A 56,401-nucleotide genomic window follows, 5' to 3' on the forward strand; every position below is an offset into this window, starting at 1 on the left:
ACGAGGCCCGGCCGTTCAAGTGGACCAAAACCGCCGACCAGATCCTCGACCGGATCTGCCGCTACTGCTCACGCATCTCCGAACCAGCTCACTAGGTCGGTTCGGGCAACGGCGTCAGCGGGGGTCGCCGCTGCCGTAGGGGGCGTACAGGTCGAGCAGCCGCGTCCGGGTCGACTGGAGCCGGTGGGCGACGATCTCGCCCGCCCACTGGGTCACGGCGGCGCCGAATCCGGGATCGGCCCGGCACATCGCCCTGACCGTCTCCGCGTCGAATTCGTAGGCGCGCACCGGGCTGGTCGCCTTGGCGCCCAGATGCCAGGTGTGCGGGTGGAACAGCCAGGACCAGCCGACGAGTTCGTTGTGACCGAGGATCTCGATGACGGCCGCGCGGCGGCCCGGCACCCGCAGGTCGAGGGCCACCGCCCCGGTCCGGATGATCCAGAACCGGTCCGCGTGCCGGCCCTCCTCGAAGAGCCGGGTGCCCTCGGGGAACGACACCTCGCGGGCCACCTGCATCAGCCGTTCCCGGTGGCCCGCGGGCAGCGCTCGCGGCATGGTGGATGTGGTGGAAGTGTTCATGATCCTGCCTCTTCCTGGCGCGCGACCCTCCCGTACCCAATCTCTGCCCGGGCCACGTCCGCCGCCATGGGCCACCCGGCCCCGGTCACGGGCCGCATGACGTCGGTCGGGGCCGATCGGCCCGGCGGGAGGTACTGCCCGGCCCCTGCGCGCGGGCTCCACCGCGCACCAGGCTCGACGGCGGAAGGGATTCCACGGGCAGCGGCGACCGCCGCGAGGCCTGTCGTCTCTCCGCCGAGCGCACGATGCTGGAGGTGCGGATCATGCTTCGACCGGTCGCAGCGGGGATCGACGGGTCCCCGGAGAGTCTGGCCGCCGCGCACTGGGCGGCCCGTGAAGCCCTGCGCCGGGGCACGGCGCTCACGCTGCTGCACGCGTGGCAGTGGCAACCGCGACCGGCCCCGTCCGTACCGGCCGACATGACGCAGCGGGCCTGGGCCGAGGACCTGCTGACCGGGGTCTCGGGGGGCCTGCGCGCGGCGCACCCCGGTCTGCGGGTGCTCGACCGGTCCGTCGCGGAGGAGCCGGTGACCGCTCTGCTCGCCGCGGCCGACGAGGCCGGCCTGCTGGTGCTCGGGTCCCGCGGGCTCAGTGGAGTCACGGGGTACCTGCTGGGTTCGATCTCTCAGCGGATCGTCTCCAGGTCACCGGTTCCGGTGGTCCTGGTGCGCGCCGGCGTCGGCACCTGCGACGAGCACTTCGCGGCACCGGACGGCATCTCGCCGGACGAGATCCCGCAGGTCCCGTACCGCGACGTGGTCCTCGGCCTCGACACCGACAAGCCGTGCGACGAGCTGATCGCGTTCGCCTTCGACGCCGCCCGGCTCCGTGGCGCCGCGCTGCGCGTGCTGCACGCTTTCGGCGCCCCGCGTTCCCGTGCCACGGACCCGCTCGTACGAGTGAGCGGCCCGGAGCTGCTGGCCGAACACGAGAACGCCGTCGTCGCCACCCTGCGTCCCTGGTGCGAGAAGTTCCCCGAGGTTCCCGTCGCCGAGACCGTCGTGGAGGGCCGCGCGGCCGGTGAGCTCGTCCGCGCGTCCGCGGGCGCCGCCCTGATCGTGGTGGGACGCAAGGAGCGGGAGACCCGCTTCGGCACCCATCTCGGACCGGTCGCCCACGCGGTGCTGCACCACGCCGACTGCTCGGTCGCCGTCGTCCCGCACGTCTGAACACACCCGGAGGGTGAAGGACATGACCCGCTATGTGTACGAATTCGCCGACGGCGGCCGCGACATGGCGGACCTGCTCGGTGGCAAGGGAGCCAACCTCGCCGAGATGACCCGGCTGGGACTTCCCGTTCCGCCCGGCTTCACCGTCACCACCGTGGCCTGCCGCGAGTACCTGGCCACCGGGGAGGAACCGGGCGAGCTGGGCGCGCAAGTCGTGCACGCGCTCGCCGAGTTGGAGCGGAGCACCGGTCGCGAGATCGGCGGACGGGACAACCCGCTGCTGCTCTCGGTCCGTTCGGGCAGCAAGTTCTCGATGCCCGGGATGATGGAGACCATCCTCGACATCGGTCTCGGGGACGAGTCCGTCCTCGGCCTCGCCAAGGTCACCGGCAGCGAGCATGTCGCGTGGGACTCCTACCGCAGGCTCCTCCAGATGTACGGCCGCACGGTCCTCGGCATCGCACCGGAGCGGTTCGACTCGCGCGCTGCCGGGGACGACCCCGCGGCGCTCGTCGAGCACTTCAAGCAGGTCATCCGCGACGCGACCGGCGAGGAGTTCCCGCAGGACCCGGCCGAACAGCTCCAGCGGGCGATCCGTGCCGTCTTCGACTCCTGGAACGGCGAGCGCGCCCGCCTCTACCGCCGCCGTGAGCACATCCCCGACGACCTCGGAACCGCCGTCAACATCCAGGTGATGGTCCTCGGCAACCTCGGCGCGGACTCCGGCACGGGCGTCGCCTTCACCCGCGACCCGGCCACCGGCGCCCGGGGCGTCTACGGCGACTACCTTCCCGACGCCCAGGGCGAGGACGTCGTCGCCGGCATCCGCAACGCCGTCCCGCTCGCCGAACTGGAACACCTCGACCCGGCCTCGTACCGCCAGCTCCTCCAGCACATGGAGACCTTGGAGCACCACTACCGCGACCTGTGCGACGTCGAGTTCACCGTCGAGCGCGGCAGGCTCTGGATGCTGCAGACCAGGGTCGGCAAGCGCACCGCCGAGGCCGCCTTCCGGATCGCGGAGGCGCTCGTCGACGAGAAGTCGATCGGCGAGGACGAAGCGCTCGCCCGGGTCGGCGGGACGCAGCTGGCACGGCTGATGTTCCCGCGGTTCGAGGCGCATGCCGAGGCCACGCCGCTCGCCCACGGTGTCCCCGCCTCGCCCGGCGCCGCGGTCGGCGCGATCGTCTTCGACTCCGCGGAGGCCGTACGGCGCGCGGACGCGGGGGAGCACGTCGTCCTCGTACGGCGTGAGACGACGCCCGACGACCTGCCCGGGATGGTCGCGGCCGAGGCCGTACTGACCAGCAGGGGCGGCAAGACCAGCCACGCTGCCGTCGTCGCCCGCGGGATGGGCAAGGTCTGTGTGTGCGGTGCCGAGGAACTGACGGTGGACGTCGCAGCCCGCACCCTCACCGCACCGGACGGGACCGTGCTCGCCGAGGGCACCGTGATCTCCGTGGACGGCACGGCGGGGACCGTCCATCTCGGGGCCCTGCCGCTGGCCGACTCCCCGGTCGGGCACTTCCTCGACACCGGAGAAGGCGAGGGCGCACTGACCGAGGCGGTCGCCCGTACGCTCCAGCACGCCGACTCCGTACGGCACTTGGAGGTGCGCGCCAACGCCGACACCCCCGAGGACGCGGCCCGCGCCCGCCGCTACGGCGCCCAGGGCATCGGTCTGTGCCGCACCGAGCACATGTTCCTCGGCGAGCGCCGGAGTCTGGTCGAGGCGATGATCCTCGCCGACGACGAGTCCGGACGGCGCGCCGCCCTGGACGCCCTTCTGCCCCTCCAGCGGGGCGACTTCACCGGAATCCTCGCCGCGATGGACGGGCTCCCGGTGACGATCCGCCTCATCGACCCGCCGCTGCACGAGTTCCTGCCCGACCTCACCGAGCTCGCCGTCCGGGTCGCCACCCGGCCCACCGAGCACGACCGCCGTCTGCTCGCCGCGGTCGAGCGCATGCACGAGTCCAACCCCATGCTCGGACTGCGCGGCGTCCGTCTCGCTCTCGTCGTCCCCGGCCTGGCCGAGATGCAGGTACGGGCGATCGCCGAAGCCGTGGTGGAACGGATCCGCGCCGGGGGAGACCCCCGCGCGGAGATCATGGTCCCCCTGGTCGGCACGGTCGAGGAACTGCGGATCGTCCGCGCCGCGGCGGAGCGCGTCCTCGCCGACGTCTCACGGGAGTCCGGGCTCACCGTCGAGTGCCCCATCGGCACGATGATCGAGCTGCCCCGGGCCGCGCTGACCGCCGGCCGGATCGCCGAGGCAGCCGACTTCTTCTCCTTCGGCACCAACGACCTGACCCAGACGGCCTGGGGCCTGTCCCGCGACGACGTCGAGGCGTCCTTCTTCCCCGCCTATCTGACCCAGGGCATCTTCCCCGCCTCGCCGTTCGAGACCCTCGACCGCGACGGCGTCGGACGTCTGGTGCGCATCGCCGTCGAGGAGGGCCGGGCCGCCCACCCGGGTCTGAAGATCGGCGTCTGCGGCGAGCACGGCGGAGACCCCGACTCCATCCACTTCTTCCACGACATCGGCCTCGACTACGTCTCCTGCTCGCCGTTCCGGGTCCCGGCCGCCCGGCTGGAAGCCGGCCGGGCCTCACTCGCCGACGGAAGGGACGCCACGTCCGCGGCGACCTAGGGCCGGCGGTCGATCGGGAGCGCGCGGCGCTGATCGCCGGCTCGGTGAGTCGACGCCCGGTCGGGGGCGCGTACGCCCGCTGCTCGTCGTCCGGGGTGCTGAAGGGGCCCCGGACGGTCAGGTGTCGCTCCGGGCGCAGGAGCCGCTGGTCCTGGAGGGGGACCGGCCGGCCCACGTGGAAAGGGAGGGGCAGAGCGGAGCAGGCAGGGGCCGCCCGGTCCCGCGTCGGGGACCGACCGGCCCATGCGCGAAGCGTCATCCCCGGTCAGGCTGGAGCAACCAGGTCAAGTCGTGACTTGAAGGGGATCGTCATGAAGGCACTCGTGTTCCATGGGCCGGGAAGCTCCGCGTGGGAGAGCGTGGCGGATCCCGGTATCCAGGAGGCCACCGACGCCGTTGTCCGGGTCGACACCGTCACCATCTGCGGCACCGACCTGCACATCCTCAAGGGCGACGTGCCGGAGGTGACTCCCGGCACGGTCCTCGGCCACGAGGCCGTCGGTGAGATCGTCGAGGTCGGCAGCGATGTCCGCACCGTCCGACCGGGCGATCGTGTCCTGGTCTCCTGCATCACGGCGTGCGGTCGCTGCCGTTTCTGCAGGGAGGGCGCCTACGGACAGTGCCGTGGCGGCGGCGGCTGGATCCTCGGCCATCTGATCAACGGCACCCAGGCCGAGTACGTCCGCGTCCCGCACGCCGACCTGTCCACCCATCTCCTGCCCGGGGCCGTGGACAGCAAGGACGCGGTCCTGCTGGCCGACATCTTCCCCACCGCCTACGAGGTCGGCGTGCTCAACGGCCGGGTGAGCCCCGGCGACACCGTCGCCGTGGTCGGAGCCGGGCCCGTCGGACTCGCCGCGATCGCGACGGCGCGCCTCTACTCGCCGGAGAAGATCATCGCCGTCGATCTCGCGCCGGCCCGACTCGACGCCGCCAAGCGCCTCGGCGCCGACGCCGTCGCGAGGGCGGGCGAGGAGGCCGAGCAACTCGTCTCCGACCTCACCGACGGGCTCGGCGCCGATGTCGTCATCGAAGCGGTCGGTGTCCCGGAGAGCTTCGAGACGTGCACGCGCATGGTGCGGCCCGGCGGACACGTCGCCAACGTCGGCGTGCACGGCAAGCCCGCGACCCTGCACCTCGAAAGCCTGTGGATCAAGAACGTGACGATCACCACCGGGCTGGTCGACACGCACTCCACCCCCACCCTGCTGCGCATGATGGCCGCCGGCCGGCTCCCGGCCGCCTCCCTCGTCACCCACACGTTCCCGCTGGACCGCATGGAGGAGGCGTACGACGTCTTCGCACGGGCCGCCGACACGGGTGCGCTCAAGGTGGTCCTCGGCGAGCCGCAGCACGACGTTCTGACGGTCAGGACGCCCTGACGGAAGGAAGAGAAGGCCATGTCAGAACAGACACGACGGGGCATGCCCAGCGGTACACCGCGGGGCGCGGGCGCGCCCGGGGTGACGTCGGTCGCGACGGCGGACATCAGGCAGACACCGCGGCCGACGGTCCGCACGGCGGCTTCGGCCGCGGCGGCGCCGGGCGACATCGGACGCCGTCTCGCCGCACGGCGTGAGGAACTCGGCCTGACCCGGGAAGCCGCGGCCGCCCGCGCGGGCACAGCCGCCGGCTACCTCCAGTACCTGGAGGAACACTCCACGGCGAGGCCCGGGACGAGTGTCCTGATCCGGCTCGCGGACGCCCTGGACACGAGCGTCGCCGCCCTGCACGGCGGCGAATCCGGCCTGCCGCCCGGCCTCGGCCAGGCGGCCGACCACTCCGAACTGATCGAACTCGGCCCGGAGGAGTGCCTCGCGCGACTGTCGACGCACGGCGTCGGAAGGCTCGCCACCGCCGCTGAGGGCGGCCTCGTCATCCTTCCCGTCAACTACAGCGTCGTCGACGGCTCGATCGTTTTCAGGACCGCGCCGGGTTCGACGATCGCGGCAGCGCTCGGATCGAACGTGGCCTTCCAGGTCGATCACGTCGACGAGGCCCTCAGCCAGGGCTGGAGCGTACTCGTCCAGGGCAGCGCCCGGGCCGTGACCGACCCCGACGTCGGGCGCCGGCTCGACGCTCTCGCCTACAGCCGTCCCTGGTCCGGCGGCGAAGAGCGCGACCTGTGGGTACGCGTCGAACAGGACCGGATCAGCGGACGCCGGATCGCCGTGCGGTGATGCGGGGTGGGCCGAACGGCCCTCGGCCGAGGGCGTTCGGCGTCCCGGCCGGTACTGGCCGGCCCCTCGTCCCGGTCACCCCGAACGACAAGTATCGGCACTGCAGGACATTCCGCGCAGCGTGAGGGGAGACCGGCGATGACGACAACGGTGGCGGCCGGAGGCCGGACGGCCGAGGCATGGCAGGGGTTCGCCGGGTCGGCGTGGCGCGAGCGCGTCGACGTCCGCGACTTCATCCAGGCCAACTACACGCCCTACGAAGGAGACGCGACCTTCCTGACCGGCCCGACGGAACGCACCCGGGCCGTCTGGGGCACGGTCAGCGCGCTCTTCCCGGAGGAGCGGCGACGGGGAATCCTCGACGTCGACACCGCGACCCCTTCGACGATCACCTCGCACGCGCCCGGATACATCGACCGCGAGCGGGAGTTGATCGTCGGTCTGCAGACGGACGCACCGCTCAAGCGCGCCATCATGCCCAACGGCGGTCTGCGGATGGTCGAGAGCGGACTGAAGGCGTACGGCTACGAGCCCGACGACTTCGTCACCCGTGTCTTCGGCACCTACCGCAAGACCCACAACGACGGCGTCTTCGACGCGTACACCCCCGCCATGCGGGCCGCCCGCAAGGCCGGCATCATCACGGGGCTGCCCGACGCCTACGGCCGCGGACGGATCATCGGCGACTACCGGCGGGTCGCGCTGTACGGCACGGACCGGCTCATCGCCGCCAAGCGCGCGGAGCGCGCCGAACTCGACGCCGCGCCGTCGGGCGAGCACATCATCCGCGACCGTGAGGAACTCGCCGAGCAGATCAGGGCGTTGGGCGAGCTGACCCGAATGGCCGCGACCTACGGCTGTGACGTCTCCCGCCCCGCCGGCTCCGCCCACGAGGCCGTGCAGTGGCTCTACTTGGGCTATCTCGCCGCCGTGAAGGAGCAGAACGGCGCGGCCATGTCCCTCGGCCGCACGTCGACCTTCCTGGACGTGTACCTCCAGCGCGATCTGGCGGCCGGTGTTCTCGACGAGACCCGTGCCCAGGAGCTGATCGACGACTTCGTGATCAAGTTGCGCATCGTACGGTTCCTGCGCACCCCCGAGTACGACGCGCTGTTCTCCGGCGACCCGACTTGGGTCACTGAATCCATCGGCGGCATCGGCGAGGACGGCCGCCCGCTCGTCACCCGCACCTCGTTCCGCTTCCTGCAGACCCTCTACAACCTGGGTCCGGCACCCGAGCCCAACCTCACCGTGCTCTGGTCGCCGCAACTGCCGTCCGGATTCAAGGAGTTCTGCGCCAAGGTCTCCATCGACACCAGCGCCGTCCAGTACGAGTCCGACGAACTGATGCGGCCCCGCACCGGTGACGACACCGCGATCGCCTGCTGCGTCTCAGCGATGGCCGTCGGCAGGCAGATGCAGTTCTTCGGGGCGCGGGTCAACCTCGCCAAGGCGCTGCTGTACGCCATCAACGGCGGCCGGGACGAGATCAGCGGCGAGCGGATCGCCCCCGAGACAGCGCCCCTGACCGGCGAGTACCTGGACTACGAGGAGTTGTCGAAGGCGTACGACGGGATGCTGGACTGGCTGGCGGAGACCTACGTCAACGCGCTCAACGTCATCCACTACATGCACGACAAGTACGCCTACGAGCGCGTCGAGATGGCGCTCCACGACCATCCCGTGCACCGCTTCATGGCCTGCGGCATCGCCGGCCTGTCCGTCGCGACGGACAGCCTGTCCGCCGTCAAGTTCGCCCGGGTCAAGGTGATCCGCGACGAGTCCGGGCTGGCCGTGGACTACGCGATCGAGGGCGACTACCCGGCGTACGGGAACAACGACGACCGGGCGGACACCATCGCCGTCGGCCTGGTGGACTCCTTCATGACGAAGGTGCGAGAGCACCCCACCTACCGGGACGCCGAACACACCCAGTCGGTACTGACGATCACCTCGAACGTCGTCTACGGCAAGCACACCGGAAGCACCCCCGACGGCCGCCGCTCGGGACAGCCGTTCGCGCCCGGCGCCAACCCGATGAACGGCCGCGACCGGCACGGGGTGGCCGCCTCCGCGCTCTCCGTCGCGAAACTGCCCTACGAGCACGCCCGCGACGGCATCTCGCTGACGACGACGATCACCCCGGAGGGCCTCGGACACGTGCCCGGAGAGCGCGTCGGCCATCTGGTCGGCATCCTCGACGCGTACGTGGCCTCCGGCGGCTTCCACATGAACGTCAACGTCCTGGACCGGGCCACCCTGGAGGACGCGATGGAACACCCGGACAAGTACCCGGAGCTGACCATCCGGGTCTCCGGCTACGCCGTCAACTTCGTCCGCCTGACCCGTGAACAGCAGCTCGACGTGATCAGCCGCACCTTCCACGGAGCGCTGTGAAGACGGTGGCGACGGGCCGGATCCACTCCTGGGACCTGTCCACCGGCGTGGACGGTCCCGGGACCCGGTTCGTCCTCTTCGTCAACGGCTGCCCGTTGCGGTGCCTCTACTGTGCCAACCCCGACACCTGGCACATGCGCGACGGGCGGGAGGCCACCGTCGACGAGGTGATGGCGGAGATCGGGAAATACCGAGCGTTCATCACCACCGCGGGCGGCGGAGTGACGATCACCGGTGGAGAACCACTGCTCCAGTCCGCCTTCACCGGAGAGGTGCTGCGCCGCTGCAAGGAGGCCGGACTGCACACCGCCCTGGACACCTCCGGCTTCCTCGGCGCCCGCGCCACCGACCGACTCCTCGCCGACACCGACCTGGTGCTCCTCGACATCAAGTCCTTCGACATCGGCACCTATCGTGAGCTGACCGGCGGCCGGCTCGAACCCACCCTGAACTTCGCCACGCGCCTCGACCGCCTGGGCGTCCCGATGTGGATCCGCTACGTGCTGGTCCCCGGCTGGACCGACGACCCGCAAGCGGTGGACTCCCTGGCCCGGTTCGTCGCGGGTCTCGGCACGGTCGACAGGGTCGACGTACTGCCCTTCCACAAGCTCGGCGCGGAGAAGTACGACGCTCTCGGCATCCCGTTCCCGTTGCGGGACAACCCCGTTCCCGATCCCGCCATGATCGACCGGGTCCGCCGACGCTTCAGGGACCACGGCCTGTCCGCCTATTGATCACCGCACCACCGGTCGAACCGAACAGCGGTCACGGCGAAGAACGTTGCGGCACCAGGACCTGTCCGGCGGGACAGGTCCTAGCCCCGGGAGGTGTCCGGTCCCGCCTGGTGGATCGTCAGGTTCCCGTTGGTGACCGCATTCACGGTCCCGTGGTCGTACGCCCGGTTCTCCTGCCGGACCGTGGCCGGGGACGCGGGCTCGGGAGGCGGCAGTTCGGCGATCGCCGACCGGAGTTCGTCGGCGGCGTCGGGATGTTCCTGCAACAGGTCCTGGAAGCACAGGCGCCAGGCGCGGCGGGCGTCGGCCAGTTCCCGCTCGTTCCCCGGGCGTTGGGCGATGCTCCGCAGGTCGTCCAGCCGCCGGGCTGCTGTCCGGGTGTGGTCGGCATCTCCTCGGCCCAGCAGCCGGGCGAACCGGTCGCGGGCGGTCTGCCAGGCGTCGGTGGAGGCGGCACCGACCAGGGCCGCGGAGCCGGCCGCGGCGAGCGTTGTCAGCCAGTCGGGGATCAAGAGGTGCCCTTTCTCGGTCAGGAGCCGGACCGTTGCGCGGTCCAGGAACCGGAGGTTTCGTAGCAGTTGGTCTCGAAACTGCCGTGCATGGTGTCGCCGTCCACATCTCCGGTGAACGAGATCGTCCTCGCGCTGTTCACGCTGCCGAAGGTGATGTGGCCGCCCTCGAGTGTGCCGGTGACGGAGCCGTCGAGAGAGCAGGGCACTCCGTCGACCTTCAGGGCTCCCGTGATGCGTTTGCCGTCCTGGGACAGCGTGGCGGTGAACCCGCCGGAACCGAGGGACGTGGACCAGTTCCCTGTCCACTTGCCCGTCAGGGTCGGGGTCTCGGACGACGACGTAGACGCGCCGCCGGACGGAGGCGCCGACGCGGTCACCGCCAGTCCGAAGTCCCAGTAGCGGGCGGCGACGGGCAGCCGGTCGGGCGAGGCCTCTGTGGTGAGGCGGATGAGCCGACCCCGGTCGTCGATGCGTGCCGTGAAGTTCACGGAGGGAGCGCCGGCCGTCGGGGTGGAGGTGGCCGCCACCGGCTCGGCCGAGGCGACGCGGGCCCGGGCCACGGCGGGTTCGACGGACGCTTCAGGCGCGGCGCCGGGAGCCAGAGTGCCGGTGAAGGTGCAGCCGTCACGTCGGGCCCGTGTCACGGACCGCAGTTCGCGCGCCGGGGCAGCGGGATCGACGGCGTCGATGAAGGCGCCGTCGGCCCGTACCCAGCGGGGATCCGCTCCGGGCGGTGTGGTCACGCCGGGGGGCAGCACGACCTTGCCCCGGTCGATCGTGCCGCTCGTGTCGGTGCCGCCCCTGACGCCTTGTCGAAACCATGCCGTCCGGGCCTGCGGGTCCGCCGCTCCGGCGACATGGTGGGGCCCCGGGTGACGTCGTAGCGGAAGCTCGTGAGCTCCACCCGCCGGGCGGCCTCCGCCAGGATCGCGGGCACCGAGCGGCCTTCGGCCGCCGCGTCGCAGGAGGCGCCGCCCATGACGCGCGGCACGACGAGGGTCACCGTGGTGACCACGACCACCACGACCGTGACTACGGTCACCACGATGGGCACGCTGACACCGGCGGCACCCGCACCGCCGAAGGTCACAGCCCTGGCGAGGGCGGCGCCGGCCTTTGCCAGGACGGTCGCGCCGCCATGGCCAGCTGCCGCGGCGCCGGGCGCCGACGCTCCCGCGGCCGATGGGGAACCGGCGGTCTGTGCGGCGGTGGCGGATGCCTGGGCCGGATCGGCGAGCGGCGCCCCGGGCCCGTGGCCGGCGCCGGCCTGCCTCACGGCTTCGGCGGCGAGACGGTCCGTGGCGGCGAGGCCGCCCGCGGTCGATACAGCGCCCGCGCCCAGCGTGATGGCGGCCGCCTTGCCGAGCGTCGTCCTGCGGGGTCTTGGAGCCAGGCCGAGTACGACCTGGTAGTAGATGTTGCCGTTATGGACGGAGTTGACGGTGCCGTGGCCCGTCGCCATGGCTATCCGGGTCGTCGTGCCGTCGGGCGGCGGCAGAAGCGACTGCACGGAGTCCGCGAATCGGTGGGCCTCCGCCGCCCGCTCCGGGTCGTCCGCGACAGCCGCGGAGATCCGTTGTTGCCACTGCGGCAGTGAGCGCGTCAGGAAGCGGGTCAGGTCATCGCCCTCGTGACGTGCCGCGTCGGCCGCCCACGCCTCGATCCGCTCGCTCACCTGTGGATCGTCGCCGGGCAGGAGGCCGATCATCCGTTCCCGTGCCTCGGTCCAGGCCGGTGTCCCGATCGCCGCCGCGAGATGCTCGGCCGCGTCCACGGCCGGATCGCCGGACCTTCCGTACGCGCCGTCGTCCTGCGTGCCGTCGGCCATGAAGCCTCCCCCGGTTGCCGCACGCTGCGTTGGCGCGAAGCTAGCAGCGCCGCGGGGGACGTCGGGCGGCTTCGCGGGACGGACGCCCGGCGGCTGGTGGCGTGAGGGAGCACGCGGGGGCGCGTACGGCGCGCATGCGTACCGCGGGAGGACGGATCGATCCGTGCGCTGCGAGGCCGAGCCGCCGGCAGTGATGGGGGCCGACCGGAGCGCCCGCATGGGCCGGACGGCCCATGCGGGCCATGGCGATGGCCGTCCAAGATGTACTTATCGGGCAATCCGGTCTCTTCCTGGGCTGCGGCGAGCGTCGAAGCCTCCGCAGGGCCCGCCTCATGAGAGGACGTGACAGGTCATGGACGAGCAGACCCGCGTGCACGTGTCGGCGGGCGGGCCCTCCGGTGATCTGGGCCGTCGGCTTGTCGCGCGTCGCACTGAACTCGGGCTGACGGCAGAGGAGGTGGCCACCCGGGCGGGGATGGCCCCCACGTATCTGGCCCATTTGGAGAAGCATTCCGGCACCGCCCCGAGCCGGGACGTACTGCTCACGCTGGCGGCCGTTCTCGAGACCACGGCGTCGGCGCTCACCGGCGGTGATGTCGACCTGCCACCCGGCTCCGCACAGGCCGGTCGTGCGCCCCGGTTCACCCACCTGAGCAGTGCCGAATGCGCCGACCTCATGGCGCGGCACGGTGTGGGCCGGCTGGCGGTGTCGACATCCGAGGGTCCGGCGATTGTCCCTGTCAACTACAGCGTGATCGACACCGCCATCGTCTTCAGAACCGCCGAGGGCGCCACTCCGTCGCTGGCGGCCGGCTCGCAGGTCGCCTTCGAGGTCGACCGCATCGACGACGCGTTCAGCCAGGGATGGAGCGTACTGGTCCGGGGCCGGGCCCGGACCGTGACGGACCCCGCGGAGACGCGTCTGCTCGCGGAAGAGGCGTACAGCGCGCCGTGGGCCGGAGGCCGACGGGATGTCTGGGTGCGCATCGAACCGCAATCCGTCACGGGACGGCGGATCGCGGTCTGAGCCGAAGGCACCGGTGTTCTGCGCAGCCGCACGTCGGGATGCTCCGCCGCCGCGTCGGCGACCAGGGTGTCGAGCAGGGCGGAGGCCGGCTGCTCGTGCTGATGCGCCGGATCCTGGGCCGACGCCCGCTCGTCGGCCGTCTCGCGCGCGGGGCGGCGCCAGGCGCGGACGGGTATCACTTTCACGATCGTCCCCGGTCCGGCGGTGGCCGGGGCCGTCCAGACCTTTCCCGGGACTTCCGGCCCTGCCGCCCGGATCCGGATACCGGCCGCGGATCCGGATACCGGCCCCGGCCGGGGAGGGCTACCGTGAAAGGGCGGGCACCCGTGAAGAGGTCTCCCTATGCGCGGGGCCCGTGCGCCGACCGGGACACACCGAGAGGCCGGGAGGAGCAGCGTGGGAACCCCGGACGAGCTCCGCGGACTGCCTCCGCAGCTCACACTCGAACAGCTGTTGGAGGAGCTCCAGGCCGGTCTCGAAGCGGCCCGGAGCAGGCGCGACCGTGTGCAGAGCCTGCTCGAAGCGGTCCTCGTCGTCGGCCGGGGACTGGACCTGGAACAGTCCCTGCGCTCCATCGTCGAGGTGGCCGCGACGTTGGTCGACGCCAAGTACGCGGCCCTCGGTGTCATCGGACCTGACGGCACGAGCCTGTCGGCCTTCCACGCCTTCGGCGTCAGCGAGCAACAGATCTCGGAGATCGGCTCTCTCCCCGAGGGGCACGGCATCCTCGGCGAGCTGATCCGCCACCCGGAACCCCTGCGTCTGGAGAAGCTCTCGCAGCACTCGGCCTCATACGGCGTTCCGGCCGGCCATCCGCCGATGAACAGCTTCCTGGGCGTTCCGATCCGCGTACGCGACGAGGTCTTCGGCAACCTGTATCTGACCGAGAAGCGCGGCGGGGCGCAGTTCGACGAGGAGGACGAGTCGCTGCTGTCCACGCTGGCTGTCGCGGCCGGCGTGGCGATCGACAAGGCCCGCCTGTACGAGGACTCCCGGCTCCGCGAGCGCTGGCTGAAGGCCAACGCGGACATCAGCCACAGCCTGATGTCCGGCAGCGAACGTGCCGAGGCGCTGAACCTGATTGCCGAACACGCCCGGGACATCTCCTGCTCGGCCTTGGCGGCGGTCGCCATGCCCGTGGAAGGCAGCGGGTCGCTCAGCGTGGACATTGCCGTCGGACTGGACGCGGACGCGCACCGGGGACTGGTGCTGCCTCTGAAGGAAACCCTGGTGGGACTGGCGTTCTCCACCGCTGCCCCGGTCAGCAGCGACGACGTCACCCAGGATGAGCGGATTTCCCCCGAACCACCACGCTTCCAGGGGCTGGGCCCAGCCGTGGCCGTCCCTATCGGCACGGGCGCCGGTGATGTACGAGGAGTGGTACTGCTGGCCCGTGAGTCCGGCCGGCCGGCCTTCTCCGGCAGGGAGACCGCGATGCTGCAGGGATTCGCTGTCCAGGCCGCGATCGCGATGGAGCTGGCCGAGCGGCGGCAGGACGCCGAGCGGATCGCCGTGCTGCAGGACCGCGACCGGATCGCCCGTGACCTGCACGACCTGGCCATCCAGCGGCTGTTCGCCACCGGGATGACGCTGCAGAGCGCGGGCCGGTTCATCGCCCACCCCGAAGCCTCCGAGCGGGTGCTGCGGGCTGTGGACGACCTGGACGAGACCATCAAGATCATCAGGTCGGCCATCTTCGGCCTGAGGGCCCGTGAGAACGACGCGTCCGGCGGCGGACTGCGGGCCAAGGTCGCCAAGGCGGCCGACGAGGCCAGGCCGGGACTGGGCTTCGCGCCCAGTGTGCGCATGGAGGGTCTGCTCGACACCGACGTCCCGCGCGAGATCGCCGGCCATGTCGTGGCCGTGCTCGTCGAGGCTCTGACCAACATCGCCCGGCACGCCCACGCCGGCCGGGCCGACGTGGTGCTGACGACCGACGGCCGTGAGGTACGTCTGAAGGTCTCCGACGACGGGGTGGGCATTCCGGCGGACGGCCGACGCAGCGGACTGCGCAACATGGCTGAGCGGGCCGAGCAGCTCGGCGGGCGTCTGGAGGTCTCCGCTTCCGGTACCGGTGGTGCCTTGGTCGACTGGCAGGTCCCGCTGCCGGTGAGGTAGAGAGTGCCCACGGCGCGGGGTACGAAGGGGTATGTTTCGGGCCCGCTCGGCCCATGGCGCGGACGGCCCGGAGACCCCAGTCTGAAGGTGTCCCGTGACGGCTGCCGAGCCTTTGGAGGACGCCATGAGCGGCACTCCGACCTTCGTGAACGACGTGATGGCGAAGCGGGTCGTCAGCCTCCGTGCTGGAGCCGCCTTCAAGGACATCGTGAAGGCCATGCACGGATGGCAGGTCGGCGCACTCCCCGTGCTGGACGACTCCGGAGTGGTCATCGGCGTCGTCTCCGAGGCCGATCTGCTGCCCAAAGAGGAGTACAGCGACGGCGGCATCCGTCCGTACGGCCAGGTGGAGCACCTCTCCGAGATCCGCAAAGCCGGCGCGGTGACCGCGGGTGAACTCATGACCGCCCCGGCCGTCACCGTGGCGTCCGGCACCACCCTCGCCCACGCGGCCCGCGTCATGGCCCGCAACCGGGTCAGGCGGCTGCCGGTGGTCGGCCGTGACGGCACCCTGAAGGGCATCGTCAGTCGCTCCGACCTGCTGAAGGTCTTTCTGCGGGAGGACGAGGACATCGCCGAGGAGGTGCGCCGGGAGGTCGTCGTACGGCTCTTCGGTACGCGCACCTCAACGATCCGGGTCGAGGTGTGCGACGGTGTCGTCACGTTCGCCGGCCGGGTTCACGAGTGCGCCCTCATCCCGGCGGCCGTCCGGCTTGCCCGGGCGGTGCCCGGAGTCGTCGACGTGCGATGCGCGCTTGCCGGGCCGCCCCGGCACCCGAACCTGGACCCCGACCTTCCCGAAGCCGACCGCCCGGCACAGAGTGAGGCGGAGTCGTCGGTACAGCGCGGGGGGCGGTGACGATGGCACGGACACACTCCGGCAAGGGGACCATCGTGAGGATGTGGCGCTGGCGGAGCAACCCGCTGCGCCGGCACAGCGACGTCATCGAGGCCTGGATCGTGCTCGTCACCTCGACGCTGGCGGTCGTCTTCGGAGGTCTCGCGGGCCTGATGGCGGCTCAGGCGGTCGACACCGGCCTGTCGGCACAGGCGGCGCGGGCGCACGCGGTGCCCGCCGTCCTCACCGTGGACGCACCGAGTTCCCCGGCCGCCATCGGAGGCAGCGGCGGCGAGCGGGTGTCGGCCGCCGTGCGATGGACCACCGCGGACGGAACGGTTCACACCGGCAGGGCCAAGGTCTTGCCGGGCGCCCCGGCCGGCACACGGGTCTCGGTGTGGACGGACCGAACGGACCATGTGGTGTCGGCGCCGGTGACCGGTACCGAGGCGACGCTGGAGGCGGCCCTGGCCGGCGCCCTCGTCGCTCCCTCGGTCGGTGTCGCGGTCTGGGCCGCGGGACGGGTGGCCCGAACACGGCTCGATCGTCGGCGCATGGCCGATTGGGACGCGGAGTGGCAGCAGGTCGGCCCTCAGTGGGGGAACCTGAGCGGAGGAAGGGGCTGACCACCGCGCCCGTGCGGCCGACAGCCCATCACCTCCCGTCGCACCGGGTCGCGACTTCCCGTTCCACCAGGGCCGCTCGACCCTGATCGATCCAGGTGAAGGCCGGTCCCACGGCGGGAAGTCGGCCGACGTCCCCCTCCCCGCGAACGGCCGGAGCGCACCTCGGCGCGTCGCGGTGGTGCGCTCCGGCAGGGGCAGCGAAGATCGGGTCATGACCGACGCGACAAAAGCAGTTCTTGAGGGTGGCCCTGACGATCTTCCTGAGCGGATCGTCTCGGTTCCGGCGCCCGACCTCGACATCAAAGTGTCGTTCCGCGGAGGCTACGAGCACTTCCGGGCCACGACGCGTCAGCAGGAGACCGAGCAGGGTCAGTTGCCCGTCTACGAGTGGTGGGAGCGCACGGAGCTCCCGGGGTAGCCGGCTGCACGGAGCATGCGAGAACAGGCCCGGACGGTGTCCGTGACCGGGCCTGACACCGGTTTCGTCCGTCAGCCGCCGTGCTGCGTGGCCGTCTTCGAGTAGTTGTCGTGCCAGGCGGCCTTGGCGCCCGAGTCGCCGATCCGGTAGACGTCCACCACGGCGCCGACCGCGACGGCGACCGAAAGGATCGCGATCGCGCCCCGGACCAGTACCGGGAGAGCCCGTGAGGCACCCGACGTGCCGTCCGCCGCGGGCGCCGTGCGGCGGGCCGTCCACCAGACGACGGCCGAGATCACGAAGAGACCGAGAGCCCACGGCAGCAGGCCGTCGCCGAGTTCGGCGTGCTTGCGCACCAGCGGGTCGCTGCCGACGTGCTGTTCCAGCCACTCACCCGCGTGGGTGGACACCGGCACCGTCGCCAACGTCACGAGCGTGAGGACCGGCAGGATCAGACCGAGCCGCCGGGCCGCACCGGGCCACACCGCGCACGCTATGAGTGCCAGGGCGCTCAGCGGCACCAGCACGATGACGAAGTGCACGAACAGGACGTGTGCGGGCAGTCCGTTGACGATCGTGAGACTCATGTGGGCTTTCTCCATGGGGTGGTCGGACCCAAAGCGCGGGTTGGATCTTCGGAGGAACCCGCGCACCTTTTCACAGTGACTTCTCAGTTCCCTCTGAGCCTCACCGGGATCATTGCTACGAGCAGGCGCGCAGGGCATTGAGGATGTCGGCGATGTCGACGGCTTCCTGAAGCGGGACCCCGACGGCGGGCGCCGGCCGTCCCAGGAGGGCCGCGATCATGGCGACCGGCGACATCGCCGTCCCGCCCGCGGCGCTCCGGACCGTGATCCTCGTTCCGCTGCCGGCCACGGCCCATGGCACGCGCAGGCCGGGCGGCGCAAGGGCCTTTCCTGCCCCAGTTCGTTCCTCATGGCTCATGTGCCGTGATTCCCAGCGGAGTTGACTGGAGGCGAAAGGGAACAACGACGACTCGGAGGGAGTGAGAACAGTGGGTACGAGTCTCACGCCGGAGTTCTGGACGATGTCCGCGGTACTCCTCGTTGTTGCCATGGGCGTCACGTTCGTCGCCACGGCGACGCTCGACGCGCTCGCCGTCCGGTTACTGCGCCCTCACGTGCACAAGGCGCCGACGGCCGCGCCGTTCCGGTCGGCGGACGCGGACGACCGTGTGCCGGTCAGGCGCTGAGGTGTCGGATCGAGTCACGGCCCCGGGACGGTGGACGCACCCGGAAGCGGTGCGTCAGCCCGGTGACGGCGCCCCCTTTCTCCTCTCCAGCAGGGCGGTGCCGGAACCAGCCCCGTGCCCGCAGGACCGTTCCCCCGACTCCGGAGGCCGAACAAGGTGAGTGTCATTGCTCCGGCGCAGCCGGCTGCACCCGCGCAGGGGGTGATGTCGGCCGCGGTTCTCCCGGCGGACGAGGTCCTTCGTACCCTCGACGTCGCCGCGGGGGAGGGCCTGGGCGGCGCGGAGGTTCTGCGACGCCAGGCAGAGTTCGGCCCCAACGCGGTGGCAACCCATCGTGCCCGGGTGTTCCCCGTTCTGTGGCATCAACTCCGCTCACCGCTGCTCGGGCTGTTGGCGGCAGCCGCCGTCGTGTCCTTCCTGGTGGGAGAGCGAAGCGACGCGGTGATCATCGGACTGATCGTGAGTGCGTCGGTGGGACTGGGATTCGTCAACGAATACCGGGCCGAAAGAGCGGCCGAGGCACTGCACTCCCAGATCCGCCATCGGGCCGTGGCCTTGCGTGACGGCAGGACCGCCCTCGTCGATGTCACGGCGCTGGTCCCCGGTGATGTGGTGGAACTGCGTCTGGGTGACATCGTGCCGGCCGATCTTCGGCTGATCTCGGTCACCGGTTTGGAGTGCGATGAATCGGTGCTGACCGGAGAGTCGCTTCCGGTGGACAAGAGTCTCGCGGCGGTCGAGGCCGGGACTCCGCTCGCGGAATGGTCCGGGTGTGCCTTGATGGGTACGGTCGTTCGTGCCGGCGCCGCCCGTGGGGTGGTGGTGGCCACCGGAGCACGTACCGAGTTCGGCAAGATCGCCGCCGGGCTCGACACCCATCCGCTCGACACCGAGTTCCAGGTCGGCCTGCGACGCTTCTCCATGCTGCTGGTCTACGTCGCCGGCGCGTTGACGACCTCGATCTTCGTGATCAACGTAGCCCTGCACAAGCCGATCATCGACGCACTGCTGTTCTCCCTGGCCATCGCGGTGGGCATCACCCCGCAGCTTCTGCCCGCGGTCGTGTCGACCAGTCTGGCCGCGGGTTCGCGGCGGATGAGCCGGCGCAAGGTGCTGGTCAAACGGCTGGTGTGCATCGAGGACCTGGGCGATGTCGATGTCCTGTTCACCGACAAGACCGGAACGCTCACCACCGGCCGGATCGAGTTCATGCGCGCCGTGCCGGCCGACGGCCACCGCGCCGAGGCGGTGGTGCGGTGGGGACTGCTCGCCACGGAGAACGAGGCGCGCGACGCGCAGGACGTCGGAGGGAACCCGCTCGACCAAGCCCTCTGGCGATCCCCGGCCACCGCCGACGAGCGGGCCGGCCTGGACGGGTACACGCAGGTCTCGGTGCTGCCCTTCGATCATGAACGACGCATGGTGTCCGTTCTGCTGCGGGACGGCGACGGCCGCTTCGGCCTGGTCACCAAGGGAGCTCCGGAGACGGTCCTGGACCGCTGCGTCGATGTCCCGCCCGCGGCCCGTGACGCACTGGCGGTCGAGTTCTCCGCGGGCAACCGGGTGGTCGCGGTCGCCACCCGGTCCGATGTCGCCGCGACGCAGGGTGTCGGGCCAGAGGCCGAGCGGGGGCTGACCCTCGTCGGCCTGCTGGTGTTCATGGATCCGCCCAAGCCGGACGCAGCCGTCGCGTTGCGCAGGCTGTCCGGGCTCGGCGTCGCGGTGAAGGTCGTCACCGGCGACAACGCCGCGGTCGCCGCGAAGGTCTGCCACGATCTGGGTCTCCCCGACTCCGGAGTGATGACCGGCAGTGAGGTGGACGCCCTGGACGACGAGCAACTGGCCGAGGCGATCGCCGGCACCACGGTGTTCGCGCGTGTGAGTCCCGAGGCCAAGGCACGCATCGTGCACGCCCAACGGCTCAGCCGCGGGGGCGTCGCGTTCCTGGGCGACGGGGTGAACGACGCCCTCGCTCTGCACGCGGCCGACGTGGGCATCTCCGTCGACTCGGCCACCGATGTGGCCAAGGACGCGGCCGACGTCATCCTGCTGGAGAAGGACCTGAACGTGCTCGCCGACGGCGTGGGCGAGGGCCGAAGGATCTTCGCCAACACCATCAAGTACGTGCTGATGGGCACGTCGAGCAACTTCGGCAACATGGCCTCCGCCGCGGGAGCCTCGCTCTTCCTGTCGTTCCTGCCGATGCTCCCCTCACAGATCCTGCTGAACAACCTGCTCTACGACAGCAGCCAGCTGGCCATCCCGACGGACAACGTGGACGAGGAGCAACTGCGCAAGCCCTCGCACTGGGACATCGCCTTCATCCGCCGATTCATGATCTCCTTCGGCCCGCTCAGCTCGGTGTTCGACTTCCTCACCTTCGGCGTCATGCTCTGGGTCTTCCACTCCGGGCCGGCCCAGTTCCGGACCGGCTGGTTCGTCGAGTCGCTGGCCACGCAGACCTTGGTGATCTTCGCCATCCGAACGCGCCGCGTCCCGTTCTTCCGCAGCCACCCCAGCATGCCGCTGACACTGGCCGTGCTGAGCGTCGTCACGATCGGTGCGCTGCTGCCGGCCACGCCACTCGCCCATACGCTGGGCTTCCAACCGCTTCCCATGGCGTTCTTCGCCGCCCTGGTCGGCATGATCGTCGCCTACCTGGCACTCATCGAGATCGGAAAGCGGTTGTTCTACGGCGCCGCGGCCACCGCGTCGGCGACCCCCAGGCCCTACGCGGGCCACCGGCACCTGCGGCGCCGCGCATCCCACTTCAGCACCGCCGCGCCCCGCTCCACACCAGCCGACGGACCGCGTTGATGCGGGGCTCGCCGACCGGCTCGGCCTGAAGGTCGGTGAGGTCATGCGCTTCTCCCGGAACTTCTACGCCGAACTGGAGACCACCGGCGGCCGTCCGGCCACCGAGGTACTGGTCAACCCGGCCGACGGCGCCGTGCAGTCGAGTACGGCCCGGCCGTGATGGGGAACAACGACTACGGCACGCACCACGGTCGGCGGGGTCAGCCCCGCGTCTCGGCCCCGCAGGCTGCCGGCGGTCGGGTGCGCGTACGGCCCGCCGCTCGTCGTCCGGAGTGCTGAAGGGGCCCCGGACGGTGCGGTGTTGCTCTGGACGGAGGGGGAGCGGGACGCACGCCGCTGGGCGACGTGCGCCGACTTCTTGCACGCGGGCCCGTGTCGGCCCCGAACTCCGCCTCGAACAGCCCGAGTCGCACGACCGTGCGCGACCGGCCGGGAGTCGAGGGACGTTCGGCCCTGCCGTCAGGGACTCGCGGCCCCTGCGAACTCCCCTGCCGTGACGGGACATTGAAAGCGCAACGGAGACCGGCAGGACCAACCACGTCGAACACCCCTGGGAGGGATCAGCATCATGGCAGTCCACGAGCACTCTCACCCAGGGGCGGCCCCTCCCATGCCGTCGTCGGAGCCGTGCCGCGCTCCTGCGCCACGGACGCCGACCGGCCCATGCGCCGGTCGGCGTCCGCCGCGGACCATCGGCCCCGCCTTCTGCAACCTGGGAACACAAGACCGACTTCGTATCCCTCAAGGAGGCCCCACATGTCCCACACCATCGTCGTCGGCCTGGACGGTTCGCCCGAGAGTCTCGCGGCAGCCGAGTGGGGAGCCCTTCAAGCCCTGCGCACGGACGCGCACCTGCGTGTCGTGCACGCCTGGCAGTGGCACCCCTCCGTCTACGCCCCAGTGGCCGGCGTCTCCGTAGCGCCGCCGGAGGACGATCCGCAGCGCGCATGGGCCGAACGTCTGCCGCACGAGACCGCCGCTCAGCTGGCCGCAATCCATCCGCGCCTGTCGGTCAGCGCCGAGCGCATCGCCGAGCAACCCGTGACCGTGCTGCTGGCCGCGGCTGAGGACACCGAACTGCTGGTCCTCGGGTCTCGGGGGCTGGGTGGCATCGCCGGTTTCCTGACGGGTTCCGTCGCGCAGGCCGTGGTGGCGCGGAGCCGGACGCCGATCGTCGTCGTACGCGCGGGAGCGGTACCCGAGGACGACCACGGAACCCGGGACGTGGTCCTCGGCCTCGACCTGGAGCATTCGGACCCCTCGGTGATCGAATTCGCCTTCCAGGAGGCGGCTCGCAGGGCGGCGGACCTGCGTGTCGTCCACGGCGGGAGCGTGCCGCCCGACCACGGCTACGGCGGAGACACCGACACGGTGATCGACGCGGAATCGCTCGTCCAGGCGCAGCGGCGCCTGACCGACACACTGCGGCCCTGGCGTGAGAAGTTCCCTGACGTCCGCGTTCACGAGCAGGCCGTGGTGGGCGGTGCGGGCCGCCACCTCGTGGACGCCTCACGAAACGCGGGGCTGGTCGTGGTCGGCCGCCGAAACCGGCAGACTCCGGTCGGCACCCACATCGGACCGGTGACCCAGGCGCTACTGCACCACTCCGCCGCACCGGTCGCGGTGGTCCCGCACGACTGAGTGCCCGGGGCCGGGACGTGCCATGAGGGGCCCGGGGAACTCGGCTCCGAGGCCCCTCATGCTCAGCACAACCCGTTCCCAGCGCAACCCGTTCCAAGAGCGCGCTGCTCGCCCCTCCGGCACCCGTGCCGGGCCCCGGTCAGCGGTGTTCCCGCGGCCCCGGCCGCGTCCGCGCTGGTGATCGGGAGCGTCATGGCCCGCGTCGATCGTCTTCGACCAGGCCGAGAACCGGCTGCACACCATCAAGGCCGTGCTCGTCGCCACCCTGGAGGACTGAAGCCATGCGTATCGTCGTCGCCCTCGGCGGCAACGCCCTGCTCCACCGCGGTGAACGCCCTGACGCCGCGGTCCAGCAGGCCAACATCGACCGGGCCGCTGCCGCCCTCGCGACTCTGGCCCACGAGCACGAGCTCGTGATCACCCATGGCAACGGCCCCCAGATCGGCCTGCTCGCCGTGGAGAGCGCGAGCGACCCGGCCCTCAGCGCCCCCTACCCGCTGCATCTGCTCGGCGCCCAGACCCAGGGCATGATCGGCTCCCTGCTGGCCTGCACACTGCACGACGCCCTCCCGGACCGGCACATCGCCACTCTCGTCACCCACACCCTCGTACGGTCCGACGACCCGGCGTTCGCACGGCCCACCAAGTTCGTCGGCCGGATCTACCCCCGGGAGGTGGCCGGTTCCCTCGCCCGCGAGCGCGGCTGGCACATCGCGCGGGACACCACCGGCTGGCGCCGCGTCGTCCCCTCCCCGGTGCCGGAACGGATCGTGGAGACCCACACCGTCCACGAGCTGCTGAACAGCGGCACCCTCGTGATCTGTGCGGGCGGCGGAGGAGTCCCCGTCACCGCGGACCACGACACCGGCGCACTGACCGGCGTGGAGGCCGTCATCGACAAGGACCTGACCGCGGCCCTGCTGGCCGAGGACCTCAAAGCCGACTTCCTGCTCATCCTCACCGACGTCCCGTGCGTCTACGAGGACTACGGGACCCCTGACCAGCGGCCCGTGCTCGACGCCACCCCGGCGGAGCTGCGCCGCAAGGGTTTCCCGGAGGGCTCCATGGGGCCGAAGGCCGAGGCCGCCGCGCGATTCGTGGAACGGACCGGAGCTCTCGCCGCCATAGGCGCCATGGACGCGGCGTACGAGATCGTGCACGGCCGGTCGGGCACCCTGATCCGCCCCGACCTCGCCGCCGGCTGACAGGCAGCCGCGACAACACCCCCGACGTCATCCACTAAATGCGTCAAAACGCCCAACAGCCTTTGATAAGAGGGCCGTTCGGCCCCCGGTCGCGGACCTTCGGCATCCGTCGCCGGCCCGCGGACAAGGCCAGAGTGAGGGGTGTCAGACACCGGCCCGACCGCCCTCGAAGGGAATCCTGACCATGGCCGTGCACGAGCACCCGCACCGGAGCTCCGGCTTCCACCTGCCGTCGTTCCGCAGGAACCGGACCGCCCCCGCAGCCGCGTCGGCCGCGTCGGCAGGCACCGCCACGCGCACCGCGCGGGCCTACGCCTTCGCAGCCCTGCGCCTGCTCACGGGGTTCGTCTTCCTGTGGGCCTTCCTCGACAAGACCTTCGGGTTGGGCTACGCCACCCCCTCCGGCAAAGGCTGGACCGACGGCGGCTCGCCGACGAAGGGCTTCCTCGGCTCCGTCGCCGCCGGGCCGATGGAGTCGGCCTTCCACTCCTGGGCCGGTGACCCGTGGGCCGACTGGCTGTTCATGCTCGGTCTGCTCGGGATCGGCCTCGCTCTGGCCGGCGGTGTCGCGCTGCGCATCGCCGCCGTCGCCGGCACCGCGATGATGGCGCTGATGTGGATCGCGGAGTGGCCGCCGGTCAAGCACCTCTCGGACGGCACGCCGAGCATGTCGACGAACCCGTTCGTCGACTACCACGTGATCTACGCCGTCGCCCTGATCGTCCTCGCCGCTGTCGCCGCCGGCGACACCCTGGGCGCCGGCAGGCTGTGGGCCAGGCTGCCCTTGGTCCGCGACCACAGCTGGCTGCGCTGAATACCGACGGCGACGTGGGCCGATCACTCAGCCCACCGCGCCCCGCCGTGCAGGGATCCGGGCGGCCCGGATCCGGGACCGGCGGCCCCTGCACGAGGAACCCCTCGAAATCGACTCCGGAATCCGACCCCTCGCCCCAGGAGGCAGAGATCATGCTCCGCACCATCACCGTAGGTCTCGACGGCTCGCAGGAGAGCCGGGCCGCCGCAGAATGGGCGGCTCGCGAGGCGGAGCTGCGCGGCCTGCCGCTGAAGATCGTGCACGTGTGGGAGCCGGTGCCGGAGCCCATGGCTCAGACCCCGCTCCTGGGGGCCGAGACCCAGCAGCACTGGACCGAGAGGATTCCCCGGGAAGCCGCGGAGGGGGTCCGGCTGCGTCACCCCGGCGTCGAGGTGCGCACGGAGCAGCTCTCCGGTCACCCGGGTGACGCACTGGCCGAGGCGGCGAAGAGCGCCGAACTGCTGGTCCTGGGCTCGCGCGGCCTCGGCGGGATCGGCGGGTTCATGGTCGGATCGATCGGTCTGTCCACCGTCGCTCACGCGGACAGCCCGGTCGTACTGGTCCGCGCACCGGAGACCGCTGCCGACGAGCACGAGCTGGGCCCGGCGGGTGCTCCGCCCGCCGCGACGCCGTTCCGGCCCGTGGTCCTCGGACTCGACGTCGAGCACCCGGACGAGACGCTGATCGCGTTCGCCTTCGACGCCGCCGAGCGCCGTGCGACGTCGTTGCGGGTCGTCCACGGCTGGTACCCGCCGCCCTACTACGCGTACGGCACATCCGTGAATCCGGCGCTGAACGAGGCACTGTCCTTGAGCGCGTCCGAGGCCGTGGCCGAGGTGCTGCGCCCATGGCGGAAGAAGTTCCCGGACGTGGAGGTCGTCGAGGATTCCCGCTACGGCAGCGCGGCCGTACTCGTCGTGGACGCCTCCCGCGAGGCCTCGCTGGTCGTCGTGGGCCGGCGTATCCGGCGCAGCCCCGTCGGCGCCCACATCGGACACGTCACGCACTCCGTCCTGCATCACTCCACGGCCCCTGTCGCCGTCGTCCCGCACAGCTGACCGAACCCGAGGAGGAGAGACCCATGAAGGCAGTGGACGTACGAGCGTTCGGTGATCCCCTGGTCATCCACGAGGCCCGCTCGGTCGCCTCCGTCGCCTCCGTCGACGACTCCATCGGCGAGGCCAGGCCCCGGATCGTCCTCGTCCTCGGCGCGGGACGGTGAGACCGATGGCTCTCCCGATCGTCGTCGGCGTCGACGGATCCGAACCCAGCCTGCGCGCCGTCGACTGGGCGGCCGACGAGGCGGCCCTGCGCGGGGCACCACTGCGGCTCGTGTACGCCTCCCTCTGGGAGCGCTACGAGGGCGCCGCTCTCGCGCCGGACCTCGGCAAGCCGTCCGAGCAGGTCACGGCCGAGGGCATCGTACGGACCGCCGCACAGCGTGCCGGATCGCGCCGGGCCGAGTTGGAGATCTCCACCGACGTACTGCCGGAGGAGCCCGAGTACGCGCTGGTCCGCGAGGGACGCGAGGCCGCCGCGCTGGTGCTCGGCACCCGCGGTCGCAGCGGCATCGTCGAGATGCTGCTCGGTTCGGTCAGCCTGACGGTCGCCGCCCACGCGGACTGCCCGGTGATCGTGCTCCGCGGCAGCCACGACGACCAGGACCGCGCCCGGACGCACGGTCGCGTCGTCGTGGGCATCGGGGAGGGGATGCCGGACTCCGCCGCCCTGCGCTTCGCCGTCCAGGAGGCGAGGCTTCGTCACGCGACCCTGGACGCCGTACGTGCTTGGCGGTGCCCGGCGCACGAGTCCACCGACCACCCCCTGCTCGCCGGGGAACCCGCGCGGCTGCACGAGCAGCATGCCGGCGAGGTCCTGGACAAGGCGCTGGAAGACGTACCCGCGGATGTGGACCTGCGCCGGCGCACGGTCGAGGGTCCGGCCCGCAGGGTTCTGTGGGACGCGTCGAACACAGCCGACCTGCTGGTGGTCGGGGCGCACCGCAACCCAGGACACCTTGGACTCCAACTGGGGCGCGTCGCCCACGCGGTGCTGCACCACGCCGCCTGTGCCGTCGCGGTCGTACCCGAGAAGGCGTGAGAGAGGGGGCAACTGCTCAGCGGCGCGCACCGAGACCGGGAACGCATCTCGTCCCGTTCACACGGCAGTTCCCGGACGCTTTCTGAATTCCCGTCACCGCGTCCTCAGGACCTCATCGCCCTCTCCTGTTCGGGACCGAACGGCCCTTGAAGCAAGGGCCGTTCGGCGTTTTTCGGGTTCTCCCGGCTGCTGCTCGAGGCGCCGGCCCGCGAGGAGCATCGTTCGCGGAGGCCGGTGCGCTCGTCGAGCGTCGCTTCCGTCGAACGGTCATTCAAGGAAGGGACAGGTACAGCCATGACCTCGCATCACATAGTCGTCGGAGTGGACGGGTCTCTGATTTCCATAAGGGCCCTGGACTGGGCCGCTGCCGAGGCCGTACGGCACGGCACCCGCTTGCGCGTGCTGTACGCGGTTCCCGACCGCGACGAGGCCGAACCGGTCCTGAGCTATGCCGTGGCACGCACCCATGCGCGGTACCCCGGACTGGTCGTGGAGGCCGCCGCGACGGAGGGAGGGGTGGTGCGTTCGCTGGCGCGCGAGAGCGCTGCCGCGGCCCTTACCGTCGTGGGAACACGCGGTTTGGGAGCGTTGACCGGCCCGGCGTTCGGTTCCGTGAGTCTGAGGCTGGCCGCGCTCGCGCAAGGACCGCTCCTGGTCGTCCGCGGCGACCACCCGTGCGACGACGGGCAGGACGTACTGCTCGGACTGGCCGACGACACGGACACACAGGCGGCGGCGTACGCCTTCCAGGAGGCCGAGCGGCGCGGTGCGAGGCTCCGTGTCCTGCATTCCTGGAGCCATCGGCACATCACCCCCGAACTTCCCTCCCTCGTACCGACGCGCAGTCCCGGCCAGGAACGGCCGGCCGGGGAGGCCTTCGCAGAGGAGGCCGTCCCCCGTTACGCCCTCACCCGGCTGCAGGACCGGTACCCCGACGTCACGGTGGAGACCCACACGGTCCGTGCCGCTCCCGCGGCCGAACTGCTGGCAGCGACCCGGGAGGCTGCCGTGGTCGTCATCGGCGCGCACCGCCGTACGAGCGTGCTCGGGCCGCGCGTGGGTCCGGTCGCCCGCACCCTGCTGCACCGGGCGCACTGCCCTGTGGTCGTCGTACCTCTTGGGTGATCGCCCCCGCTGCCGCGATCGCGAGCGAGTCGTTGTCAACTGAGCTGTGAGTGCCGTGAGTTGCTGGAATTCGTCGGTACGACGTGATGAAGCTCCTGGTGGACGGGTTCACGACCGAGATCGCCCGATGTCCGCCAGGAGCTTCGCCGTGCTCGCCCACCCGTCCGGGCCGGAGAGCCTTCGTAGCTCCCTCGCCTATCGACGGTGCAGGGTCTCCAGGGCGGCCGCCAGCACGTGGGGGTCGTGATGGCCCTTGTAGACCTGCGGCGGAATCCGGTCCAGCTTCAGGAGCTGCGCCACCGCCGTCCAGGCGGTGCGCACGGAGTACTCGACCGTGAAGACGACGTCGTCGGGCACCTCGGCGAACTGCCCGATGAAGGCGAGGTTGACCGCCCCCTTCGGGACCACCCGGGGCCGGTCGTCGCGGCTACGGGCCAGGAACTGACTGGTGATGTACGGCATCACACAGGGCACGACGGTGGAGGTCTCCCGGATCCGGGCCGCCGTCGTCTCGTCGAACGGAAGGTGGTGCAGGACCTCTTCGAGGATCTCGCGGCCCGTGCACATGGTCATCGGTTTGGGCGTCTGGTTGCCGGCCCGGCCAGGGAAGAGGCCGTAGCCCCACCAGACCCCGACGTCCTCCGGCTGGTCACGGTAGACGGGCTGGCGGTTGGCGACGATGGTGAGCAGCCAGTTGGACTCGGTGAAGGTCATCAGTCCGCCTTTTCCGGCCGGACGGCCGCTGAACTCCTCGAGCGCGTTCAGGAAGACGGGGTCCTTGGCGGTGACCGTGAACGACTCCCAGCGGGATTCCTTGACGTTCTTGTCGAAGACGTCGGGGTCGCCGAAGTCGTCGCGGCCACGGGCCAGTCGGTGCCACAGCAGCCAGGCGTCCGACCGATGCGGAGCCGGCGGAGGCGCGGAGGTGTGCGAGCCGAGGCTGGAGGCATCGGTCATGGACCCGTTGGTGACCAGGACCAGGTCCTCGGGCGCGACGGTGAGCTTCTCGTCGTAGCCGCCTCGGTTCAGGTGGATGGTCTCGACCGTGCCGCTCCTGACGCCAGGGGTGAAGCCGAGGTCGGTGACGTGGCAGCCGGTGTGCACGGTGACGCCGCGCTCGTGGAGCCAGGCGGTCAGGGGCCGGACGATGGAGTCGTACTGGTTGTAGCGGGTCCGGTGGATGCCCGACATGGAGGCGAACTCGGAGAACAGGTGGACGAAGCGCCTCAGATAGCGGCGGAACTCGATCGCGCTGTGCCAGGGCTGGAAGGCGAACGTGGTGCACCACATGAACCAGAAAGCAGTGGTGAAGAAGTGTTCGCCGAAGCAGTCGGTGATCCGCTTGCCGTCCAGATGCGCTTCGGGGGTGGCCAGGCAACGGACCAGTTCCAGCCGGTCACGTTCGGAGAACCCCATCGAGGCCGTGTCGACGATCTTGCCGTCCCCGTCGACGAGCCGGGCGATGTCGTCCCAGGCGAAGTCCTCGTGTCCGGCCAGGATCTCCTCGGTCACCGAGACGGCGGGGTCGTCGAGGCTGGGGATGCCGGACAGCAGGTCGTAGGTGCAGCGGAACTCGGCCTCGAACATGCGCCCGCCACGCATGGTGTAGCCGGCGTCAGGCGTGCCGCCCGCGTCCAGGCTGCCGCCGAGGTCCCGTTGTTGCTCGAAGAGGTGAATGTCGCAGCCTTCGAAGCCGCCATCGCGGATCAGGAACGTCGCCGCGGCCAGGGCCGCGATCCCGCTGCCCACCAGATATGCCTTCGCCATCACACAACTCCTCGTTCTCGCTGGTCGATCGGTACCGCGGCTCCCACGGTTTCCTGCCGCCAGGTCCTTTGTCAGTGGGCCGTTGGTCACCTCGCCGGTCCGGACGGTCCTCGGGGCCGGTACCGGCGAATCGTCCGCAGGTCGCGGACAGGCCCGGTCGGTGGACTGTGACCGACCGGGCCTGTCCGCCACCGCGTGATCACGCTGTGGGGGAGTCCTCCGCCGGGCGGTCGGGTCCCGCGGCGGAAGACGGCCGCTGGGTTGCACCGCGCCACGGCGGGGCCGTCGTCCGGTGTCCGTTGTCCCAGGCCTGGGAGGCCTGGTCGGTCTGGCGGCGCAGCCGGTCCTGCAACCGGTCGACGACCTCCGTGCCGGTCGCCTCCTCGGCCGCCGCCACCACATGACGGCCGCCGATACGCAGGTCGGCCGTGGCCGACCACGGCCGGCCGGCATGGTGGGCGGCCGCTCGCACAAGGTGCACCTCGCCGATGACGACGGGCAGTCCCGGCCTGCCCACGACCACGTCGATCTTCGTACGGGCGTAGGCAAGGGTCTCCTCGTCCACGGTTCCGTCGGAGTGCAGCCGGACCAGGGGGGTCTGGGCGCTGTGAGTGGTCATGGGGGGGTCCTTTCGTCGGGCGTCAGAGGATGTGGTGGGGTTCAGGCGGAATCCGCGGACAACATGGAACCTCCTGAGTAGGTGAGCTGAAGGGCGGGGAAGGGGGCGGGCTCGGTCGGGCCGGCTCAGTTCGCCGGAACGGTGCCGCCGGTCTCCACGCCATGGCCGTAATAGGCCGCGCGCATCAGCTCCGCCATGTCGTCGAGCATCGGCATCCGGGGGTTGGCGGGCGCGCACTGGTCCTCGTAGGCGTTGAGGGCCTGTTGGGGAAGGGCGTCGAGGAAAGCGTGCTCGTCGACGCCGAGGGACTGGAAGGTCGGCTCGATGCCCACCGCGTCGCGCAGCCGCTCCACCGCCGAGGCGAGCGCTTCGACGCCCTCGGCCGGGGTGGCGGCGGGCAGACCGAGGGTGCGGGCGATGTCCTGGAAGCGTTCGGGGGCGCGGTAGCTCTCGTACTTCGGCCAGCCGGTGAGCTTCGTGGGAAGGGTCCCGTTGTAGCGGATGACGTGCGGCAGCAGCACGGCGTTGGTCCGGCCGTGGGCGATGTGGAAGGTGGCGCCGAGAGTGTGCGACATGGCGTGGACGATGCCGAGGAAGGCATTGCCGAAGGCCATGCCGGCGATGGTCCCCGCGTTGTGCATCTTCTCCCGGGCTTCCGGCCGGGCCGCGCGGTCGTTCACCGCCGCCTCGATGTTGTCGAAGATCATCCGGATCGCGTGCAGGGCGAGGCCGTCGGTGAAGTCGTTGGCGTAGACGGACACATAGGATTCGATGGCGTGGGTGAGGGCGTCGAAACCGCTGTCGGCGGCCAGCGCCCGGGGCAGCGCGGTGGTGAGGAGCGGGTCGATGACGGCCACGCTGGGAGTGAGCGCGTAGTCGGCCAGCGGGTACTTCTTGCCGGTGACAGGGTCGGAGATGACGGCGAACGGGGTCACTTCGGCGCCGGTGCCGGAGGTGGTGGGGATGCACACCAAGCGGGCGAGCCTGCCGAGGACGGGGAAGCGGAAGGCGCGCTTGCGGATGTCGGAGAACTTGTGCCGCATGTCGGCGAAGTCGACGTCCTTGCCCTCTGCCTGCTGCTCGTACAGCAGCCACATCACCTTGGCGGCGTCCATGGGTGAGCCGCCGCCGAGGGCGATGATGGTGTCGGGGCGGAAGTCGCCCATGAGGCGGGCGCCGCGCCGGACCGAGTCGATGCTGGGTTCGGGCTCGACGTTGTCGATCACCTGGATGGTGACCGGCTCCGCGCGCCGCCGCAGCACGCGCTCCACCCGGTCGACGAGGCCCAGGCGGGTCATCGTGGCATCGGTGACGACGGTGACGCGGTGGACGTCCGGCATCGAGGCGAGGTAGCGGATGGCCCCCGGCTCGAAGTAGATCTTCGGCGGGACCTTGAACCACTGAAGGTTGTTGTGACGGGTCGACACCCGCTTGATGTTCAGCAGTTGAGCGGCGCTGACGTTGTTGGACACGGACGTGCTGCCCCACGAACCACAGCCCAGGGTCAGCGAGGGCAGCAGGCTGTTGTAGATGCCGCCGATCGCGCCCTGTGAGGAAGGGGCGTTGACGATGATCCGGACCGTCTTCATGTGCTTTCCGTACGCCTCCGCCAGCGAGGGTCCTCGGTGTGGATGACGGCGCTGTGGCCCTGTCCGTGGAAGGCGACCATGTCGGCGGCCAGGTCGAAGCCCTCCTCTTCGGAGTCGGCGCGCAGGACGGCGAGGACGGGACAGAGTTTCTCGCGGGTGAGCGGCTCGTCGGGGCCGACCCGGTCGGCCTCGACCAGGATCAGCGACGTGTTCGCGGGGACGGAGAATCCGGCCTGTTCGGCGATCCAGGCCGGACTCCGGCCCACAGCAGCGGAGTTGACCTTGGGCTCGCAGCCCGAGCCGGCGGCGCCGACGGGGAACAGGAACGCCTCCAGCATCGCCTTCTCCTCGGCGCTGGCCAAGTGGGCGTGCAGGGTGCGGAATTCCGCCAGGACGGCGTCGTAGATCTCCCCGTCCAGGATCACGGCCTGTTCGGAGGCGCAGATCATGCCGTTGTCGAACGACTTGGACAGCACCACGTCATTGACGGCGCGGCGCAGCTTGGCGCCCCGGTGGATGTAGGCGGGGACGTTCCCGGCGCCCACCCCCAGGGCAGGCTTGCCGGCCGAATAGGCGGCCCTGACCATCGCGTTGCCGCCGGTGGCGAGGATCAGGGAGACACCGGGGTGCCGCATCAGGGCCCCGGTCGCCTCGACGGACGGGGCTTCGATCCACTGCACGCAGTGCTCCGGCGCGCCCACGGCGACCGCCGCGTCGCGGACGATGCGGGCCGCTCGGGCGCTGGAGCGCTGGGCGGAGGGATGAAAGGCGAACACGACCGGGTTACGGGTCTTCAGCGCTATCAGCGCCTTGAAGACGGTGGTGGAGGTCGGATTGGTGACGGGCGTGATCGCGCACACCACGCCGACGGGCTCCGCCACCTCGATCATGTCGTCGATGTCGTCGCGGGCGATGACACCGACCGTCTTCATCGGGCCCATGCTGTGGGTGACGTACTCGCAGGCGAACATGTTCTTCGCGGCCTTGTCCTCGAACACACCGCGACCGGTTTCGTCCACCGCGATCCGCGCGAGCGCCGTGTGCTGGTCCAGAGCCGCCACCGACGCCTTCTTGACGATGAGATCGACCTGCTCCTGATCGAGTGCCTCGTACTCCGTGAGCGCCTTGAGCCCGTTCGTCACCAGCCGGTCCACCGCGATGGCGATGTCGGACGGCGGGGCGACGGGCTCGGCAGCCGCGCGGGGATCGTCTTGGCGGGTCATGGGAGCAAGCCTCCGTCGTCGAGAGGTCACTGCCGCGTGAGCGACGGTGCGGGGAGTCGACGCGATCGGAGATCGGTGCGGCTCCGAGCATGAGCGTCTCTCTTCCCGGTGCCTTCGACCCAGGAGCCATTGGTCCCTCTGCGGGGCCGACCGGCCCTGGACCGGCTCCGGTGGCCCGGCCGTTGACGACGCCGATGACCACGTCCGCGGAAACGCTCCGTCGGACGTGGCCATGCCCCGCGCCCGCACCACCGGGCACCGTGACGATGCCTGGCGGGCGGCGAGGTGTGCGGACGGAACCGCTCCGTCTCGGCCTGCTACGCAATCTGCGTCCGCACGATCGCGTGGTGGCAGGCTGCTGTGCCCATCGAATCCGCCGCCGGCACTACAACGAGCGAATGCGTGAATGTGCTCGTCTTGCTTTGGTGTCCCTCGGGTCAGGCGAAGGCCGAAGCGGCTGAGAAAGGGACACCGGACATGCGAACCTACAGACCCGCGCTGTCCCTCAGCCCACTGTCCACTTCTGGTTGGCTCCGCCGCCGCACGTCCAGATCTGGAGCCGTGTGCCATTGGCCGAGTTGTTGCCCGTGACATCGAGACACTTGTTGGCCTGCGGGTTCACGATGTCGTGGGCCGCGGTGACCGTCCATTTCTGGTTGGGGCCGCCGGTGCAGTCCCACAGCTGGACCGTCGAGCCGTCCGCCGTACCGTTGCCGGTGACGTCCAGGCACTTGCCGAGCGCGCGTATCGTGCCGTCAGAGGACACGGTCCACTGCTGGGCGCCGGTGCCGTTGCAGTCGTAGAGCTGTACGGGCGTGCCGTTGGCCGAGTTGGCGGCGGCCACGTCCGCGCACTTGCCCGCGAGGCCCTTGATCGGACCGGCGGTGCCGCCCGAGCTGTCGCTCGTCGTCACCTTCACCTCGTCGACGACGAGCTGCTGCGGGAATGCGGTGGAGCCGTCGGGGTCGCCGGGCCAGTACCCGCCGACCGCGAGGTTGAGGATCAGGAAGAACGGCTTGTTGAACACCCAGGTGTTGCCGCCCACATCGGCGGGCGTCCGCTGCTGGTAGACCGTGCCGTCCACCGACCAGGTGATCGAGTTCGGTGCCCAGTCGACCGCGAAGGTGTGGAAGGCGTCCGCGAAGGCCTGGCCGTTCGGCAGGGAGTACGGGGCGCCGATACCGGCGGACCCGGAGTACCCCGGCCCGTGGATCGTGCCGTGCACGGTGTACGGCTCGTAACCGACGTTCTCCATGACGTCGATCTCACCGGAGTTCGGCCAGCCGACCTGTCCGATGTCGCTGCCGAGCATCCAGAACGCCGGCCACATGCCCTGCCCGCGCGGGATCTTCATCCGGGCCTCGACATGGCCGTACGCGGTGGTGAACTTCCCCGAGGTGTTCATCCGGGCCGACGTGTACTGGCACGTGCCGTACCAGCACTGGTAGTTGGCCGGATTCTCCTTGCGGGCCGTGATGACCAGATGGCCCTGGCCGTCCAGCGCCGCGTTCTTGTTGCCCGACGTGTAGTACTCGCGTTCGTGGTTGTTGACGTTGTCGCCGGTCTCCATCTGCCACTTGGAGGAGTCGACGGCCGAACCGGCGGGGCCGTCGAAGGTGTCGTCGAACGTCACGGCCGCGGTGGCCGCCGCCGGACCCGCGTGGGCGGGAGCGACGACGGCCGAGGCGGAGGCGACGAGCGCGGCGGACAGCGCGGCGAAGAGGCATCTTCGGAGCAGGCGTGGGGAGTCCATGACTCTCATTTCCGTACGGCTGCCCCGGGAGGGCCGGCCGACTGAGGTGGGGGGTGCATGCTTCGCCTCTTGATTTAAGGAGTGAGGTAACGGGGTGTCAATACTCTGGTCCGGACCAACAGTTGAGGGATGTGTCAAGCGCGAAGGCGCTTCTTCGGGTGCACCGCCCGGCCGAGCCGCCGGCCCAGGAGCAGGTAACCCACCAGCGCCCCGGTCGTGTTGAGGATGACGTCGTCGATGTCGAAGGAACGCCCGGTGATGAGGGCTCCCTGGACGAGTTCGACCAGGAGCATGACCGCCGCGGTGAGGGCCAGGACGCGCAGGATGCCACGGGTCTTCGGGAACACGACGGGCAGCAGCACCCCGAAGGGCACCCCCAGGACGAGGTTCCCGCCGATCTGCTTGACGGCGTCGCGCAGCTCCGGCTGGTCGAGATAGGCCTTCAGGGAGCGCCCGGGGTGAAGGTTGTTGTGGATCAGGGCCGCGGACGCCGGGGAGGGTTCCAGTGTCAGCCGGGCCAGCACGACGGCGAACGCCACCATGGCCGCGAACGCGACCAGGACGGCCAACAGCCGGAAGGGCAGCGCCAAGGCCCCCGTCTCCCGCGCCGGCGCGGGAGCGGGCGGCGGCTTCCTGCGTCCGAAGAACGACCGTGACCGCTCCGACTTCACCCGCTCGGCCTTCGGCGCAGGCTTGCTCCGCCCCGCCTTCGACGCCGGCTTGCTCTGCTCGCCCTTCGACGCGGCCTTCCCCCGGTCCGCTTCCGACTTCGGCGCCGGCTTCCGGCGACCGACCTTCGCGGCTCGTGCGCGCAACGCGGTGCGGACCATGAGACCCTCCCCTATTCAACTGCTCTCTGGTGCAGCCCGCATACCCCCGATGGGGCCGACAATGCCCGGGGCACGGCGAACGGATGGGTCTTGCGCACGGGGCAGAGCTTGCCGGCGACGGGATGCCCGTCATGCGGCACCCGGCCGAACCGGCGCGCTCCCGCGAAGCCGTAGGCGATGACCTGCGCCTTGCTCCGTCGTCCGCCGCCAGGAGGGGGCTGCCGTCCGGAGGGCCGCCTCCCTGACGGCCCAGGGCGCCGGGTGCGACCGTGTGCTCGCCCCGGCGCCCTCGGCACCGCCGAAACACTCAGGCGCCGTAGGCGACCGTCACCTGCGTGAAGCCGAGCGAGCGCAACAGGCCTTCGAGCATGCTCGTGGTGTTCTCCTCGGCCCGCGCGGTGAGCCGGCTGTCCTGCGCGGCCTTGCCGATGTGCTTCGCCGCGAGCCGCTGCACGGCCCGCTCGTCGTTCGGGTTGTCCGAGAAGATGTCGCCGATCCGGTCGAGGAGACCGCGCTGCTTCGAGACGGCGTAGGAGTGGTCCGGGTCGAGGGCGGGTTTGCCGAGTGCCGCGTGCGGCAGACGGAGCGTGGCCGACGTACGGTCGCCGTTGACCGTCACGTCCTTCTGGCCGATGCGGCCGAGGTCGACGTAGGCGTCGACGGTGCCGGCCCCCACGTACAGCGTGCGGGTGCCGCGGATGGCGTCGGGCAGGTACTTCGCGTCCTTCTCCAGGTCCACGACCACCTGGAAGTTGCCCGACGCGGCGTCGTAACGGCTCATGTCCTGGATGGACTTGAGGAGCGCGGGGCCCGAATTGTCGTGGGACTCCGTGCCGAACACATCGCGCAGCCCCGGCAGAACGGCCAGCCGCAGCCCGGCGAAGAGCACCACGAGCACCAGCACGAAGGCGGAGACCACCTTCGCCCAACCGGGCATGCGTTTGATGGACGTCGTCATGTCGACGGTCCTCCTTTCAACCGTCCTTGTACCCCTCAAGCCCCTTGGCAGGCCGACCGGTTGGCGGATGGATTCGGCCGCCGGGAGCCCGGAGTGCCGTCCGCGGGAGGGCGGGGGAGCGGGTCGACGGGGTGGCCGGGACGCCCGGGACACCCGGGACGCCGAGCCCCGGCCCCCGTGCCCGGCGCTCCGGGGCGTACGTCCTGAGGGGCGGGCGGTCAGGCACGGCCTCCCGGCGGACGGTGCACGGGACCGGCCCGGCACCCCGCGACCGGATCCGCAACCGGAAATCCCCCGGTCGAAGGCCCGAAAGGTGCCCAGTAGCATGAGGTACGCACTCCGGGACGATCTTGCCAACCGGCGACGCAACCCGGTTCGATCATGCGAGGAGCGGTCGTGCGTGACATCGCCGTGTTCAGCGGTAGTGCCCATCCCGAGCTTGCGGCCGAGCTCTGCGCGCACCTCGGTGTGCCCCTCAGCCCGACCCGGGTCAGCCGGTTCGCCAATGACTGCCTGGAGGTCCAGCTCCAGGCCAACTGTCGCGAGCGTGACGTCTTCCTCGTGCAGCCGCTGGTCACCCCGGTGCAGGAGCATCTCGTCGAGCTGCTGATGATGTGCGACGCGGCGCGCGGTGCCTCCGCCGGGCGGATCACCGTGGTCATGCCCCACTATTCGTACGCTCGTTCGGATAAAAAGGACATGCCCCGGATCTCCATGGGCGGCCGGCTCGTGGCGGATCTGCTGGTCGCGGCCGGTGCCAGCCGTGTCCTCGCGATGACCCTCCACTCCCCGCAGGTGCACGGCTTCTTCTCGGTGCCGGTCGACCATCTGCACGCCCTGCGGGAACTGGCCGTGCACTTCCGGGCCAACGACCTGTCGCGTACGACGGTGGTCTCGCCCGATCTCGGCAACGCGAAGGAGGCCGCGGCGTTCGCGCGGCTCATCGGGGCCCAGGTGGCCGCCGGTGCCAAGCAGCGGTTCGCCGACGACCGGGTGAGCATCAGCTCCGTCATCGGTGAGATCGCCGGACGCGATGTCATCGTGCTGGACGACGAGATCGCCAAGGGCAGCACGGTCCTCGAACTCCTGGAGCGGTTGCGCGAGTTGGGGCCGCGGTCGATCAGGGTCGCCTGCACCCACGGGCTGTTCGCGGCGGGCGCGCTCAAGCGGCTCAGCGAACAGCCCGACGTGCTGGAGATCGTCTGCACGAACACCGTGCCCATCCCCGTCGAGGAGCACACGGAGAAACTCAGCGTGCTGTCCATCGCCCCGGCGCTCGCGGAGGCGGTGCGGCGCATTCACAACGGTGAGTCCGTCAGCGCCCTGTTCGACGCGCCGCGGAACGAATAGACAGGAGGGAGCGGAACTTCCCTCCCCACCGCTCGGTCACGACGAGCGGCTGCCGTGCCCGGCCGGGAAGCCGCGGAGCAACGCTCGGCGTCACCCAGGTGATCAGGAGGGCTCGCAGTGGCCAAGGCGAAATTCGAGCGGACCAAGCCGCATGTGAACATCGGCACCATCGGGCACATCGACCACGGCAAGACGACGTTGACGGCGGCCGTCACCAAGGTGCTGCACGACCGCTTCCCCGATCTGAACCCGTTCACGCCGTTCGACCAGATCGACAAGGCGCCCGAGGAGCGGCAGCGCGGCATCACGATCTCGATCGCCCATGTCGAGTACCAGACGGAGAACCGGCACTACGCGCACGTCGACTGCCCGGGGCACGCGGACTACATCAAGAACATGATCACGGGGGCCGCGCAGATGGACGGCGCGATCCTCGTGGTCGCGGCGACCGACGGTCCGATGCCGCAGACCAAGGAGCACGTCCTGCTGGCCCGGCAGGTCGGCGTCCCGTACATCGTGGTCGCCCTCAACAAGACGGACATGGTGGACGACGAGGAGATCCTGGAACTCGTCGAGCTGGAGGTGCGCGAGCTGCTCAGCGAGTACGAGTTCCCGGGCGACGACGTCCCGGTCGTCCGGGTGTCCGCGCTGAAGGCGCTGGAGGGCGACCCGGAGTGGAGCGCGACGATCCTCGAACTCCTCGCGGCCGTCGACGCGTTCGTGCCGGAACCGGTGCGCGATGTGGACCGGCCGTTCCTGCTGCCGATCGAGGACGTCTTCACGATCACGGGCCGCGGCACGGTCGTCACCGGCCGGATCGAACGCGGGGTGCTCAAGGTGAACAGTGAGGTCGAGATCATCGGCATCCACGAGCAGAAGACCCGGACCACCGTCACCGGCGTCGAGATGTTCCGGAAACTCCTCGACGAGGGCCGGGCGGGCGAGAACGTCGGGCTGCTGCTGCGCGGGGTGAAGCGCGAGGACGTGGAGCGGGGGCAGGTGGTGATCAAGCCGGGTTCGGTGACCCCGCACACCCGGTTCGAGGCGCGCGCCTACATCCTCTCCAAGGACGAGGGCGGCCGGCACACGCCGTTCTTCGACAACTACCGCCCGCAGTTCTACTTCCGCACGACGGACGTGACCGGAGTCGTGACCCTGCCCAGGGGGACGGAGATGGTCATGCCGGGCGACAACACCACCATGGAGGTGCAGTTGATCCAGCCGATCGCGATGGAGGAAGGGCTCAAGTTCGCCATCCGCGAGGGCGGCAGGACGGTCGGCGCCGGGCAGGTCACGAGGATCCGGGAGTAGCGGACCGGGCGGACGGGCTGCTCAGAGCGCGTCCGAAACGGCCTCCGGGCGGCTCAGCGCCTCCTCCGGCGAGGCCGAGGGAGGCAGTACCCGCGAGAGCCCGGTCAGCCGGAACATGCGGAGCGTCAGCGGATGGGTGCAGACCAGGTGCAGCCGGCCGCCCCGCTCGATGACGCGACGTCTGGCGCGGTAGAGCAGCCGCAGGCCCGAGCAGTCGAAGAACTCGACGCACCGCAGGTCGATGACGACCTGCGGTGCCGGGTCCGAGGTCACCGCGTCCAGGAGCGGGGCGATCTCCGTCGCGGCGAGCAGATCGATCTCCCCGTGCAGCTCCAGCACCACATGACCTTGGTCGTGGTGGATACGCAGATGCCTGGTGGACGGTACGGGGTCGCTCGCCACGCGGACATCACCTCCAGCCGGCTGTTGACCTGCTCCCGAAGGCAGGAGGGCAGGGTCACCGGGGGCCGGGGCGACGATACGTCATGTGACCACTGGACACGACCCCGGGCACCGGTGGATGGAAAACCGTTCCTTGCTCTGCAAGTTACCCTCGTTGAAGTGAATTCCAGCATGTTCGATTGACATATGTCTTCGCTGTGTGCGGCGAGTTGGCCATCGGTGCGGGCCGACCCCGGCCGTCAGTCGACCACCAGGACGAGCTTCCCCGTGGTCCGGCCGGTGTCGCCCAGGGCGTGCGCCTTCGCGGCATCGGCCAACGGGAAGGTCTCGGCGACGGTGGGGCGCAGCGCGCCCTTCTCGACGAGGTCCGCGACCGCCCGCATTCCGGCCTGGTCGGCGTCGACGAGCATCCGCACCGCGCGGACCCCGAGCCGCTCGGCCTCCTCGTAGAACTCGTCGGTCCCGACCGGCAGGATGGAGACGACCACGCCGCCGGGGCGCAGCACGTGCAGCGAGCGCATGCCGGTCTCGCCGCCGATCGTGTCCAGTACGACGTCGACGTCGCGCACGGCCTCGGTGAAGTCGACGGCGGTGTAGTCGATCGGCTCGTCCACGCCGATGGACCGCAGGAAGTCGTGCTTGCCCGCGCTCGCGGTGCCGATCACATACGCGCCGAGGGCCTTCGCGATCTGCGCGGCCACATGGCCGACCCCGCCGGCCGCCGCGTGGATCAGCACCCGCTGCCCCGGCCGCACGCCGGCCCGTTCGGTCAGCGCCTGCCATGCGGTCAGGGAGACCAGCGGGAGCGCGGCGGCCTGCGTGTGGTCGATCACCGACGGCTTCAGGGTGAAGGCGCGCCCGGGACCGGTCACGTACTCGGCGTGCGATCCGTGGCCGTAGGGGTAGGGCAGCATGCCGAAGACCTCGTCCCCGGGCCTGACGTGGGCGACGCCGATCCCGGTCGCCTCGACCACGCCGGACACGTCCCAGCCGAGGACGAAGGGCGGCTCGCCGAGGAATCCTCCGGTCGCGCGGTGCTTCCAGTCGGTCGGATTGACCCCGGCGGCCCGTACCCGGACCAGGATCTCGTTCGCCCGCGGCGCGGGCCGCTCCAGGGTCACTTCCTCAAGAACCTCGGGACCGCCGAGGACGTTCTGGCCGATGGCTCGCATCGTGTTCATAGTGTTCATGGTCAACCAGCCTGCCGGGGTGCGCTCCACGGGGAAATGGCAGAATCGCCAACCTTCGATAGGATCGTGCCATGCAGCATGTGGAGCGGGTCGTGGTCCTGGCGCTCGACGGCGTCTATCCCTTCGAGCTGGGCATGCCCAGCCGGATCTTCGGCGCGGCGGACGGCCGCTACGACGTGGTGACCTGCACCGTCGACGGAGGACCGGTCCGCACCGACGCCGACTTCTCCGTCACCGTCGACCACGGTCCCGAGGTGCTGCGCACGGCGGACACGGTGGTCGTCGCGGCCGTCACCCCGGCCCGGGTCACCGCCGCCCTCTCGGACGAGGCCGCCGCCGCGCTCGCCTTCATCCGTCCGGGCACCCGGATCGTCTCCATCTGCACGGGCGCGTTCGTGCTCGCCGCCGCCGGGCTGCTGGACGGACGCCGGGCGACGACGCACTGGTGCGTTTCGGACCAGTTCCGGCGTATGTTCCCGCGGGTCGACCTGGACCCGGACGTCCTGTTCGTCGACGACGGCGAGATCCTCACCTCGGCCGGCGCCGCGTCCGGCATCGACATCTGCCTGCACATCGTCCGCCGCGACCACGGCAGCGAACTGGCCAACAAGGTGGCCCGGCGCTGCGTGGTCCCGCCGCTGCGCGAGGGCGGCCAGGCCCAGTACATCGAGCGGCCCGTGCCGGAGCCCTCGACGGCGAGCACCGCCGCCACCCGCGACTGGGCGCTGACGCGCCTCGGCGACCCGCTGACCCTGACCGATCTCGCCGCCCACGCCGGGATGAGCCTGCGTACCTTCGCCCGCCGCTTCAACGACGAGGTGGGCCTGAGCCCCGGCCGCTGGATCGTCCAGCAGCGGGTCGCCCGTGCCCGCCATCTGCTGGAGGCCAGCGATCTGCCGGTGGACCGGATCGCGGGCGAGGTCGGCTTCGCGACGGGAGCCTCCCTGCGCCAGCACCTGCAGGCCACGATCGGCGTCTCGCCCCAGACGTACCGCCGTACCTTCCAGACCGCACGCTGACCGGCGAACGGTCGGTCACGCCGTCGTCGCCCAGGGCCGGCCACCGCGTCCGGAGACCGGCGCGTTCTGTCACCCGCCCACGTTCCCGGCGAGCCGTGCCAGCGGGCACCCCGATGGCGTGGACGGCCCTGAGCGTCACCGGCTCATGTGCAGGGCGACGAGCAGTTGCCAGACCTGGTCCGCGACCGTGTCGGGGGTGCCCTCCAGCAGGCCGTGCAGCCAGTCCGCGAGGACGCCCGCGAAGGTGGCGGCCACGGCGGAGGCGACGAGCGGGGCGTCCGGTGCCCCCGCGAGGGTGCGCTCGGCCAGGCTGCGGGCCCGCAGGTCGCGGTGGAGCACGCGGCCCAGCGGGCCGCCGCCGCCCGGACTCAGCAGCGCGCGGTAGAGACCGGTGTGCGGGGCGAGTTCGGTGAAGAAGGCGCGCAGGGCGGGCGGCGCGGACACCGGGTCGGGGCGGCCGCGCCAGGCGTGCAGCGCCTCCACGGCCTCCCGTACGACATCGGCGCACGCGTCGACCGCCAGCGCCTCCAGGTCGGCGTAGTGCACATAGAAGGTGGCCCGGCCGACCCCGGCCCGCCGCACCAGCGCGGCGACCCCGATCTCCTCCAGCGGATGCTCGGCGCACTCCTCCAGCAGCGCCTGCCGCAGCCGCGCGCGGGTCCGGGCGGCCCGCGGGTCGTCCGGCGTCATCCCGCGAGCAGGACGGCGGCGAGGGCGAGTGCGCCCGGCACGGCCTGGGCGAACAGGATCCGGCGGTTGGCGGTGACCGATCCGTACACGCCCGCGATCATGACACAGCACAGGAAGAAGATCTGCGCGTCACGGCCGGTCGGGTCCGCCGCGATCAGCCCCCACACCAGGCCCGCGGCCAGGAACCCGTTGTAGAGCCCCTGGTTCGCGGCGAGCGGCGCGGTCGCCCGGGCCATCTGCGCGTCGAGCCCGTGAAGTCCCCGCCCCGGCTTCTTCTCCCACAGGAACATCTCCAGCACCAGGATGTACGCGTGCAGCGCGGCCACCAGCCCCACCAGCACGTTCGCGACCGTTTCCATCGTCGGCAGACCCCGATTCGCCTCGTGATTTCTTGGACAGGTGTCCACTATAGCTGGACGACTGTCCAAGAAGCGACGACGGCTGGTCGGGGCCGAGCCGGGCCGGGCGAGGCGAGGCCGGCCGAGCCGGGCCGGTCGGGTCAGGCGTCCGGTGCCGCGTACACGCGCTCCCCTCCGACGTAGGTGAGCGCGACCCCGGTCTCCTTGATCGCCTCCGTCGGTCCCGCGAAGGGGTCGCGGTCCAGGACGACGAGATCCGCGAGGGCGCCCACCCGCACGCTCCCGGTGTCGTCGAGGTGGTTCGCGTACGCCGTTCCCGCGGTGTACGCCGTCAACGCGGCCGTCAGATCGATGCGTTCGGCCGGCAGGAATACCGGCCCCGGCTCGTCCGGGCTCACCCGGTTGACCGCGACATGGATGCCCTGGAGCGGGTCGGGGCTGCTGACCGGCCAGTCGCTGCCCGCCGCCAGCCGTGCGCCGGAGCGCAGCAGCGAACCGAACGGATACTGCCAGGCGGCCCGTTCGGGCCCGAGGAACGGGATGGTCAGCTCGTCCATCTGCGGTTCGTGGGCGGCCCACAGCGGCTGGATGTTCGCCGTGGCGCCGAGCCGCGCGAAGCGGGGCACGTCGTCGGGGTGCACGACCTGGAGATGCGCCAGATGCGGACGCGTGTCGCTCGGCCCGTTCGCCTTCCGCGCCGCCTGCACGGCGTCCAGGGCGTGGCGTACGGCCCCGTCGCCCAGCGCGTGGAAGTGGCACTGGAACCCGAGCGCGTCCAACTCGGTCACATAGGCGGGCAGATGGGCCGGATCGATGAAGCTCTTGCCCCGATTCGCCGTGGCGCAGCCGCACTTGTCGAGATAGGGGTCGATGAGCGAGGCGGTGCCGTTCTCGGCGACCCCGTCCAGCATCAGCTTGACGCTGGTCGCCCGGAACCTGCCGTGCTCCAACGCGGCCCGGCGCTCGACGAGTTCGGGGATCTGTTCGGCGCCGCGCGCCCTGTCCCACCACAGCGCGCCGACCACCCGCGCGGTCAGCGAACCGTCCCTGGCCGCCGTCAGGTAGGCCTCGGACGGATCCTCCATGCCCAGGAAGGTGCCGACGATCGCGTCCTGCCAGGCGGTGATGCCGAGCGCGTGCAGATGCCGCTGGGCGTGCAGCAGCGCGGCGAGCCGGTCGGCGGGTGTGGCCGCGGGGGTGAGGCGGCCGACGGACTGCATGGCCCCCTCCTGCAGCATGCCGGTGGGCTCACCCGACGCGTCCCGCTCGAAGCGCCCGTCGGCCGGGTCGGGCGTGTCCCGGGTGACACCGGCGAGTTCGAGGGCGCGGCTGTTGGCCCAGGCACCGTGATGGTCCCGGTTGGGCAGGTACACCGGCCGGTCCGGTACGACCGCGTCCAGCAGCTCCTTCGTCGGCGTGCCGCCCGCGAAGGCCTCCATGGACCAGCCGCCGCCCGTGATCCACTCCCGCTCGGGATGGGCGTCGGCGTACGCGCGGACGGCGGCCACGGTGTCCTTTGCCGTCTTCGCGCCGGTGAGGTCGCACTGGGTGAGTTCCAGGCCCGCCGGGACCGGGTGGACGTGCGCGTCCTGGAACCCGGGCAGCAGGAGTCGTCCGGCCAGGTCGACGACCTCGGTGCCCGGGCCGATCAGCTCATGGACCTCGGAGTTCCCGACGGCGGTGATCCGCTCGCCGGTGACGGCCACCGCGGTCGCGGCGCGGCCCTCGGGGGTGAACACCGGGCCGCCGGTGAAGAGAAGGTCAGCGTGCATGGTTCCGTTCCTTGTTCGGGGTGGCCAGGGATCTCGGTCGCTTCAGTTGAGGGTGGCCAGAAGGTGGGGCGCGTCGGCGTCGGTTCCGTGTCCCGTGGTGAAGTACGGGGATTTGCGGACCCACTTGGCCCACGCGGCGGCCAGGAAGCCCGAGGCGATCATGACGCCGGGGGCGAGCAGCAGGAACCAGCCGTTGTCCGCGCTCACCTCCAGGTGGTCGGTCGAGGTGTAGAAGGACCAGGCGAGATAGCCGCCGAGGCCGAGCAGCGCGACGGCGCTGAGGGTGGGGAGGACGACCGCGCGTATGCCCTCCTTCCAGTCCTCGCGGAGCAGTCCGCGGAACCGGGCGGCCGCCGCGAGGGCGATCAGCGCGTACGACAGCGCCACGACGATCCCGACGGCGTTGACCGTCGCCATGATCATGTCGCCGAGCCGGGGAATCACCAGCGAGAGCGTGGCCACGACCACGGCCATCGCACCGATCAGCAGCGTGCCGATCGCCGGGGTCCCGTACCGGGCGCTGACCCTGGACCACACCGGCCCGAGCGTACGGTCCCGGCTCATCGCGAACATCCCGCGCGCCGTCGGGATCACCCCGGCCTGCAGCGAGGCGACCGCCGAGAACATCAGCGCCACCAGGGGCAGCGCGGCCAGCGGCTGGTCGGCGAGCCGGTTCCCGAGGAAGGCCAGCCCCTCGGCGCCGTGCCCGGCCAACTCGTCCTCGGACAGCACGCGTTGGAAGGCCACCGAGCCGAGCACGAACAGCCCCAGCATGGTCACGAGCGTGATGGTCCCGGCCCGCGAGGCGTCCCGCGGATCGCGCACCTCCTCGTTCACGCTGAACGCCGACTCGAAGCCCCAGTAACAGAACACCGACAGCAGCAGCCCCTGCGCCAGCGCCGTCGCCGACGGGATCTCGAACGGGTCGAACCAGCCCAGGCTGAAGGGGTGCGTGCCGGTGACGATGCCGTATCCGCAGAAGCCCAGCAGGACGACGTACTCGAAGACCAGCAGCCCGCCCTGGAGCCGCGCGGCGCTTCTGACCCCGGTCACCGCGGTGAGGGTGACGGCGACGAGGACCAGCACGCCCACGGCCGTCGTCTGGGCGGTCGAGCCCGGATCGAGCACCAGGCCCGCCACCGTGTGCAGGCCCGCCTCGCCGGCGAGCTGGATCATCGCCGAACCGGTCACCGCCGTGGTGTACGCGAGGAACGCCACCGTGGCCACGATGCTCACCCAGCCGACCAGGAACCCCAGCCAGGGACTGAGCGAACGGCCCACCCACACATAGCCGTTGCCCGCGTTCGGCTCGACCCGGTTCAGCCGGGAGAAGGCGCCCGCGATCCCGAGGATCGGCAGGAAGGCCAGCAGCATGATCGCGGGCAGATGCAGCCCGACCACCCCGGCCGTCACCCCGAGGCCGATGCCGATGCTGGTCGTCGCCGCCGTACTGGAGGCGGCGATGGCGATTCCGTCCATCACGCCGAGCGTCTTGCGCAAGGACGGGGGATCCACACCGTACGGCTTCTGCGTCATGGCCTGCTCCGATCGCACCCGGGGCCTGATTCCGGCCCGATGACCGGAAATGAAACTGCCCGGGGCCTTAACAGGTCAACGCTGTTGACATAAGGTGCCCGGACCGGAGGGAGACACCATGACGTCCACGAACGACCGCGTCGTCCCGTCCGCCGCCCGGCGGCGCAGACGTCCCACCAAGACCGGCGTCGTCCTCTCCGAGGAACTGATCGTCGAGACCGCCCTGCGGCTGCTCAAGGAGCACGGCGCCGACGCGCTCACCGTCCGCCGCCTCGGCCTCGCCCTCGGTGCCGACCCCAGCGCCCTCTACCGCTATTTCCGCGACACCGACGATCTGCTGCTCGCCATCGCCGACGAGCTCATCGGCCGGACGCTGCGCACCTGGCACCCCACGGGGGACTGGCGCGCCGACCTCAGGGACCTCGGCCTGCGCGTGCACTCCGGGTCCCTCGCCCATCCACAGGCCGCCGTGCTCAGCTCCTACCGGGTGACCGGCCGGGTCCACGAGATCGCGGCGGTGGAGACGATCATCGGTGTGCTGCGCGGCGCCGGATTCCCCGACCCCGAGGCCGTACGGATCTACCACGCCTTCGTCGACCAGGCGCTCGCGTTCGCCGCCCTGGACGCGGCGAGTGTCGCCCTGCCCCGGGCCGCACGCGAGGCCGAGGCCGGCGTATGGCGGGCGAAGTACGCCCGGCTCCCCGCCGACAGCCACCCGAACATCGCGGCGACGGCCCGCCATCTGCTGGCCGACATGCGGCACAGCGCCTATCCGACGGCGCTCGACATGCTGCTGAGCGCGGCGGCGGCCCGGCTCGCGGAGATCACCGGAGGCGCGGACACGACGGGAGCCCCGCCGCGCCCACCCGACCCGTCCCCCTGAGCCCGGCCCTGCCGTCGCACCGAGGCTCGGCCCGTCGCTCTGCCGCGTCGTCGCACCTCGGCCCGTCCGTCCCGTCACACCGAGGCCCGCTCCACCGGGCCGACCCGCGACGTGGTCATGATCGACGGCACCACCCGGACCCTCGAAGCCGATGAACTGCCGGCCGGAACCGGCGACGCGTTCGCCACCAGGACGGGTTTCGATCCGCGCCGACTCACCACCCCCTACCAGTACTTCAGCGTCACGCCGCAGCGGGTGCAGGCCTGGCGCGAGGCCGACGAACTCGCCGGACGCGACCTCATGCGGGACGGCGCGTGGCTCCTGGCCGACTGAATTCCCCCGACGGGGTAACCCGGGACGGCAGGGCAGCGGCGGCCGGATGCCGCCCCGTCGTCCCGGAACCCCTCACGGAGGAAACATGGCACTGGTCAGGGCAGCCGTCGTGGTGCTGGACTGCGCCGAGCCCGAGAAGCTCGCCGCCTTCTACAAGGAACTGCTCGACGCCGAGGAGACGGACGCGAGCGCGAACCGCGTCGAGATCAAGGGCACCGACGGCATGCGCATGGCCTTCCGGCGGGACGTGAACGCCACACCACCGAGCTGGCCGCGTCCCGAGAACGCCTTCCAGGCCCACATCGACTTCCATGTGGACGACCTCGACGAGACGGAACGCGTGGTGGTCGGCCTGGGCGGCCGGCCGCTCGACACCAAGGACGCGTCCGGCCCGTACGAGGAACGCGGCTACGCCGACCCGGCCGGTCACACGTTCACCCTGCGCTGCGCACGGTCGACGGCCCCCAAACAGGGCTGAACGGTCCTCGCCCTCCTCAGTCGCGGCCGGACCTGTCGGGGGAGGGCCACACGCCCGTCGACCGCTCGATGGCCTTCGCACCCGTGCGGTCCACCGCACTGCGGACGACAGCGAAGATCGCGCCCTGGAGCGCGGCGGCGAGCAGCACCTCGCCCCAGCCGCGTTCCTTGTCCAGGGCGTCAGGGGCGTCCTCCTCGTGACGTATCGCCATCCAGGTCTTCTGGAAGGCCAGTCCGGCGAGGGAGCCTCCGGCCCAGCTCAGTACGAAGCCGATCGGCTTGTAGGCCAGCGACAACTGGCGCTTCTTCTGCTTCTTGGACACCTGAGGCTCCTTCTTCGTTCCCGAGGCCGCGGACGCGCGCCGGCCTCTCCCACCGGGTACGGGTGCCCGATGCGCGGCCCCCGTACCCCTCGGTCCGATTCTGTCGGCCGGCACGGTGTGAGGTGGAGAGCCAGGGGAAACCGGCCGGTGTGAGCGGTGAAGAAACGAAGGAACCGACGGACCACGGCCCTGCGACGCGCCAGCGGCGGCAGAAGGAGGACGGCTCGGACAGCGGAACCCGGGTCACCGTGATCGTGGCACTGGGCGCCAACCTGCTGATCGCCGTGGCCAAGGCGGTCGGCGGCCTGATCGCGGGTTCGCCCGCGCTGCTCTCGGAAGCGGCGCACTCCGTGGCGGACAGCATGAACGAGGTGTTCCTGCTGGCCGCGCTCCGCCGCAGCCGCCGCCCCGCCGACCGCAGACATCCGTTCGGCTACGGCAAGGAACGGTTCTTCTGGTCACTGCTCGCGGCCGTCGGCATCTTCGTCATGGGTGGCTGCTTCTCCTTCTTCCAGGGCTTCGAGGCCCTGCGCAACGGCGCCGACGAATCCTTCGGGGGCTACCTGGTGGGCATCGCGGTGCTCGCGGTAGCGCTGCTCGCCGAGGGCGGCTCACTGCTGCGGGCGCTCCACCAGGTACGCGGGCAGGGAGGCGCCGAGGCCATGCGGGACCCCGCCCTGCGCACGGTCGTCGCCGAGGACGGCACGGCGGTGCTCGGCGTGAGCCTCGCGATCGTCGGCATGGTGCTCCACATGGTCACGGGCCAGGTCGTGTGGGAGGCCTCCGCCTCCTTCGCCATCGGGCTGCTCCTCGTGTGCATCGCCTTCTGGCTCGGCAGCAACGCGCGCGAGCAGCTCATCGGACGGGCCGTCGACGAGGAACAGAGCGGACGGATCCGTGAACTGCTGAAGGCGCAGCCCGAGATCGACAGCGTCGAGGCGCTGCTGACCATGGAACTGGGCCTCGACTCGACACTGGTGGCCGCCCGGATCGACCTGGTCCCGGGGCTCGACAGCGAGGAGGTCGAGGAGGTCGCCGTCCGCATCAAGCGCTCGGTCGCCCACACCTTCCCCGAGGCCGACCAGATCTTCCTCGACGTGACCGACGCCCGAGCGGCGCGTGCGGCCGCGCGCCGCGGCGAGAGCGGGGCGAGCGACCGGGAACACGCCGGCGACGCGACAGCGGACAGCCCCGCCGCGACGGGGGAACGCGGCGGGGCCTGACGTCCGGGTGCCCGACGCGCGGCCGCTCATGCACAGCACACCGATGCGGACATCCGGGAGCGTTGTGTGGTGGCCGTGGTCACGGTGGAGCACGGGGAGGGGCCGTACCGGCGTGTGTGGCGGTACGGCCCCTCCCCGTGCGCGGGTGAGTCCTGGTGTCAGTCGGTCGGCTCCAGCACGAAGACGGGGATCTCCCGGTCGGTCTTCTTCTGGTAGTCGAGGTACGGGGGGTACGCGGCGGCCGCGCGCTCCCACCACTGGGTCTTCTCGTCGCCGGTGATCTCCCGGGCGGTGAACTCCTTGCGCACGGGCCCGTCCTGGAGCTCGACGCGGGGATCGGACGTGACGTTGTAGTACCAGACCGGGTGCTTGGGGGCACCGCCGAGCGACGCGACCACCGCGTAGCGCCCGTCGTGCTCGACGCGCATCAGCGGGGTCTTGCGGATCTTGCCGCTCTTGGCCCCGCGTGTCGTGAGAATGATGACGGGCATTCCGGTGTCCATCAGCGTCGTGCCCTTGGTCCCACCGGAACTCTCGTACAACTCCACCTGGTCCCGCACCCACTGCGTGGGGCTGGGCTCGTACTCGCCCTCAAGCGGCATGACTTCCGTCCCATCGTCGCGTCGACTGGTCGTGTCTCGGCACGATTCAACACCAGTGCGGACGCGAATCTTCCGCACCGCCGCCCCGCGTGGCTTCCCGTGCCGGGCCGATCCCCGCCGGGCGCACCGGGCGCACACCTGTGACGGGCCCCGGGATCTCAGGGCGGGGCCAGGAGCACGCGTACGGCCAGGAGCATGATGACGCCGCTCGACACGAGTCCCGTCACCAGTCGTCCCCGGTGTCCCGTCAGGGTCCGGCCGAGCAGCGCGCCGCCCCCGGCGATCAGGAGCTGCCAGCTCGCGGACGCGGCGAACGCGGCGAGGACGAACACCCCCTGCTCCATCGGACGCACCGCCTCGGCCGTACGGCTGCCGAGCACCAGCGCGGCGAAGTAGACGACCGTGGTGGGGTTGAGCAGGGTGATCCCCAGCAGAGCCAGGTAGGCGCGGGCCGGGTGCGGGGGATCCTGCCCGGTCCGCTCGGCGAGCCGCCGCTCGCGGTACTGACGGACCGCACCGATCGCACCGCGGACCGCCAGCACGGCGAGGACCAGCGCGGAGACCCCGCGCAGCGGGAGCAGGACCGGCTGGAGCTCGGCGGCGAGCGCCGCACCGCCGAGGGCGGCGACGAGGGCGTACAGTCCGTCGGCCGTCGCGACGCCCAGCGCGGCCGAGGCGCCGGTCCGCAGGGACGTACGAGCGGTGAGGGAGACGAGGTAGGTCGCGACCGCTCCGACGGGCACGGCGATGCCGTAGCCCGCGAGAAGCCCCGCGACGAGCGCGGCGGTCACGACCGGGGAAGCTCGGGCCTCCGCGGTCGGCCGGGCTGCTGCTGGACCCGCACCGGACGAACGGCGGTGGAGGTCGGCGGCAGGAGGGCTTCGATCGTGAACATGGGCCGATGTTCGGGCCACCGGACGCGCCCGCGCAACCGATTTTCGGAAGGGGTGGTCTGGGGGGTTCGAGCCATGAGCGAGCCGGCGCGTGCCCGACGGGGCGGGAATCCGGCGGAAACCGGAGGCGGGCCCACCGCTCTTCGGCCAGATCGTGCGAACGGCTCATCTGGCCGAACTTCGCGTGGCCGTATAGGTGCCTGGGGCATCTAATGAAGATCGGCAAGAGGGAACCGTCGCCTGTGAGGTCACTCATGACAGAAGCCCCCCTGACCCAACCCCCGCCGATCCAACCCCCGCCGGTCCAACCTCCGGCATCCGAGTCTCCGGTCCAACCCCCGGTGTCCGAGTCTCCGGTCCGGCCTTCGGTGTCCGGGCCTCCGGCCGTCCCGTCTCCAGCGGTCGCCTTTCCGCAGGACAGGACGTGTCCCTATCACCCGCCCGCCGCCTACGCGCCGTTGCGTGAGGGGCGTCCGCTCTCGCGGCTCTCCCTGTTCGACGGGCGTCGAGTCTGGGTGGTCACCGGTCATGGCGTCGCCCGTGACCTCCTGGCCGACCCGCGGCTGTCCTCGGACCGCACGCAGCCGGCGTTCCCGGCGATCACCGAGCGGTTCGCGGCGACGCGCAACCGCCGGGTCGCGCTGCTCGGCGTCGACGATCCCGAGCACCACGTCCAACGCCGCATGCTGGTACCGAGTTTCACCCTCAAGCGGATCGGCGCCCTGCGCCCGGGCATCCAGGAGACCGTCGACCGGCTGCTCGACCGCATGGCCGAACAGGGCCCGCCGGCCGAGCTCGTGAACGACTTCGCGCTCCCCGTGCCCTCCATGGTGATCTGCGCCCTCCTCGGCGTTCCGTACGGGGACCACGACTTCTTCGAGGCCCAGTCCCGCCGGCTGCTGCGTGGCCCGGCCGCCGCCGACATCGAGGACGCCCGCGACCAACTGGACGCCTACTTCGGCTCGTTGATCGACCGCAAGCGCAAGGATCCCGGGGACGGACTCCTCGACGAGCTCATCCACGATCAGTTGCGCGAGGGAAAGGCGGACCGGCAGGAGCTGATCTCGCTGGCGACCATCCTGCTCGTCGCCGGGCACGAGACGACGGCGAACATGATCTCGCTGGGCACCTTCACCCTGCTCCGGCATCCGGAACAGCTCGCCGAACTGCGGGCGGAACCGGCCCTGATGCCCGCCGCCGTCGAGGAGTTGCTGCGGTTCCTGTCCATCGCGGACGGGCTGCTGCGAGTGGCGACCGAGGACATCGAGGTGGCCGGGACGACGATCCGCGTCGGCGAGGGCGTGGTGTTCTCCACGTCCGTCATCAATCGTGACGAGCACACCTTCCCCGAACCCGACGCCCTCGACTGGCGCCGCTCGGCCCGGCATCATGTCGCGTTCGGCTTCGGCATCCACCAGTGCCTCGGCCAGAATCTCGCCCGGGCCGAGATGGAGATCGCGCTGCTGTCGCTCTTCGACCGGTTTCCCGGTCTGCGGCTCGCCGCCCCCGCCGACGCCATCGCGTTCAAGCCCGGAGACACGATCCAGGGGATGCTGGAACTCCCCGTGACCTGGTGAGGAGTTCGAGGTCATGAGCGTCGGCATCGCGATCGACAAGGACGTCTGCATCGGTGCGGGTCAGTGTGCCCTCGCCGCCCCGGGCGTCTTCACCCAGGACGACGACGGATTCAGCGCGTTGCTGCCGGGCCGTGCGGACGGCGGTGGTGACCCGATGCTCGGGGAGGCGGTACGGGCCTGCCCGGTCGGGGCCATCACGGTGACGGAGCACGCCGCCTGAAGCGCGGCCCCGGTGCCGCCGGGGCGGAGCGCGCCGCCTGATGCGCGGCTCTACTGCGCTGTCGACAGCAGGAGTTGGGCGGCCGCGCGCGCCTGGGCGGCGGGCTCGGTGCTCAGGGTGATGCCCGCCGTGACCATGGCGCCCTCGGCGAGGAGGAACAGGTGGTCGCCCAGCGCGGCGGGCAGCCCTCCCGCGGTCACGAGCCCGGTCAGATACGCCCTGAAGGCCGCCTTGTGCGCACGGACCTGCGCGGATACCCCCTCCGAGGTGGCGCCGAGTTCGCCGTACGCGTTGATCCACGCGCAGCCGCGGAAGCCGGGCTCCGCGAACCACAGGCCCAGCCAGTCGAAGACGGCCAGAATTCTCCGACCGGGGTCCCCCTCCCAGTCGACGTACTCGGCCAGCATCGCCCGCCAGCGGGCATCGCGCCGCTCCAAGTAGGCCTCCACCAGCTGTTCCTTCGCCGGGAACAGCTGGTAGAGCCGCTTGAGCGAGACGCCTGAGGCGCTCCGGATGTCGTCCATCCCGACGGCCTGGATGCCGCGGCCGTAGAACAGCTCCTCCGCCGCGTCGAGCGCCTGCTCCCGGGTGTGCTCGAGAGCCTGGTCCCGGGCGGTCGTGCTGTCCATGCGGAGGACTCCTTGACGTGAGAACGGTCGTTCTCTATGTTAGCCGGAAGAGAAGGAGAACGATCGTTCTCGCACGATCTCGACCGGATGCGCATGCGTATCTCCATGTCTGTGCGCCGAGGAGTCCGATGACCGACCGTCCGCCCCTGCCGCCCTTCACCCGCGAGACCGCACTCCAGAAGGTCCAGGCCGCCGAGGACGCCTGGAACACCCGGGACCCGCACAAGGTCTCGCTCGCCTACTCCGAGGACTCGGTCTGGCGCAACCGGGACACCTTCGTCACGGGCCGCGCCCGGATCGTCGAGCTGCTCACGGACAAGTGGGCCCGCGAGCGCGAGTACGCCCTGCGCAAGAACCTCTGGGCCTTCGACGGCAACCGCATCGCCGTCCGTTTCCAGTACGAGTCACGTGACGCGGACGGCCAGTGGTGGCGCTCGTACGGCAACGAACTGTGGGAGTTCGACGAGCACGGTCTGATGACCCGGCGCGAGGCCTCCATCGACGACGTGCCGATCGAGGAGAAGGAGCGCCGGATCCTCGGTCCGCGCCCGGAGTCGGAACGCGGGGAGACCTTCCCTCTTCGGTAGGGGCGGCCTTCCCCCTCCGGTCGGCAGGGGCGACCTCCCCCTCCGGTGGCGGCACCGGATCCTCATTAGGGTTCCCATGTGAGCGAACCCACCGAGAAGCCCTTCCTCTACGTCGTCGTCTGTGCTGCGGGCGTCGCCGAGGGCATCGGCACGTTGATCACCGCGGCGCGGGAGCGGGGCTGGGAGGTCGGCGTCATCGCCACGCCCCAGGGTCTCGGCTTCTTCGACGCGGCGGCGGTCGAGGAGCTGACCGGCCGCCCGATCCGCTCGGCCTGGCGGGCCCCCGGCGACCCGCGTCCCTTCCCCGCACCGGACGCGGTGGCCCTCGCGCCGGCCACCTTCAACACCGTCAACAAGTGGGCGGCGGGCATATCCGACACCCTCGCCCTGGGAACGCTGTGCGAGGCCTACGGACTCGGCGTCCCGATCGCCGTACTGCCCTGTGTGAACGAGGCGTTGGCGGCCCACCCCGCCTACCGCGCGAGTGTCGAGCGGCTGCGCCGGATGGGCGTCCGCTTCGGCGACCCGTACGCCGGGGAGGCCCAACAGGACGGCGGGCCGATGGAGTTCCGGTGGGAGCGGGTGCTGGACCTCCTCACGCCGGACCAGTGAGGCGGGACGCGGCACGCCGGGCGAGCGACGGCGGGGTGCGCAACGCCGGTGGAGTGAGGGCGGGTTGCGTCACCCCTCACCGGTGACCTCGGGCCGGTTCACGGCCTCCGGAAGAGGGTGATCGAGTGGCCGACCTCGTCCACCCGCCGGCTCGTGGCGAGCAGGGCCTTCAGCCGGGCGTCGGCCTTGTCGATCGAGGTGTCGGACACGACGAGCAGCCCGTGCACCCGGTCCGCGGGCACCGTGCGCGGATCGGCGGCCTCGATGCCGTAGGCGGACGGCACACCGGCGCCCTTGTACACGAGCCACACCTTCTCGTGCGGGTACTGCCCCTCCAGCCGGTCGGCGAGCCGGCCGAGGTCCTGGCCCCAGTCGACGTTCGAGTCGTGCAGCCGCAGATAGGTCTTCTCCGTGCCGCCGAACGCCTCGTTCGCGTACGGCAGGTAGTACGGGTACGTCAGCAGCGAACTGACGGCGACGAACAGGACCAGGACGGCCGTCACGATCCCTGCCCACCCCGACCAGCGCCGGCGCAGGACGACGGCACAGCCCGCCGCCACCGCGAGGAACACCGGCATGAACAGGGCGTAGCGCACGCCGAGATCGCGCGAGCCGGTCATCGCCGAAGCCAGCAGCAGCGCCGGAGGAACCAGGAGGTAGGGGGCGGCGGGCCGCAGCCGGCGCACGGCGAGCAGGGTGACCGAACCGGCCGTCCACAGCGCCGCCATGCCGAGCGGGGTCTTCACCAGCAGCGCGGCCGGCAGGTAGTACCAGAGGGAACCCCGGTAGAGGTGGCCGAAGAGGAAGCCCTGCCAGGTCGTGTTCTCGAAGCCGAACTGGACCCGCATCCCGTCCCGGTACGGCTGGGGGACGGGCAGGTGGTCGATGAGCAGCGCGCGCAGCCCGTGCACCGGGGGCAGGTCCGCGGGCGCCGTCCAGCGCAGCCGGGGATCGACGGCCAGATACGTCGCCCACACCACCGCGACAGCCACGAGAGCCATCCCGGCCGCGGCCGCCGCACCCAGTCCGAGCAGCCGGGCCTTCGCCCGCGTGTCGCTCCACGGAGCGGTGGCGGGGGCAGGGCGGCCCGCGTGCCACACGGACACGACCGCGAGGAGCAGCAGCACCGGAACGGCCGGCAGCATGCTCATCTTCGTCGCCACCGTCGCGCCGAGCGCCACGGCGGACAGCGGCAGGTACAGCGACGGCCGCCGCCTGGCCCGCCACACCAGCCACACCGACGTCAGCAGGAACCCCGACGCCGGCACGTCGAGCGTGGCCAGTGAACCGTTCGCGATCACGTCCGGCGAGAACGCGTAGAGCGAGAGGGCCACCAACGCGCCCGCCCGGCCCGCGAGTTCACGGGCGAACGCCAGGACGACCAGACCGAAAAACAGCGTCAGGACGATCACCGGCAACCGTGCCCACAGCATCACCCGCCAGGGATCGTTGCCGGACTCGTACAGCAGATGCCGCCCGATCTCCGTCTGGTCGCCCTTGAACGCGGGGTCGAGGTGCGGGTGCGCGAACAGCAGCCCGCTCCCGATGATCAGCTTGCCCAGCGGCGGATGCTCGGGGTTGTACCGCAGGTCGTGCTGCTGGACGTAGACCGTCGCCGTGCCCACGTACACGGGCTCGTCGATCGTCGGCGTCTGCTCCACGGCCGTACTGACCATGGCG

Annotated in this window: 53 protein-coding genes and 2 pseudogenes (1 of these 55 cut by a window edge); 32 read left to right on the forward strand and 23 right to left on the reverse strand. The window is 71.0% G+C overall.

Annotated elements, in window-relative coordinates; genetic code table 11:
- Window positions 1-114 precede the first annotated feature (114 nt).
- Window positions 115-579, reverse strand: coding sequence for a Crp/Fnr family transcriptional regulator (locus ACIQRL_RS25550; RefSeq protein WP_401335549.1), 465 nt, complete (start codon window positions 577-579; stop codon window positions 115-117).
- A 263-nt stretch (window positions 580-842) separates the two neighbouring features.
- Between ACIQRL_RS25550 and ACIQRL_RS25555 the strand changes: the two genes are divergently transcribed.
- From ACIQRL_RS25555 to pflA, 6 genes are all read left to right on the forward strand, one after another.
- A complete protein-coding gene (locus ACIQRL_RS25555; RefSeq protein ID WP_401335551.1) occupies window positions 843-1,748 on the forward strand; it encodes a universal stress protein in 906 nt (301 codons plus the stop codon).
- 22 nt (window positions 1,749-1,770) lie between these two features.
- Window positions 1,771-4,401, forward strand: coding sequence for a pyruvate, phosphate dikinase (gene ppdK, locus ACIQRL_RS25560; RefSeq protein WP_401335553.1), 2,631 nt, complete (start codon window positions 1,771-1,773; stop codon window positions 4,399-4,401).
- Between the two features lie 311 nt (window positions 4,402-4,712).
- Window positions 4,713-5,783: a zinc-dependent alcohol dehydrogenase family protein gene (locus ACIQRL_RS25565; protein ID WP_401335556.1), complete on the forward strand. Its 1,071-nt coding sequence runs from the start codon at window positions 4,713-4,715 to the stop codon at window positions 5,781-5,783.
- An 18-nt stretch (window positions 5,784-5,801) separates the two neighbouring features.
- Window positions 5,802-6,581, forward strand: coding sequence for a pyridoxamine 5'-phosphate oxidase family protein (locus ACIQRL_RS25570; RefSeq protein WP_401335559.1), 780 nt, complete (start codon window positions 5,802-5,804; stop codon window positions 6,579-6,581).
- Window positions 6,582-6,719: 138 nt separating this feature from the next.
- Window positions 6,720-8,978, forward strand: coding sequence for a formate C-acetyltransferase (gene pflB, locus ACIQRL_RS25575; protein ID WP_401335562.1), 2,259 nt, complete (start codon window positions 6,720-6,722; stop codon window positions 8,976-8,978).
- Entirely contained in the window at window positions 8,975-9,712 is a 738-nt protein-coding gene (pflA, locus tag ACIQRL_RS25580; protein WP_401335564.1) for a pyruvate formate-lyase-activating protein, read from the forward strand. The genes pflB and pflA overlap by 4 nt, the downstream gene beginning before the upstream one ends.
- 80 nt (window positions 9,713-9,792) lie before the next feature.
- Here pflA and ACIQRL_RS25585 read toward each other — a convergent pair whose 3' ends face one another.
- From ACIQRL_RS25585 to ACIQRL_RS25595, 3 genes are read right to left on the reverse strand one after another with little or no spacing between them, the layout of a single operon-like run.
- Window positions 9,793-10,224: a hypothetical protein gene (locus ACIQRL_RS25585; RefSeq protein ID WP_401335567.1), complete on the reverse strand. Its 432-nt coding sequence runs from the start codon at window positions 10,222-10,224 to the stop codon at window positions 9,793-9,795.
- Window positions 10,225-10,241: 17 nt separating this feature from the next.
- A complete protein-coding gene (locus ACIQRL_RS25590; RefSeq protein ID WP_401335570.1) occupies window positions 10,242-10,967 on the reverse strand; it encodes a hypothetical protein in 726 nt (241 codons plus the stop codon).
- Window positions 10,964-12,052 (reverse strand): hypothetical protein, encoded by a 1,089-nt coding sequence (locus tag ACIQRL_RS25595; protein WP_401335573.1) that lies wholly within the window; start codon window positions 12,050-12,052, stop codon window positions 10,964-10,966. Before ACIQRL_RS25595 ends, ACIQRL_RS25590 begins: the two co-directional genes overlap by 4 nt.
- Window positions 12,053-12,404: 352 nt before the next feature.
- On the opposite strand from ACIQRL_RS25595, the gene ACIQRL_RS25600 reads away from it, so the two are divergent.
- The 5 genes from ACIQRL_RS25600 (at window position 12,405) to ACIQRL_RS25620 (ending at window position 17,079) form a co-directional block, all read left to right on the forward strand.
- Window positions 12,405-13,079 (forward strand): helix-turn-helix domain-containing protein, encoded by a 675-nt coding sequence (locus ACIQRL_RS25600; protein ID WP_401335574.1) that lies wholly within the window; start codon window positions 12,405-12,407, stop codon window positions 13,077-13,079.
- 396 nt (window positions 13,080-13,475) lie between these two features.
- The gene (locus tag ACIQRL_RS25605) at window positions 13,476-15,197 is read left to right on the forward strand and encodes a GAF domain-containing protein (RefSeq protein WP_401335577.1); all 1,722 of its coding nucleotides are present in this window, start codon (window positions 13,476-13,478) and stop codon (window positions 15,195-15,197) included.
- A 124-nt stretch (window positions 15,198-15,321) separates the two neighbouring features.
- Window positions 15,322-16,056, forward strand: coding sequence for a CBS domain-containing protein (locus ACIQRL_RS25610; protein WP_401335579.1), 735 nt, complete (start codon window positions 15,322-15,324; stop codon window positions 16,054-16,056).
- 2 nt (window positions 16,057-16,058) lie between these two features.
- Window positions 16,059-16,661 carry a hypothetical protein gene (locus ACIQRL_RS25615; RefSeq protein WP_401335581.1) on the forward strand — a complete coding sequence of 201 codons (603 nt, stop codon included), beginning with the start codon at window positions 16,059-16,061 and terminating at the stop codon, window positions 16,659-16,661.
- 211 nt (window positions 16,662-16,872) lie between these two features.
- Entirely contained in the window at window positions 16,873-17,079 is a 207-nt protein-coding gene (locus tag ACIQRL_RS25620; RefSeq protein WP_401335584.1) for a DUF5988 family protein, read from the forward strand.
- Window positions 17,080-17,150: 71 nt separating this feature from the next.
- Here ACIQRL_RS25620 and ACIQRL_RS25625 read toward each other — a convergent pair whose 3' ends face one another.
- Window positions 17,151-17,666 carry a DUF2231 domain-containing protein gene (locus ACIQRL_RS25625; protein WP_401335587.1) on the reverse strand — a complete coding sequence of 172 codons (516 nt, stop codon included), beginning with the start codon at window positions 17,664-17,666 and terminating at the stop codon, window positions 17,151-17,153.
- A 115-nt stretch (window positions 17,667-17,781) separates the two neighbouring features.
- On the reverse strand, window positions 17,782-17,955 hold the full coding sequence (locus tag ACIQRL_RS25630) for a hypothetical protein (protein WP_401335590.1): 174 nt from the start codon (window positions 17,953-17,955) through the stop codon (window positions 17,782-17,784).
- A gap of 139 nt (window positions 17,956-18,094) precedes the next feature.
- On the opposite strand from ACIQRL_RS25630, the gene ACIQRL_RS25635 reads away from it, so the two are divergent.
- The 10 genes and pseudogenes from ACIQRL_RS25635 to ACIQRL_RS25680 all read left to right on the forward strand — a co-directional run bounded on the left by ACIQRL_RS25635 (window position 18,095) and on the right by ACIQRL_RS25680 (window position 27,994).
- Entirely contained in the window at window positions 18,095-18,292 is a 198-nt protein-coding gene (locus ACIQRL_RS25635; protein WP_401335592.1) for a hypothetical protein, read from the forward strand.
- A gap of 204 nt (window positions 18,293-18,496) precedes the next feature.
- Entirely contained in the window at window positions 18,497-21,109 is a 2,613-nt protein-coding gene (gene mgtA / locus ACIQRL_RS25640; protein ID WP_401336422.1) for a magnesium-translocating P-type ATPase, read from the forward strand.
- A 756-nt stretch (window positions 21,110-21,865) separates the two neighbouring features.
- Window positions 21,866-22,750: a universal stress protein gene (locus tag ACIQRL_RS25645; protein ID WP_401335595.1), complete on the forward strand. Its 885-nt coding sequence runs from the start codon at window positions 21,866-21,868 to the stop codon at window positions 22,748-22,750.
- Window positions 22,751-22,940: 190 nt separating this feature from the next.
- Window positions 22,941-23,027 (forward strand): annotated as a pseudogene (locus ACIQRL_RS25650) (ornithine carbamoyltransferase, subunit I); the annotation flags it as partial.
- 4 nt (window positions 23,028-23,031) lie between these two features.
- The gene (locus ACIQRL_RS25655) at window positions 23,032-23,955 is read left to right on the forward strand and encodes a carbamate kinase (RefSeq protein ID WP_401335598.1); all 924 of its coding nucleotides are present in this window, start codon (window positions 23,032-23,034) and stop codon (window positions 23,953-23,955) included.
- A gap of 184 nt (window positions 23,956-24,139) precedes the next feature.
- The gene (locus tag ACIQRL_RS25660) at window positions 24,140-24,769 is read left to right on the forward strand and encodes a hypothetical protein (RefSeq protein ID WP_401335601.1); all 630 of its coding nucleotides are present in this window, start codon (window positions 24,140-24,142) and stop codon (window positions 24,767-24,769) included.
- Window positions 24,770-24,921: 152 nt separating this feature from the next.
- Window positions 24,922-25,827: a universal stress protein gene (locus tag ACIQRL_RS25665; protein WP_401335604.1), complete on the forward strand. Its 906-nt coding sequence runs from the start codon at window positions 24,922-24,924 to the stop codon at window positions 25,825-25,827.
- 23 nt (window positions 25,828-25,850) lie between these two features.
- On the forward strand, window positions 25,851-25,991 hold the full coding sequence (locus ACIQRL_RS25670) for a hypothetical protein (protein WP_401335607.1): 141 nt from the start codon (window positions 25,851-25,853) through the stop codon (window positions 25,989-25,991).
- 5 nt (window positions 25,992-25,996) lie between these two features.
- Window positions 25,997-26,869, forward strand: coding sequence for a universal stress protein (locus ACIQRL_RS25675; RefSeq protein ID WP_401335609.1), 873 nt, complete (start codon window positions 25,997-25,999; stop codon window positions 26,867-26,869).
- A 294-nt stretch (window positions 26,870-27,163) separates the two neighbouring features.
- Window positions 27,164-27,994: a universal stress protein gene (locus ACIQRL_RS25680; protein ID WP_401335611.1), complete on the forward strand. Its 831-nt coding sequence runs from the start codon at window positions 27,164-27,166 to the stop codon at window positions 27,992-27,994.
- Window positions 27,995-28,189: 195 nt separating this feature from the next.
- On the opposite strand, the gene ACIQRL_RS25685 is transcribed toward ACIQRL_RS25680, so the two are convergent.
- From ACIQRL_RS25685 to ACIQRL_RS25710, 6 genes and pseudogenes are all read right to left on the reverse strand, one after another.
- The gene (locus tag ACIQRL_RS25685) at window positions 28,190-29,824 is read right to left on the reverse strand and encodes an oleate hydratase (RefSeq protein WP_401336424.1); all 1,635 of its coding nucleotides are present in this window, start codon (window positions 29,822-29,824) and stop codon (window positions 28,190-28,192) included.
- Between the two features lie 136 nt (window positions 29,825-29,960).
- Window positions 29,961-30,380, reverse strand: coding sequence for a hypothetical protein (locus ACIQRL_RS25690; protein ID WP_401335614.1), 420 nt, complete (start codon window positions 30,378-30,380; stop codon window positions 29,961-29,963).
- 125 nt (window positions 30,381-30,505) lie between these two features.
- Window positions 30,506-33,192, reverse strand: a pseudogene (gene adhE / locus ACIQRL_RS25695) (bifunctional acetaldehyde-CoA/alcohol dehydrogenase).
- Between the two features lie 505 nt (window positions 33,193-33,697).
- Window positions 33,698-34,945: a ricin-type beta-trefoil lectin domain protein gene (locus ACIQRL_RS25700; RefSeq protein WP_401335616.1), complete on the reverse strand. Its 1,248-nt coding sequence runs from the start codon at window positions 34,943-34,945 to the stop codon at window positions 33,698-33,700.
- Between the two features lie 134 nt (window positions 34,946-35,079).
- Entirely contained in the window at window positions 35,080-35,616 is a 537-nt protein-coding gene (locus ACIQRL_RS25705) for a VanZ family protein (protein ID WP_401336427.1), read from the reverse strand.
- A gap of 466 nt (window positions 35,617-36,082) precedes the next feature.
- Window positions 36,083-36,733 (reverse strand): DUF4230 domain-containing protein, encoded by a 651-nt coding sequence (locus tag ACIQRL_RS25710; protein WP_401335619.1) that lies wholly within the window; start codon window positions 36,731-36,733, stop codon window positions 36,083-36,085.
- Window positions 36,734-37,129: 396 nt separating this feature from the next.
- On the opposite strand from ACIQRL_RS25710, the gene ACIQRL_RS25715 reads away from it, so the two are divergent.
- Entirely contained in the window at window positions 37,130-38,083 is a 954-nt protein-coding gene (locus tag ACIQRL_RS25715; protein ID WP_401335621.1) for a ribose-phosphate diphosphokinase, read from the forward strand.
- A gap of 117 nt (window positions 38,084-38,200) precedes the next feature.
- Window positions 38,201-39,394 (forward strand): elongation factor Tu, encoded by a 1,194-nt coding sequence (gene tuf / locus ACIQRL_RS25720; protein WP_401335624.1) that lies wholly within the window; start codon window positions 38,201-38,203, stop codon window positions 39,392-39,394.
- A 21-nt stretch (window positions 39,395-39,415) separates the two neighbouring features.
- Here tuf and ACIQRL_RS25725 read toward each other — a convergent pair whose 3' ends face one another.
- Window positions 39,416-39,796: an anti-sigma factor antagonist gene (locus ACIQRL_RS25725; RefSeq protein WP_401335626.1), complete on the reverse strand. Its 381-nt coding sequence runs from the start codon at window positions 39,794-39,796 to the stop codon at window positions 39,416-39,418.
- 239 nt (window positions 39,797-40,035) lie between these two features.
- Window positions 40,036-40,986: an NADP-dependent oxidoreductase gene (locus ACIQRL_RS25730; RefSeq protein ID WP_401335629.1), complete on the reverse strand. Its 951-nt coding sequence runs from the start codon at window positions 40,984-40,986 to the stop codon at window positions 40,036-40,038.
- A 71-nt stretch (window positions 40,987-41,057) separates the two neighbouring features.
- Between ACIQRL_RS25730 and ACIQRL_RS25735 the strand changes: the two genes are divergently transcribed.
- Entirely contained in the window at window positions 41,058-42,005 is a 948-nt protein-coding gene (locus ACIQRL_RS25735; protein ID WP_401335632.1) for a GlxA family transcriptional regulator, read from the forward strand.
- 135 nt (window positions 42,006-42,140) lie between these two features.
- On the opposite strand, the gene ACIQRL_RS25740 is transcribed toward ACIQRL_RS25735, so the two are convergent.
- From ACIQRL_RS25740 to ACIQRL_RS25755, 4 genes are all read right to left on the reverse strand, one after another.
- Window positions 42,141-42,695, reverse strand: coding sequence for a TetR/AcrR family transcriptional regulator (locus ACIQRL_RS25740; protein ID WP_401335634.1), 555 nt, complete (start codon window positions 42,693-42,695; stop codon window positions 42,141-42,143).
- Window positions 42,692-43,054 (reverse strand): DUF1304 domain-containing protein, encoded by a 363-nt coding sequence (locus ACIQRL_RS25745; protein ID WP_401335637.1) that lies wholly within the window; start codon window positions 43,052-43,054, stop codon window positions 42,692-42,694. Before ACIQRL_RS25745 ends, ACIQRL_RS25740 begins: the two co-directional genes overlap by 4 nt.
- A gap of 140 nt (window positions 43,055-43,194) precedes the next feature.
- On the reverse strand, window positions 43,195-44,826 hold the full coding sequence (locus ACIQRL_RS25750; protein WP_401335640.1) for an amidohydrolase: 1,632 nt from the start codon (window positions 44,824-44,826) through the stop codon (window positions 43,195-43,197).
- Window positions 44,827-44,868: 42 nt separating this feature from the next.
- Window positions 44,869-46,362 carry an APC family permease gene (locus ACIQRL_RS25755; RefSeq protein ID WP_401335641.1) on the reverse strand — a complete coding sequence of 498 codons (1,494 nt, stop codon included), beginning with the start codon at window positions 46,360-46,362 and terminating at the stop codon, window positions 44,869-44,871.
- A gap of 118 nt (window positions 46,363-46,480) precedes the next feature.
- On the opposite strand from ACIQRL_RS25755, the gene ACIQRL_RS25760 reads away from it, so the two are divergent.
- The 3 genes from ACIQRL_RS25760 (at window position 46,481) to ACIQRL_RS25770 (ending at window position 48,056) form a co-directional block, all read left to right on the forward strand.
- A complete protein-coding gene (locus ACIQRL_RS25760; protein WP_401335644.1) occupies window positions 46,481-47,245 on the forward strand; it encodes a TetR/AcrR family transcriptional regulator in 765 nt (254 codons plus the stop codon).
- A gap of 117 nt (window positions 47,246-47,362) precedes the next feature.
- A complete protein-coding gene (locus ACIQRL_RS25765) occupies window positions 47,363-47,578 on the forward strand; it encodes a hypothetical protein (protein WP_401335647.1) in 216 nt (71 codons plus the stop codon).
- An 85-nt stretch (window positions 47,579-47,663) separates the two neighbouring features.
- Window positions 47,664-48,056: a VOC family protein gene (locus ACIQRL_RS25770; RefSeq protein ID WP_401335650.1), complete on the forward strand. Its 393-nt coding sequence runs from the start codon at window positions 47,664-47,666 to the stop codon at window positions 48,054-48,056.
- A gap of 16 nt (window positions 48,057-48,072) precedes the next feature.
- On the opposite strand, the gene ACIQRL_RS25775 is transcribed toward ACIQRL_RS25770, so the two are convergent.
- Window positions 48,073-48,378: a DUF4235 domain-containing protein gene (locus ACIQRL_RS25775; RefSeq protein WP_401335652.1), complete on the reverse strand. Its 306-nt coding sequence runs from the start codon at window positions 48,376-48,378 to the stop codon at window positions 48,073-48,075.
- Between the two features lie 149 nt (window positions 48,379-48,527).
- Here ACIQRL_RS25775 and ACIQRL_RS25780 point away from each other — a divergent pair, with 149 nt between their 5' ends.
- Window positions 48,528-49,601: a cation diffusion facilitator family transporter gene (locus tag ACIQRL_RS25780; RefSeq protein WP_401335655.1), complete on the forward strand. Its 1,074-nt coding sequence runs from the start codon at window positions 48,528-48,530 to the stop codon at window positions 49,599-49,601.
- 158 nt (window positions 49,602-49,759) lie between these two features.
- Here the strand turns inward: ACIQRL_RS25780 and ACIQRL_RS25785 are convergent, their stop codons facing one another.
- Together ACIQRL_RS25785 and ACIQRL_RS25790 are read right to left on the reverse strand one after the other, a co-directional pair.
- Window positions 49,760-50,203 (reverse strand): nitroreductase family deazaflavin-dependent oxidoreductase, encoded by a 444-nt coding sequence (locus ACIQRL_RS25785; protein ID WP_401335658.1) that lies wholly within the window; start codon window positions 50,201-50,203, stop codon window positions 49,760-49,762.
- A 158-nt stretch (window positions 50,204-50,361) separates the two neighbouring features.
- Window positions 50,362-50,994, reverse strand: a complete 633-nt coding sequence (locus ACIQRL_RS25790; protein WP_401335660.1) for a LysE family transporter — start codon at window positions 50,992-50,994, stop codon at window positions 50,362-50,364.
- Between the two features lie 443 nt (window positions 50,995-51,437).
- Between ACIQRL_RS25790 and ACIQRL_RS25795 the strand changes: the two genes are divergently transcribed.
- Both ACIQRL_RS25795 and ACIQRL_RS25800 read left to right on the forward strand, forming a co-directional pair.
- Complete coding sequence (locus tag ACIQRL_RS25795; protein WP_401335663.1) at window positions 51,438-52,673, forward strand: cytochrome P450; 1,236 nt, start codon at window positions 51,438-51,440, stop codon at window positions 52,671-52,673.
- 13 nt (window positions 52,674-52,686) lie between these two features.
- The gene (locus ACIQRL_RS25800) at window positions 52,687-52,893 is read left to right on the forward strand and encodes a ferredoxin (protein WP_401335666.1); all 207 of its coding nucleotides are present in this window, start codon (window positions 52,687-52,689) and stop codon (window positions 52,891-52,893) included.
- Window positions 52,894-52,943: 50 nt separating this feature from the next.
- Here the strand turns inward: ACIQRL_RS25800 and ACIQRL_RS25805 are convergent, their stop codons facing one another.
- A complete protein-coding gene (locus tag ACIQRL_RS25805; RefSeq protein WP_401335667.1) occupies window positions 52,944-53,522 on the reverse strand; it encodes a TetR/AcrR family transcriptional regulator in 579 nt (192 codons plus the stop codon).
- A 128-nt stretch (window positions 53,523-53,650) separates the two neighbouring features.
- On the opposite strand from ACIQRL_RS25805, the gene ACIQRL_RS25810 reads away from it, so the two are divergent.
- Both ACIQRL_RS25810 and ACIQRL_RS25815 read left to right on the forward strand, forming a co-directional pair.
- A complete protein-coding gene (locus tag ACIQRL_RS25810) occupies window positions 53,651-54,109 on the forward strand; it encodes a nuclear transport factor 2 family protein (protein ID WP_401335669.1) in 459 nt (152 codons plus the stop codon).
- Window positions 54,110-54,187: 78 nt separating this feature from the next.
- Window positions 54,188-54,721 (forward strand): flavoprotein, encoded by a 534-nt coding sequence (locus ACIQRL_RS25815; RefSeq protein ID WP_401335672.1) that lies wholly within the window; start codon window positions 54,188-54,190, stop codon window positions 54,719-54,721.
- 98 nt (window positions 54,722-54,819) lie between these two features.
- Here the strand turns inward: ACIQRL_RS25815 and ACIQRL_RS25820 are convergent, their stop codons facing one another.
- On the reverse strand, window positions 54,820-56,401 hold the 3' portion of the coding sequence (locus ACIQRL_RS25820) for an ArnT family glycosyltransferase (RefSeq protein ID WP_401335675.1). 134 nt of this gene lie beyond the right edge of the window; 1,582 of the gene's 1,716 nt are visible here — the last part of the coding sequence; its start codon lies beyond the right edge, outside the window; the stop codon is at window positions 54,820-54,822.

Source organism: Streptomyces sp. NPDC091209 (assembly GCF_044757755.1).
Taxonomy (GTDB): domain Bacteria; phylum Actinomycetota; class Actinomycetes; order Streptomycetales; family Streptomycetaceae; genus Streptomyces.

Bases quoted from the DNA above. Each gene is read 5' to 3' on its own strand.
- ACIQRL_RS25600 (WP_401335574.1), top strand. From the start codon at position 12,405: ATGGACGAGCAGACCCGCGTGCACGTGTCGGCGGGCGGGCCCTCCGGT.
- ACIQRL_RS25620 (WP_401335584.1), top strand. From the start codon at position 16,873: ATGACCGACGCGACAAAAGCAGTTCTTGAGGGTGGCCCTGACGATCTT.
- mgtA (WP_401336422.1), top strand. From the start codon at position 18,497: ATGTCGGCCGCGGTTCTCCCGGCGGACGAGGTCCTTCGTACCCTCGAC.
- ACIQRL_RS25805 (WP_401335667.1), bottom strand. From the start codon at position 53,522: ATGGACAGCACGACCGCCCGGGACCAGGCTCTCGAGCACACCCGGGAG.
- ACIQRL_RS25615 (WP_401335581.1), top strand. From the start codon at position 16,059: ATGGCACGGACACACTCCGGCAAGGGGACCATCGTGAGGATGTGGCGC.
- ACIQRL_RS25710 (WP_401335619.1), bottom strand. From the start codon at position 36,733: ATGACGACGTCCATCAAACGCATGCCCGGTTGGGCGAAGGTGGTCTCC.
- ACIQRL_RS25625 (WP_401335587.1), bottom strand. From the start codon at position 17,666: ATGAGTCTCACGATCGTCAACGGACTGCCCGCACACGTCCTGTTCGTG.
- ACIQRL_RS25570 (WP_401335559.1), top strand. From the start codon at position 5,802: ATGTCAGAACAGACACGACGGGGCATGCCCAGCGGTACACCGCGGGGC.
- ACIQRL_RS25765 (WP_401335647.1), top strand. From the start codon at position 47,363: ATGATCGACGGCACCACCCGGACCCTCGAAGCCGATGAACTGCCGGCC.
- ACIQRL_RS25785 (WP_401335658.1), bottom strand. From the start codon at position 50,203: ATGCCGCTTGAGGGCGAGTACGAGCCCAGCCCCACGCAGTGGGTGCGG.
- ACIQRL_RS25740 (WP_401335634.1), bottom strand. From the start codon at position 42,695: ATGACGCCGGACGACCCGCGGGCCGCCCGGACCCGCGCGCGGCTGCGG.
- ACIQRL_RS25595 (WP_401335573.1), bottom strand. From the start codon at position 12,052: ATGGCCGACGGCACGCAGGACGACGGCGCGTACGGAAGGTCCGGCGAT.
- ACIQRL_RS25755 (WP_401335641.1), bottom strand. From the start codon at position 46,362: ATGACGCAGAAGCCGTACGGTGTGGATCCCCCGTCCTTGCGCAAGACG.
- ACIQRL_RS25700 (WP_401335616.1), bottom strand. From the start codon at position 34,945: ATGGACTCCCCACGCCTGCTCCGAAGATGCCTCTTCGCCGCGCTGTCC.
- ACIQRL_RS25655 (WP_401335598.1), top strand. From the start codon at position 23,032: ATGCGTATCGTCGTCGCCCTCGGCGGCAACGCCCTGCTCCACCGCGGT.
- ACIQRL_RS25735 (WP_401335632.1), top strand. From the start codon at position 41,058: ATGCAGCATGTGGAGCGGGTCGTGGTCCTGGCGCTCGACGGCGTCTAT.
- ACIQRL_RS25660 (WP_401335601.1), top strand. From the start codon at position 24,140: ATGGCCGTGCACGAGCACCCGCACCGGAGCTCCGGCTTCCACCTGCCG.
- ACIQRL_RS25610 (WP_401335579.1), top strand. From the start codon at position 15,322: ATGAGCGGCACTCCGACCTTCGTGAACGACGTGATGGCGAAGCGGGTC.
- pflB (WP_401335562.1), top strand. From the start codon at position 6,720: ATGACGACAACGGTGGCGGCCGGAGGCCGGACGGCCGAGGCATGGCAG.
- ACIQRL_RS25760 (WP_401335644.1), top strand. From the start codon at position 46,481: ATGACGTCCACGAACGACCGCGTCGTCCCGTCCGCCGCCCGGCGGCGC.
- ppdK (WP_401335553.1), top strand. From the start codon at position 1,771: ATGACCCGCTATGTGTACGAATTCGCCGACGGCGGCCGCGACATGGCG.
- ACIQRL_RS25680 (WP_401335611.1), top strand. From the start codon at position 27,164: ATGACCTCGCATCACATAGTCGTCGGAGTGGACGGGTCTCTGATTTCC.
- ACIQRL_RS25645 (WP_401335595.1), top strand. From the start codon at position 21,866: ATGTCCCACACCATCGTCGTCGGCCTGGACGGTTCGCCCGAGAGTCTC.
- ACIQRL_RS25690 (WP_401335614.1), bottom strand. From the start codon at position 30,380: ATGACCACTCACAGCGCCCAGACCCCCCTGGTCCGGCTGCACTCCGAC.
- ACIQRL_RS25555 (WP_401335551.1), top strand. From the start codon at position 843: ATGCTTCGACCGGTCGCAGCGGGGATCGACGGGTCCCCGGAGAGTCTG.
- ACIQRL_RS25810 (WP_401335669.1), top strand. From the start codon at position 53,651: ATGACCGACCGTCCGCCCCTGCCGCCCTTCACCCGCGAGACCGCACTC.
- ACIQRL_RS25770 (WP_401335650.1), top strand. From the start codon at position 47,664: ATGGCACTGGTCAGGGCAGCCGTCGTGGTGCTGGACTGCGCCGAGCCC.
- ACIQRL_RS25670 (WP_401335607.1), top strand. From the start codon at position 25,851: ATGAAGGCAGTGGACGTACGAGCGTTCGGTGATCCCCTGGTCATCCAC.
- ACIQRL_RS25665 (WP_401335604.1), top strand. From the start codon at position 24,922: ATGCTCCGCACCATCACCGTAGGTCTCGACGGCTCGCAGGAGAGCCGG.
- ACIQRL_RS25565 (WP_401335556.1), top strand. From the start codon at position 4,713: ATGAAGGCACTCGTGTTCCATGGGCCGGGAAGCTCCGCGTGGGAGAGC.
- ACIQRL_RS25730 (WP_401335629.1), bottom strand. From the start codon at position 40,986: ATGAACACTATGAACACGATGCGAGCCATCGGCCAGAACGTCCTCGGC.
- ACIQRL_RS25800 (WP_401335666.1), top strand. From the start codon at position 52,687: ATGAGCGTCGGCATCGCGATCGACAAGGACGTCTGCATCGGTGCGGGT.
- ACIQRL_RS25745 (WP_401335637.1), bottom strand. From the start codon at position 43,054: ATGGAAACGGTCGCGAACGTGCTGGTGGGGCTGGTGGCCGCGCTGCAC.
- ACIQRL_RS25675 (WP_401335609.1), top strand. From the start codon at position 25,997: ATGGCTCTCCCGATCGTCGTCGGCGTCGACGGATCCGAACCCAGCCTG.
- ACIQRL_RS25550 (WP_401335549.1), bottom strand. From the start codon at position 579: ATGAACACTTCCACCACATCCACCATGCCGCGAGCGCTGCCCGCGGGC.
- ACIQRL_RS25750 (WP_401335640.1), bottom strand. From the start codon at position 44,826: ATGCACGCTGACCTTCTCTTCACCGGCGGCCCGGTGTTCACCCCCGAG.